Genomic DNA, 55,102 nt, shown 5'->3' on the forward strand with positions numbered 1-55,102 from the left:
CGGTCATCGAAACTCCTGGGCGGATTTTTTCGCGCGGAATCGCGCGGTCGTGGCGAGTGGCAAGAGCTTCGCCCTATCGGGATGATTCGGTTGCGGTCAGACCGCCTTGAACGCCAGCACCGCATTGGTGCCGCCGAAGGCGAAGCCGTTGCTGATCGCCGCGCGCACCTTGCGCTCGCGCGCCACATTCGGCGTGATGTCGAGATCGCAATCGGCGTCGGTTTCGCGAAAATTGGCCGTCGGCGGCACGATGCCTTCGCGGATCGCCATCACGCAGGCGATCAGCTCCAGCGCGCCCGACGCGCCGAGGCAGTGGGCATGCATCGATTTGGTCGAGGAGATCGAAAGCCTGTGGGCATGGTCGCCGAAGACGCGCTTGATCGCCGCCGTCTCGATCTGGTCGTTGGCCCTGGTGCCGGTGCCATGCGCATTGATGTAATCGATGTCTTCCGGGTTGAGCCTGGCATCGACGAGGCAGAAACGCATTGCCGCCTCCGGCCCTTCGATGGTCGGCGCGACGATGTCGGAGGCATCGCCGGAAAGGCCGGCGCCGGCAATTTCGGCGAGAATCGTGGCGCCGCGCGCCATGGCATGCTCGTAGGTTTCCAGCACAACCATGCCGGCGCCTTCACCGAGCACCAGGCCCTGGCGATCGGCCGAAAACGGCCGGCAGGTGTCGGGCGCCAGCACCCGCAGCGCCTCCCAGCCTTTCAGGATGCCCCAGACCAGCGGCGCATCGGTGCCGCCGGCGAGCATGACATCGGCGCGGCCGAGCCTGATCTGGTCGACCGCCGAGGCAATGGCGTGGTTGGACGAGGAGCAGGCCGAGGTGATGCCGAAGACCGGCCCGCGCAGGCCGAGATTCATGCTGACATGACCGGCCGCAGCGCCCGGCATCACTTTCGGCACGGTGAAGATGCCGGTGCGGTTCTTGCCTTCGAGCAGGATGGCGCGATAGCTCTCTTCGATCGCCTCCCAGCCGCAGACGCCGACGCCGACGATGGCGCCCATCCGGTAGGTGTTGGCTGCGTGCGGGTTCAGCCCGGCTTGTTGCGCGGCCTCCCGCGCGGCGATCGTCGCCAAAAGGCTGAAGCGGTCCATCGAGACGACCTGCTTGCGGTCGATGCCGTGATCGGGAAGCGTCCTGATTTCGCAGCCGACCCTGATTTTCAGGTCATGCAGCTCCGAATTGACGATTGGGCCGATGGCCGAGCGGCCGGCGCGCATCTCGCCCCAGATCGCGGGCACATTGGTGCCGAGCCCGCATATGCCGCCGATGCCGGTAATGACGACGCGCTTGTGCATTCAGTCAGGCTTTTTTCGCGATCAGCGCGCGAACCGCCTCGACCATGTCGCCGACGTTCTTCAGGTTGCTCCAGGCATCGACCGTGTTCATCTCGATCTCGATGCCATACTGTTCCTCGAGGTCGAAGATGATCTCCGTCAGTTCCAGCGAATGGATGCCAAGTGAGGTCAGTTCGGTGCTGGTGGTGATTTCTTCGCCACCGGGCTCGGCATGAGCTTTGATCTTCTCGATGATGTCCGTTGCCAGCTGGTCAGCCATTCGGTTCCTTCCCCAACCCTTGTCGTTTCTCGACGCCAACTGATCAGCGCCTCTTTTTCCCCAGGTTCAGATCGTCACCGTCGCCTTTTATCCAGCCAGGCGCTGTGTGACCGTACCAAGACGGCTCCTCTATAGAAACCGAAACGTTGTCAAGCAACAAGCTATATGTCGACAAAGCCGGCGGTGTGGTTATCGTTAGCGCCATGGATATGATCGAACGTGGCCTGACCTTTGTCCCGCCGGCCCAGCGCGTCGCCGGAACGGCGCGGCTTGCTTGTGACAGCAATGGCGACCGCACGCGTCTTCGGCGGCTTTATCAGGATGGTTCCGCCAAGATCCGCATGCCGGCCGTATCGGCCGATCCGCTCGAAGCCGTCCTGATCAACACCGCCGGCGGGCTGACCGGCGGCGACCGCCTCGGCTGGGAGGTCGATGTCGGCGCCGGCGCCTCCGCCACCATAACCACCCAGGCCTGCGAGAAAATCTACCGCGCCGCGTCCGATCATGCCGAGGTGCGGGTGAAGCTGACGGTCGGCGCCGGCGGCCGCATCGCCTGGTTGCCGCAGGAAACCATCGTCTTCGATCGATCGGCCTTTGCCCGCAGGCTCGACCTGGAGCTTGCCGCCGGTGCCGAGGCGCTGGTGCTCGAGGCGACCGTCTTCGGCCGCCTCGCCATGGGCGAACGCGCGGCGCACGGCAGCTTCCACGACCGCTGGCGGGTCAGCCAGGACGGAGCGCTCGTTCATGCCGAGGATTTCCGCATCGGGCCCGGCATTGCGGCCATTCTGGGCCGTTCCGCCGTGGCCGGCGGCGCCATCGCCATGGCGACGGTGCTGATGATCTCACCGCGGGTGGAGACTTTGCTCGATCCGGCCCGGGGCATCATCGGCGGCCAGGGCGACGCCAGCGTCTGGAGCGTGAAGAAATCTGGCAAGCTTCTTGCGAGGCTGTTTGCCGAGGACGGCTACCAGCTCCGCAAGCGGCTGGTTCCGCTCGTCGAATTGCTCAACGGACGGGCGGGTCTGCCCAAATTATGGTCACTCTGATTCCGATTATGTCATTCCTGGGATACGCATGAACCTGACGCCAAGGGAAAAGGACAAGCTGCTCATCGCCATGGCGGCGATTGTGGCGCGCAAGCGGCTCGAACGCGGCGTCAAGCTCAATCACCCGGAGGCGATCGCGCTGATCACCGACTTCGTCGTCGAGGGCGCCCGCGACGGCCGCCAGGTCGCCGAGCTGATGGAGGCCGGCGCCCATGTCGTCACCCGCGCGCAGGTGATGGAGGGCATCGCCGAGATGATCCACGACGTCCAGGTCGAGGCGACTTTTCCCGACGGCACCAAGCTGGTGACCGTGCATGAACCGATAAGGTGAGGAGAGGAAAATGCTTGAACTGCGCCCCAACTGCGAATGCTGCGACAAGGACCTGCCGCCTGAGACGATGGATGCGCTGATCTGCACCTTCGAGTGTACCTTCTGCGCCGATTGCGCGGCAAACGTGCTGGGCGGCGTCTGCCCGAATTGCAGCGGCAATTTTTCAGCGCGCCCGATCCGCCCGGCAGCGATGCTGAACAAACATCCCGCCTCGACAAAGCGTGTCCTCAAGGCCGAAGGCTGCGGTCCGGCCCGCAAGGCCGCGTGACGGCACGATCCTGATAACGGAAGGCATTTCGATGGTCCCCGCAACGATCAAACGCACGTCGCTCTCGGCGATCCTGCTTCTCGCCGCCGGCCTCGTCTTCGGCGTCTTGTGAGGCTGGCGATGATCCCGGGCGAAATCATCACGGCAGGCGGCGAAATCGAACTCAACAAGGGCCAGCCGACCGTCACCATGAAAGTGGCCAACAGCGGCGACCGGCCGGTCCAGGTCGGCAGCCACTACCACTTCTTCGAGACCAATGAGGGGCTGAAATTCGATCGCGACATGGCGCGGGGCATGCGCCTCGACATCGCTGCCGGCACGGCGATGCGCTTCGAGCCCGGCCAGGAGCGCGACGTCACCTTGGTGCCGCTCGGCGGCAAGCGCGAGGTCTACGGGTTCCAGCAGAAGATCATGGGCGCGCTGTGAGATCCAAGGCGTCGAGCAATTTCGGCTCAGCTGGGCGGCTTGGCCGCCGCGTAGATGACGACCTTTCCAGGATCGTCGAATTCCACGGCGAGAACGTCTTCGGTCTGCACGCGTCGAGAGTCGATGGCGTTGAACAGCAATGCGTTTGCCTCGATCTCCTGGCGCAGTTCCGCAATCTCGTCCTGATGCTGTTCGACCTTGCTTTCTATCGCCGGCGGCAGACCGCCTTCCGTGCGCGCGGCGTCGGTAAGGAACACGATATCGACTTTGTCGAGCTTGGATGTCTTGCGCACGGTGCCGATGTTTTCACGCGTCCGGTCGATCGCCGTGGCGACTTTGCCGGCTTCCACAGCGGTGTTGGTCTCTTCCTGGCCGACCTCCGAGCCGATGATCTTGTTCTGGGTCTCAGGGCCTTCAAGGCCCTGCGCATTCAGCGCCGTCTGGGGAGCGCTCGCCGCGAGAAACGCAGTTGCGGCAATCATATGCAGCCATCTGGTGTCGGGGAAGGTGGTAATCGCCATCGCTCGCTCTCAGAGCCTCTTTCGAGACTCGTTTCTAGGCTAAAAAGTCGAAACGTATTCCGCCATGCGAAGGTTCCCTCCCGGATGCGGCAGGCCGACCTTGTGCCGGCCCGCCACAGCGTATCGTCAGCTCGCTTTCTTGGTGATCAAGGTCAGCGAGCCATTGGCATCCATGCTGGCGGCGATCACTTGCGCCGAGGTGAGTCCTTTGGCTTCGAGCGCGGATTTGACCTGGGGCGTCGCGTCGATCGAGCTGCGCAATTTCTGCAGCCCGTCCTCGCCGCGCTTGGCGATCACTTCGTTGACCTTCGTCTTCGTTTCCTCCGGCAGTTCCTCGATGTCGACGACGTTGACGGTCTGAATCGCCGGCACTTCCGGCTGAGCCGGCTGAGCGCCGGGCGCCGCGGGAGCGGGCGAAGCCGGCGGCTCGCCGGGTTGCGGCGCCGGCTGTTGCTGGGCGCTGGCAGCGGTCGCGAGCAGGAGGGTGGCGGCGGCCGCGAGACTTATCATTTTGCGCATGGATCTTCCTTTCCATCGATTGGCGAACGGTCGTTTTGGGGTGACCCGGCCACCTCAAACGTTAAATGGGATCGGAAGGTGTCGCTCAGCGGGTCATTGCGTGACCATAGGATGGCGACAATGTGGGGCCGGGCTTCGACCGGCTGTGTTTTGGGCCGTATTTCGGGAGCAATTGCTGATGGCTAGAATCACCCGCGCCGCCTATGCCCAGATGTACGGCCCGACCGTCGGCGACAAGGTGCGGCTTGCCGACACCGAACTGTTCATCGAGGTCGAAAAGGATTTCACTCTTCATGGCGAAGAGGTGAAATTCGGCGGCGGCAAGGTCATCCGCGACGGCATGGGCCAGAGCCAGGTATCCCGCGCCCAAGGCGCGGTCGACACCGTCATCACCAATGCGCTCGTCGTCGATGCATCAGACGGCATCTTCAAGGCCGATATCGGCCTCAAGGACGGACGCATCGCCGCGATCGGCAAGGCCGGCAATCCGGACATGCAAAATGGCGTCACCATCATCATCGGTCCCGGCACCGAGATCATCGCCGGCGAAGGCAAGATCCTCACTGCCGGCGGCTTCGACGCGCATATCCATTTCATCTGCCCGCAGCAGATCGAGGAGGCGCTGATGTCAGGCATCACCACCATGCTCGGCGGCGGCACCGGACCGGCGCATGGCACGCTGGCGACGACCTGCACGCCTGGGCCGTGGCATCTGGCGCGCATGATCCAGTCTTTCGACGCCTTCCCGATGAACATCGGCCTGTCGGGCAAGGGCAACGCGTCGTTGCCGGCCGCGCTTGAAGAAATGGTGCTGGGCGGTGCCTGCTCGCTTAAGTTGCACGAGGATTGGGGCACGACACCGGCGGCAATCGACTGCTGCCTGTCGGTCGCCGACAACTATGACGTGCAGGTGATGATCCACACCGACACGCTGAACGAGTCCGGCTTTGTCGAGAACACGGTGGCGGCGATCAAGGGCCGCACCATCCACGCCTTCCACACCGAAGGCGCCGGCGGCGGCCATGCGCCTGACATCATCAAGGTTTGCGGCCTGCCCAACGTCATCCCGTCCTCGACCAATCCGACCCGGCCCTACACCGTCAACACGCTGGCCGAGCATCTCGACATGCTGATGGTCTGCCATCATCTGTCGCCGTCGATCCCCGAAGACATCGCCTTTGCCGAAAGCCGCATCCGCAAGGAGACCATCGCCGCCGAAGACATTTTGCACGACATTGGCGCCTTCTCGATCATCTCGTCCGACAGCCAGGCGATGGGCCGCGTCGGCGAAGTGGCGATCCGCACCTGGCAGACCGCCGACAAGATGAAGCGCCAGCGCGGTTCGCTGCCGCAGGAGACCGGCGACAACGACAATTTCCGCGTCCGCCGCTACATCGCCAAATACACGATCAACCCGGCCATCGCGCATGGCCTGTCGAACGAAATCGGCTCGGTGGCGGTCGGCAAGCGCGCCGATCTCGTCCTGTGGAACCCGGCCTTCTTCGGCGTAAAGCCCGAAATGGTGCTGATCGGCGGCATGATCGCCGCCGCCCCGATGGGCGATCCCAACGCCTCGATCCCGACACCGCAGCCGATGCACTACCGGCCGATGTTCGGCGCCTATGGCAAGGCGATGACCAACTCGTCGGTGACTTTTGTCTCGAAAGCCGCGCTCGATGCCGGCCTGCGCGGCCGGCTCTCCGTCGACAAGCAGATGGTCGCCGTCGACAACACCCGCGGCGGCATCGGCAAGCATTCGATGGTGCTCAACGACGCCACCCCGCATGTCGAGGTCGACCCCGAAACCTACGAAGTCCGCGCCGACGGCGAATTGCTCACCTGCGAACCGGCCACGGTGCTGCCGATGGCGCAGAGGTATTTTTTGTTCTGATCCATCGGCGCTGTAGCTGACGCAGAACATGCCGCGCCGGGCCTAATGAACCAGCAACTCCCTTACGCCCACGACATCTTCCCGCACATCCGCATCGTCATGGGCATGGTGATCGGCCTTGGCGTCACGCGGCTGCTGTCGGGGCTGGCCCGCATCGTCCAGCATCCGGGCCAATACCGGCTCTATCCGGTGCATCTTGCCTGGGTTGTGTCGGTGCTCTTGATGCTGGTGCATTTCTGGTGGTGGGAGTTCGGCCTGTTCCAGATCGAGACCTGGACCTTCGGCAAGTACCTGTTCATCATCTTCTACGCCGTCACGCTGTTCCTGCTCTGCGCGCTGCTGTTTCCGGACTCGATGCTGGACTACACCAGCTACGAGGATTTTTTCTATTCACGCCGCGCCTGGTTTTTCGGTCTGCTGGCGGCGACCTATCTGCTCGACGTGATCGATACGCTGCTGAAGGGGCCCGAGCATTTCGCCCGCTTCGGTGTTGAATATTTGTTCCGTACCCCGGTGTTCGTCGCATTATGCGTCATCGCGATGCTTGTCCGCGATCGCCGCTTCCACATCGCCTTTGTCGCCGCCGCCCTCATCTACCAGATATCGTTTATCCTGCGGCTCTTCGACACGATCGTTTGAGTACCATTGGGGCGTCGGCCGCGATAGGCTACGCTTGTTGGGAGAGGCAGACTTACATGAAGCTCGACATCCGCACCGATTTCACCAAATTCCCGCGTGCCGTCTCAGTGCTCGCCGCCGGCGAAGCGGGAGCGGTCACGCCATATGACCGTGCCGTGCTTGCCCATGACGAGCGGCATCTGCGCCGCCGCGCCATCGAAACGGCCCGTAGCGACAAGGTGCTGGTCGACCTGCCCGAGCCGGTTTCCTTGAACGATGGCGACCGGCTGGTGCTGGAGGATGGCCGCCACATCGAGATCATTGCGGCCGAGGAACCGCTCTACGATATCCGTGCCAGCGGCCCTGTCCATCTGGCCGAGCTTGCCTGGCATATCGGCAACCGCCACCTGGCTGCCGCCATCGAGGCTAACCGCATCCTCATCCTGCGCGATCATGTCATCAAGGCGATGCTTGAAGGGCTGGCTGCGACCGTGAGCGACGTTTCCGAGCCGTTCAAGCCGGTGCGCGGCGCCTATTCCGGGCACAGTCACGGTCATGCTCATGCCGAAGCGCATGCACACAGCCACGCCGAAGCGCATTCCCATACCCATAGCGAATCGCATTCCCACAGCCACTCGCACGACCATGACTGACCAGCCTTCCAACATCGCTTTGTTGCGGCTGATGGCGTGGCTGTCGCCTGCCTTCCCGGTCGGCGGTTTTTCCTACAGCCATGGTCTCGAACAAGCCGTGCATGCCGGGCTGGTCGCCGACAGCGAAAGCCTCGCCGCATGGCTGGAGACGCTGGTCGAGATGGGCTCGGGCTGGAACGATGCCGTGCTGTTTGCCGAAAGCTGGCGGCGCGCCCGCCAGGCCGGCGATCTCGCCGAAATCGCCGCACTCGCCGAGGCTTTGGCCGGCTCGCGCGAGCGCCATGCCGAGACCATGCTGCAGGGCGCCGCCTTCCTGAAGGCGGCATCGGCATGGCCGTGTCAGGTGCTGGACGGTCTGCCGGCCGAGTGCGCCTATTGCGTCGCCGTCGGCGCCGTTTCTGGCGGCAACGCCATTGCCCTGCAGGATGCGCTGTCGGCCTTCCTGCAGGCCTTCTTCTCCAACCTCGTCCAGGCCGCGATCCGGCTCGGCGTCGTCGGCCAGACTGGCGCCACCGCGCTGCTCGCCGGCTTCGAACCGCTGGCGCTCGGCGTCGCCGCCCGTGCTGCCGGCTCGACGCTGGATGATCTCGGCGGCTGCGCGTTCGTCTCGGATGTCATGGCGATGAAGCACGAGACGCAATATTCCAGGCTGTTCCGCTCATGATCATTCTCGCCTTCGCGCTCTCGTTCGTTCTGCTGCTGATCACGACGCTACATGTCTATTGGGGTATTGGCGGGATCTGGCCGGGCAGGGACGCTGCCTCCTGCGCCCGCGCGGTGGTCGGCTTCCGTGGCGTCGACGAAATGCCGGCGCCCTTCGCCAGCTTCGCCGTCGCCGCGTGCCTCGGCCTGGCGACGCTGTGGCCGATGGCGCTCGAAGGCGTGTTTGCCACGCCCTTTCCCAAGGCCGGGCTTGCCGCCACAGCGCTGCTCATCGCACTGGTCTTCCTGGGGCGCGGCATTGCCGGTTTCACGCCCTGGTGGCGCCGGCTGGCGCCCGAACAGCCTTTCGCCCGGCTTGATGTCAGCTATTATTCGCCGCTCTGCCTATTGATCGGGCTCGGCTTCGCCTTCCTTGCCATCACGGAGTTCCCTAGATGACACAAGCCAACGGTCCTCTTCGCATCGGCATCGGCGGCCCTGTCGGCTCGGGCAAGACGACGCTCACCGAAAAGCTCTGCAAGGCGCTGCGCGACGAGTTCTCCATCGCCATCGTCACCAATGACATCTACACCAGGGAAGACGCCATGATGCTGGCCCGGCTTCAGGCGCTGCCCGAGGATCGCATCATCGGCGTCGAAACCGGCGGCTGCCCGCACACCGCCATCCGCGAGGACGCCTCGATCAATCTGCAGGCGATCGCCGAGATGACCAAGAAATTCCCGGATCTCGATATCGTCTTCATAGAATCGGGCGGCGACAATCTTGCCGCCACCTTTTCCTCCGACCTCGCCGACCTGACGCTCTACGTCATCTCGGTCTGCCAAGGCGAGGAAATCCCGCGCAAGGGTGGGCCGGCGATCACCCGGTCCGATTTCCTGGTCATCAACAAGAGCGATCTCGCCCCTTATGTGAACGTCAATCTCGACGTCATGGAGAGCGACGCCGCCCGCATGCGCGGCAAGCGGCCGTTCGGCTTCACCGATCTGTCGCGCGGCAAGGGTCTGCAGGAGGTGATCGATTTCATCGTCGAGCATGGCGGGCTAAGCGTCGACGCCGCCAGAAGCACTGCGGCGTGAGGCAAAGCGCTCGTCTGCACCAAACGAAACCGGTTGCGCACATCTGCGGCGCGCGGCATCCTCGCTTCTTTCACGGAGGTTTTCGATGAGCATCGCCCGCCTGCAGAAGGAAATGCTGACCAACCTGCCCTTCTACGAGGAGCGCGTCGATCTGGCTTGCGCCTTCCGCTGGACGGCGCGGCTCAACATGCATGAAGCCGTGGCCAATCATTTCTCGCTGGCCGTCAACGATGACGGCTCGCAATTCCTGATGAATCCCAACCAGGTGCATTTCTCGCGCATCAAGGCGAGTGACCTGCTGCTGATCGACGCCAACGACCCCGATACGCTCTCCGGCCCGAATGCACCTGACCCTACGGCATGGGGCCTGCATGGCGCCATCCATCGCAACGTGCGTCATGCGCGCTGCGTCATGCATGTGCACTCGATCCACGCCACGGTGCTCGCTTCGCTCGCCGACTCGACGCTGCCGCCGATCGACCAGAACTCGGCGATCTTCTTCAACCGCCACGTCGTCGACGGCCACTATGGCGGGCTCGCCTTCGAGGAAGAGGGCGAACGCTGCTCGCAACTGCTTGCCGATCCGAAGGTCAAGGTGATGGTCATGGGCAACCATGGCGTGCTGGTCATCGGCGACACCGTTGCCGACACCTTCAACCGCATGTTCTATTTCGAACGCGCCGCCGAGACCTACATCAAGGCGCTGTGGACCGGCCGACCGCTGCGGGTCCTGTCGGACGAAATCGCCGAGAAGGCAGCAACGGAGCAGGAAGATTATCCCGGCCAGGCCGAGCGGCACCTTTCCGAATTGAAGGCGATCCTCGACGAGCAGGAGCCGGTCTACCGGAACTGATGCCTGAGAGACTGTTTCGAAATTCGCTCTGGCGAGTCATATGGTGGTGGTTTCGAGAACCGGCGCGCAGCGGACATTTGGGTCCGTGAGCACCGGAAGCAGAAAACGCCATCAGATGGCCGCCGGAGTAGAGTTTCCAAACGGTCTCTAAAGTCCCAGTTCAGCCCGCAATTCATCGGCGCTGTTGATAATGAGCGCGCCGGGCGGCCCTTCCATAGGCGCCTCCGGCCAGAAGATCGTCCTCATCCCAGCCGCCAGCCCTGCCGTGGCGCCGGTCACACTGTCGTCGACGGCCACGGCATCGGCTGGATCGACACCGACCAGCCATGCGGCGCGCAGAAAAGGTTCGGCGTGCGGCTTGCCTTCGCGCACGTCGTTGCGGCTGATCGTCTTCATGCCGGGGTAGAAAAGACCGACCATGCGCAGATTGGCGTCGACGACCAGCCGGTCGGAATTGGACACCACCGCTTGCGCCACGCCAAGCGCGCGCAGCTCGTTATAGATCTCGATCGCGCCGGGGCGCGGCTTCAGCGTCTCGGCCATCGGCAGATAGTGGTCGTATTTGCGCACGATCCAGTCGTCGAAGGGCAGGTCGAGGCCGAACTCGTCGCGCAGCATTTCGTAGACCGGCCATGCGGCAATGCCGAGCACCCGCTCATGCAGGTTGGTTGGCGCCGCGATGCCGACGCTGTGCAGCGCCGCTATCAGCGCCGCCTCGTGCAACGGCTCGCTGTCGACCAGCGTGCCGTCCATGTCCCAGAAAACCGCTTTCGGCGTCATGCGAGGCTCCTTTGTCCGAATCCCTTAAAGGGTTTGCGTCGGGAGATAAACCGCTGCGCCTGCCTGCACCGACATTGCAGGACTTCAAAAATTGCCGGACTTCGAAAATTACTTGGCTACAATTATGCACTCGAAACAGCACAGGCACATCGAGCGCTTACCTAAGCAATTGCTCTGGCGATAGGCAATTGCGCACAAGCGCATTCCACCTTAAAAGTAAAGCGCCCCCGCCTCGATGCTCAGGGGCAGGGAGGCAGCAACTTGAATTCCCGGCAGGACAGCGGCAGCAACAGGCTGGACGACGCGGCGCGCGCCGGCTGGCTCTATTATGTCGCCGGCAACACGCAGGACCAGATCGCCTCGACGCTTGGCATCTCACGGCAGACGGCGCAGCGGCTGGTGTCGCTGGCGGTGTCGGAAGGGCTGATCAAGGTCCGTGTCGACCACCCGATCGCCAATTGCCTCGACCTCGCGGCCCGGCTGAAATCGCGCTTCGCGCTCGATCTGGTCGAAGTGGTGCCGAGCGATCCCGCTTCCTCCTCCACCATCGGCGTCGCCGTGGCGGCGGCTGCCGAGATCGAAAGACGGCTGCGGTCGCCGGTGCCGATCGTCATGGCGATCGGCACCGGCCGCACCCTGAAGGCGGCAATCGAGCAGCTGCCGCCGATGGAATGCCCGCAGCACAAGGTGGTGTCGCTGACCGGCAACATCTCGCCCGACGGTTCGGCCGCCTTCTACAACGTCATCTTCACCATGGCCGACAGGGTCAAGGCGCGGTCCTTCCCAATGCCGCTGCCGGTCATCGCCTCCTCGCCACAGGAGCGCGAGATGCTGCTCAGCCAGCCGATGATCCAACCGACGCTGGCGCTGGCGGCAGAGGCCGACGTCACCTTCGTCGGCATCGGCGATCTCGGCCCCAAGGCGCCGCTTTACGAGGACGGCTTCATTTCGGAGAGTGAATTGAAAGCACTGCAAAAGGCAGGCGGCGTCGCCGAGATCGTCGGCTGGGTGTTCGATCGCGAAGGCCGGATGATCGACGGCATCACCAATGACCGGGTGTCTTCCGCATCGTTGCCGTCGCGTGAAAAGTCGCTGGTGATCGCGCTCGCAATGGGCGAGCGGAAACTGCCGGGCATCCTTGCGGCTGTGAATCGGCGGCTGGTCAACGGCCTCATCACCGATGAGCGGACCGCCGCCGCCTTGCTGGTGGCCAGCTGATTAGGGATAAGTCCAGCAAGGCTATTTGCGCCGGCCACAAGGATCGTTGCCGTCGAGAAAACCCATGTCGCGCTGCAGATGCGGCGGCAATTCCCTGATGTCGAGATAAGCCCTTTTCCTGGCTCCGTGCCGTGCCAATCCCCGCGCCAGCCGCAAAAACCAGCCTTGGCCTGGCGTCAGAAATAGCTTTTCCTGTACAATGGTCATGATCGTCAGCCTTTGTTATGTCTGGCGCATGACCCCGAAAATCGATATCGATTTTCGGAAAGGATCATGCGCAAAATCAAAAGTGCTACAGCGTCCTTTGCGCGTCCAAAAGGACGCGCGGCGCTGTAGACGAGAGTGATCGTCGACCTCAAATATCGGCCGGCTCGGCCCTTGCTGCCAATCAAACGTCAATCACGGCCCATAAGGAGGACTTATGCCTGAACTCAAGTCACGGCAGGTCTCCCAACTCCCTCCGCTTCAGGCGATCCGGGTGTTCGAGGCGGTGGCGCGGCACCTTTCCTTCACCAAGGCCGCCGGCGAGCTTGGCATGACGCAGGCGGCGGCGAGCTATCAGATCAAGCTTTTAGAGGAGCGCGTCGGTGCGCCTTTGTTCCTGCGCCGGCCAAGGCAGATCGTGCTGACCGAGGCGGGACAACGCATGGCGCCTGCGGTCAGCGAGGCGTTCGCCCTGTTGGGTGGAGCCTATGCCGCGGCGCGCAGCGGCGCTGACGGAGTACTTTGTGTCTCGACGCTGCTGACCTTTGCCTCGAACTGGCTGGCGCAGCATCTCGGTTCGTTCCAGGTCGCGCATCCGTCGCTGGCGGTGCGTCTCGATACATCGAACCGCCTCGTCGATTTCGCCCGCGAGGACATCGACATCGCCATCCGTTCGGGCGGCGGAAACTGGCCGGGCGTGGAGGTGCACAAGCTTTTCAATGCGGACTTCACGCCGATGCTGAGCCCGAAACTCGCGGCGACCATCGGCGGGGTGAAGGAGCCGGCCGATCTGTTGCGCCTGCCGATCCTCGACCCTGGCGACATCTGGTGGCGGGACTGGTTTATCGCCGCCGGCCTGCCGGTCGAGGAACTGGCCAAGCGCCCCGGCTCCAGCATGGGGGCGCAGGCCTATGAGGCAAACGCCGCAATCGCCGGGCAGGGCGTGGCGATCGTGACGGCCGCTCTCTTCAAGGCCGAGCTTGCCGACGGTCGCCTGATCCAGCCTTTCGATCTGGTCGGCGACGACGGCCATGCCTATTGGCTGGTCTATCCCCAGGCGCGGCGCAACGTGCCGAAGATCCGCGCTTTTCGCGAATGGATCCTGGCCGAGATTGCCGGTCAATAGGTCAGCAATTTATCCAATCAAGTGTGTGCCGAAAAATCCGACATTTCGCGGGGTCGCGACCCATCCTAGCCGGCTTGAAATATCCCCGTAAGCTTCCTGAACCGGACGCCGCACGAGGCTGCGTGCTGCGCTGCAGCATCGAATCCGGCTTGACATAAATCACGCAAGGTGAGTAATTGCCCACATCCAAGGCAAATGCTCAGCTTGGTTTTATGGGAGGAATTTGATGAAACTGCGCACGCTCACCCTGGGTCTGTTGTCCGCCAGCGCATTTGCGTTCGCCGCGCAGGCCGAATCCATCACCATCGCCACGGTCAACAATGGCGATATGGTCCGCATGCAGACGCTGACCGACGACTTCACCGCCAAGAATCCCGACATCCAGCTCCAGTGGGTCACGCTCGAGGAGAACGTGCTGCGCGAGCGCGTCACCACCGACATCGCCACCAAGGGCGGCCAGTACGACGTGATGACCATCGGCACCTACGAGGTTCCGATCTGGGCCAAGCAGAGCTGGTTGCTGCCGCTCGACAAGCTCGGCGACGACTATGACGTCAAGGACATCATCCCGGCCATCGCCAACGGCCTCTCGGTCGACGGCAAGCTTTATGCGGCACCGTTCTACGGCGAAAGCTCCTTCGTCATGTACCGCAAGGACCTGATGGAGAAGGCCGGGCTGACCATGCCCGACGCGCCGACCTGGGACTTCATCAAGCAGGCCGCCGAGAAGATGACGGATCGCGCCAGCGGCGTGAACGGCGTCTGCTTGCGCGGCAAGGCCGGCTGGGGCGAGAACATGGCTTTCCTGACCGCCATGTCGAACTCCTTCGGCGCACGCTGGTTCGATGAGAACTGGAAGCCGCAATTCGACCAGCCCGAATGGAAGAACACGCTGCAGTTCTATGTCGACCTGATGAAGGCCAATGGCCCGGAGGGCGCATCTTCGAACGGCTTCAACGAAAACCTGGCGCTGTTCCAGCAGGGCAAGTGCGGCATGTGGATAGACGCCACCGTCGCTGCCTCCTTCGTCTCAGACCCGAAGAACTCCACGGTCGCCGATAAGGTCGGCTATGCGCTGGCGCCCGACAATGGCTTGGGCAAGCGCGGCAACTGGCTGTGGGCGTGGTCGCTGGCCATTCCCGCCGGCACGCAGAAGGCTGACGCCGCTCAGAAGTTCGTATCCTGGGCAACCAGCAAGGACTATCTCGAACTCGTCGCCTCGAAGGAAGGCTGGGCCAATGTTCCGCCCGGAACGCGCACCTCGCTCTACGCCAACCCCGAATACCAGAAGGCGGCGCCGTTCGCCAAGATGACGCTGGACTCGATCAACGCCGCCGATCCGACGCATCCGACCGTCAAGCCGGTGCCTTATGTCGGTGTCCAGTTCGTCGCCATCCCTGAGTTCCAGGGCCTTGGCACCACCGTCGGCCAGCTGTTTTCAGCGGCACTCGCCGGCCAGACCAGTGTCGACGACGCCTTGAAGCAGGCCCAGGACGCTGCCACCGCAACGATGACCGAGGGCGGTTATATCCAGTAGGCTCCTCCCGGTGCCGAACGCCGGTTGCCCATCATGGCCGGCAGGGGCCGCCCGAATCCCAGTTCGGGCGGCCACCTTCAAACTCTGAAAATTTGGCTGACCTTTGAAGGGTGACCGTCATGGCTACTCAGCAGACCCGTTCGCTTGCCCGCTTCATGATAGCGCCATCCGTGGTGCTGCTGTTCGTCTGGATGATCGTGCCGCTGGCATTCACCCTGTGGTTCTCCTTCCAGCAGTACAACCCGCTCAACCCGATCCGCGACGGGTTCGTCGGCTTCTCGAACTACGCGCTTTTTTATTCCAATCCGGCATTCCTGCAGTCGATCCTCAACACGCTTATCCTCGTGGCCAGCGTGCTTTTGATCACGGTGATCGGCGGCATCCTGCTGGCGCTGCTGATCGATCAGCCGATGTGGGGACAGGGCATCGTCCGCATTCTCGTGATCTCGCCGTTCTTCGTCATGCCGCCGGTGGCCGCGCTGGTCTGGAAGAACATGATCATGCATCCGCAATACGGCGTCTTTGCCGACATTGCGCGCTTCTTCGGCGGGCAGCCGATCGACTGGTTTGGCCAATATCCCATGCCGGCGATCATCATCATCGTCGCCTGGCAGTGGCTGCCGTTTGCGACACTGATCCTCTTGACGTCCCTGCAGTCGCTCGACGCCGAGCAGAAGGAAGCCGCCGAGATGGACGGGGCCGGCTTCATCAGCCGCTTCATCTATTTGACGCTGCCGCACATGTCGCGCGCCATCACCGTCGTCATCCTGATCCAGACGATCTTCCTTTTGTCGGTCTATGCCGAGATCCTCGTCACCACCAATGGCGGCCCGGGTTACGCCTCCACAAACCTGCCCTTCCTCGTCTACCAGAAGGCGTTGCTGGAGTTCAAAATCGGCCAGGCATCCGCCGGCGGTATCCTCGCCGTCATTCTCGCCAACATCGTCGCCTTCTTCGCCATGCGCGCGGTCGGCAAGAACCTGGACAAATAAGGGAGGAAACGATGGCACGTGCAGTCAGCACCCAGCACAAGACGATCGCGACCGCGGCCGCCTGGATCGTCGCACTGCTGATCTTCTTCCCGATCCTCTATACGATCATCACGTCGTTCAAGTCGGAGCAGGAGGCCATCCAGGGCTTCAACCTGTTTCCGTCGGGAACCATGGAGAGCTATACCGCGGTCGAGGCGCAGAGCGGGTACTTCAAGTTCTTCCTCAACTCGGTGTTCCTGGCGGTCGGCTCGACCATCCTTGCCTTGCTCGTCGCCATACCGGCGGCCTGGTCGATGGCGTTCTCGCCGGGCAAGTGGACCAAGGACATCCTGATGTGGATGCTTTCCACCAAGATGATGCCGGCGGTTGCCGTGCTGTTCCCGATCTACCTGATCTTCCGCGACACAGGATTGCTCGACAGCCGCATCGGCCTGATGATCATGCTGATGCTGATCAACCTGCCGATCGTGGTGTGGATGCTCTACACCTATTTTCGCGAAATCCCGGGCGAGATCCTGGAAGCGGCGCGCATGGATGGCGCATCGCTCTGGAACGAGATCGTCTATGTGCTGACGCCGATGGCGGTGCCGGGCATCGCCTCGACGATGCTGCTCAATATCATCCTGGCGTGGAACGAGGCGTTCTGGACGATCCGGCTGACCACTACCGAGGCCGCGCCGCTTACTGCCTTCATCAGTTCCTTCTCAAGCCCTCAAGGGTTGTTCTGGGCCAAGCTTTCCGCCGCCTCGACGCTGGCGATCGCGCCGATCCTGATCATGGGTTGGTTCAGCCAGAAGCAGCTGGTGCGCGGCCTGACCTTTGGCGCCGTGAAGTAACACCGCCGCAAGCGATGAACGACGGACAATAACCCTCGGGGAGGAAACCATGGGAAACATCACGCTCAAGCACGTCTCCAAGTCGTTCGGGTCGACGGTCATCATTCCGGGCATCGACCTGGTCATCGAGAACGGCGAGTTCGTCGTTTTCGTCGGCCCGTCGGGCTGCGGCAAGTCCACGCTGCTGCGGCTGATCGCCGGGCTGGAGGACACCACCGCCGGCACCATCAACATCGACGGCCGCGACGTCACCGGCGAGGCGCCGGCCAAGCGCAAGCTGGCCATGGTGTTCCAGTCCTATGCGCTCTACCCGCACATGACCGTGGCCAAGAACATCGCCTTCCCGCTGAAGATGGCGGGCGAGGACAAGGCGACCATCGACAGGAAGGTGAAGGATGCGGCGCGCATCCTGAACCTCACCAATTATCTCGATCGCCGCCCCGGCCAGCTCTCCGGCGGTCAGCGCCAGCGCGTCGCCATCGGCCGCGCCATCGTGCGGCAGCCATCGGCTTTCCTGTTCGACGAACCTCTGTCCAATCTCGACGCAGCACTGCGCGGCACCATGCGGCTGGAGATCAGCGAGCTGCATCATCAGCTCAAGACGACGATGATCTACGTCACCCACGACCAGGTCGAGGCGATGACCATGGCCGACAAGATCGTCGTGCTCAATGCCGGCAACATCGAACAGGTCGGCTCGCCGATGGAGCTCTACAAGACGCCGAAGAACCTGTTCGTCGCCGGCTTCATCGGTTCGCCCAGGATGAACCTGATCGAAGGCGCGCCGGCGGCCAAACATGGCGCCAAGACCGTCGGCATTCGCCCCGAACATATGAACATCTCGACGACTTCAGGCGAATGGAAAGCCACGGTCGGCGTCGCCGAGCATCTCGGCTCCGACACGTTTCTGCACGTTCAAGCCGACAGTGTCGGGCCGCTGACGGTGCGCGCCGACGGCGAACTGGCGGCCCATCACGGCGACACCATCTATCTGACGCCGGACAAGACCAAGCTGCACCGCTTCGGCGCCGACGGAAAGGCGATGATGCAATGAGGCTGAAGGGTAAATCGGCGCTGATCACCGGATCGGCGCGCGGCATCGGCAGGGCGTTCGCCGAAGCCTATGTCCGCGAGGGCGCCACGGTCGCCATCGGCGACATCAATCTCGAAGCCGCGGAAAAGACAGCTTCGGAGATCGGCGGCAACGCTTACGCCGTGAAACTGGACGTCACCGACCTCGCTTCGATCGAGGCGGCGGTCAAGGCGGTCGAGACAAGGACCGGCGGACTGGACATTCTGATCAACAACGCCGCTCTGTTCGACCTGGCGCCGATCGTCGAGATCACCAAGGCGAGTTACGACAGGCTGTTTTCCGTCAATGTCGCCGGCACGCTGTTTATGCTGCAGGCCGCCGCTCGCTCGATGATCGCGGCTGGCCAGGGCGGCAAGATCATCAACATGGCGAGCCAGGCCGGGCGCCGCGGCGAGGCGCTGGTTGCCGTCTATTGCGCCACCAAGGCCGCCGTCATCTCGCTCACCCAGTCGGCCGGGCTCGACCTGATCAAGCACCGCATCAACGTCAACGCCATCGCGCCGGGCGTCGTCGACGGCGAGCACTGGGACCATGTCGATGCCCTGTTCGCCAAGTACGAGAACCGGCCGAAGGGCGAGAAGAAGAGGCTGGTCGGCGAAGCGGTGCCCTATGGCCGCATGGGCACGGCGCAAGACCTCACCGGCATGGCGGTGTTCCTGGCCAGCGACGACGCCGAATACATCGTCGCCCAGACCTACAATGTCGATGGCGGCCAGTGGATGAGTTGAGGGGGCGAAGGCGCTCTTCTCCCCGTCTCCTCCACCGGGGGGAAGAGCCGTCCCGCTAAAGGGTAAAGCAGATGACCGTGAAACTCTCTTCTTCCATCCTCGCCAAGCTTCCGCCCAAGGTCGCCGGCCCGAAATACGATCGCGCGGCGCTCAAGGCCGGTATCGTCCATTTCGGGGTCGGCAACTTCCATCGCTCTCATCAGGCCGTCTATCTCGACGACCTGTTCAATGCGGGCGTCGGCCATGACTGGGCAATTGTCGGCGCCGGCGTCTTCGAGGGCGAGAAGGTCGGCCGCGGCAAGTTGCAGGAACAGGACTGGCTGACCACCGTGGTCGAGCAGGATTCTGGCCACATGAGCGCCCGCGTCACCGGGGTCATGATCGACTTCCTGATGCCGGGCGACGCGGCCGCAATCATAGAACGGCTTGCCGATCCGGCGATAAGGATCGTTTCGCTGACCATCACCGAGGGCGGCTACTTCATCGATCCGGCGTCCGGCGTGTTCAACCCGACCCATCCCGACATCGTCGCCGATGCGCAGCCGGGAGCAATGCCGAAGACCGTGTTCGGCATCATTCTTGCCGGGCTGATGCGCCGCCGCGATGACGGCATCGTGCCCTTCACAATCATGTCCTGCGACAACATCCCTCACAACGGCCATGTCACCGCCGATGGCGTCATCGGTCTCGCCCGTCTGATCGACGAGGATTTGGCGACCTGGGTGAGCGAGAAAGTCGCCTTTCCCGACGGCATGGTCGACCGCATCACGCCGGCCACCACCGACCGTGAACGCGGCATTCTCTCAAGCGAGTTCGGTCTCGACGACAATTGGCCAGTGTTCTGCGAGCCGTTCAGGCAATGGGTGCTGGAGGACCATTTCACCGACGGAAGGCCGCCGCTGGAAAAGGTCGGCGTACAGTTCGTCAGCGATGTTGCGCCCTACGAGCTGATGAAGATCCGCATCCTCAATGGCGGTCATGCGACCATCGCCTATCCCGCCGGGCTGATGGACATCCATTTCGTCCACGAGGCGATGCAGGAACCGCTGGTGCGCGGCTTTCTCGACAGACTGGAGCACGACGAGATCATCCCGACCGTGCCGCCGGTGCCGGACACCGTGCTGGAGGATTATTACCGGCTCATCGAGCACCGCTTTTCCAATCCGAAGATTGGCGACACCATCCGCAGGCTTTGCCTCGACGGCTCCAACCGGCAGCCGAAATTCATCATCCCGACCATCGCCGACCGGCTGAAGGCCGGCAAGGGCGTCGCCGGCCTGGCACTGGAATCGGCACTCTGGTGCCGCTACTGCTTCGGCACGACCGATAGCGGCGCCGTCATCGAACCCAACGATCCGAGCTGGGACCGGCTGCAGACGACAGCCAGGGCGGCAAAGGATGCGCCTGCCGCCTGGCTGGCCATGGAAGACATCTATGGCGATGTCGGACGCTCGGCGCCGTTTGTCGAGGCCTTTGCCAATGCGCTCAAGGCGCTCTGGGCCGATGGCGCGCGTACGACGCTGACGCGCTATCTCGCCGGCAATCTCTAGATCGGCTCAATGCCCGTGAAACCCTTCCGATGAAGGCCCTGCAATGACGCCTGACCTGGTCATTTTCGACTGCGACGGCGTGCTGGTCGACAGCGAGGGGCTGTCCGTTTCGGCATTGCTCGGCATGATCACGCTCGCCGGCGGCAGTGTCAGCGAGGATGCCGCCTATGAGCATTTCCTCGGCAAGAGCATGAAAAGCGTTCGCGAAATCCTCGCCCGCGACTTCGGACTTGATATCACCGACCAGCACCTGAGCGCGATGCGCGTCGGGCTGATGCGCAAATTTCGCGACGAGTTGAAGCCTATCCCCGGCATCGGGCAGGTTCTGCCAAGGCTCGCCATGCCATGCTGCGTCGCCTCCTCTGGCACGCTGGACCGCATCCGCTATGCGCTCGACGTCACCGGGCTGCTCGGGCTGCTCGAGCCGCATCTGTTCAGCGCCGCCATGGTGGCGCGGGGCAAGCCGGCGCCGGACCTTTTTCTCCACGCAGCCGCCAGCATGGGAGCGATCCCGCAAAATTGTCTCGTCGTCGAGGACAGCCCCGTCGGCGTCGCGGCGGCACGGGCGGCGGGCATGCGCGTCCTTGCCTTCACCGGCGGTTCGCACGCCGGCAACCCGGCACTGAAAGCGCGGCTTGCGTCGAGTGAACCGGACTCTATATTCGCTGACATGCTGCAACTGCCCGATCTGATTGCAGGCCTGGGAGCGAGAGTAAGAACATCTTGACGAACAGTTTCGTTTGTGCGGTCGATGTCGGCACCGGGAGCGCCCGTGCGGGCATTCTCGACACCGGAGGCACCTTGCTCGGCCGCGCCGAGCACCCGATCGTCATGAACCGGCCGAAGGCCGAGCACGCCGAACACGATTCGCAGGATATCTGGTCGGCGGTCTGCATTGCGGTGCGCGCCGCCCGCGAAAAAGCCGGCGTGGCAGCGGAGGATATCGTCGGCATCTCCTTCGACGCCACCTGCTCGCTGGTGGTGCGCGGCAAGGATGGTGGCCAGCTCAGCGTCTCGGTGTCAGGCGAAAGGCGCTGGGATACCATCGTCTGGCTCGATCACCGCGCCATTGCCGAGGCCGATGAATGCACCGAAAGCGGCCATGCCGTGCTCGACTATATTGGCGGCGTCATGTCGCCGGAAATGGAGACGCCGAAGCTGATGTGGCTGAAGCGCAACCTGCCCGGAACATGGAACGAAGCCGGCTATCTATTCGACCTCACCGACTTTCTCAGTTGGAAGGCGACCGGTTCGCTCGCCCGCTCGCAATGTACGCTGACCGCCAAATGGACCTATCTGGCGCATGAAGAGACCGGCTGGCGGCACGACTTCTTCCAAGCCGTCGGGCTCGGCGATCTTTTCGAGCATGGCAATCTGCCTGACAAGGCCAGCCCGGTCGGCGCCGATATCGGCCGGCTGGGCGCGGAAGCTGCGGCTGAGCTTGGCCTGACCGAAAAATGCCGGGTTGGCGCCGGCGTCATCGACGCCTATGCCGGTGCGCTCGGCGTGCTCGGCGGCTTTGCCGGCGACGAAACCAACATCGGCCGGCATCTGGCGCTGATCGCCGGCACCTCGAGCTGCGTCATGGCGATGTCACCCGACCCGCAACCCTTTGCCGGCGTCTGGGGCCCGTATTATGGCGCTGCCCTTCCCCGGCTTTGGCTGTCGGAAGGCGGCCAATCGGCCACCGGCGCGCTGCTCGACCATATCATCCGCTGGCACGGCGCCGGCGGTGAGCCGGACGCAGCCATGCACGCCAGGATCGCCCGGCGCGTTGCCGAGTTGCGCGCCGTCGAGGGCGAGAACCTTGCGGCAAGGCTGCATGTGCTGCCGGATTTCCACGGCAACCGCTCGCCGCTCGCCGACCCGCATGCCGTCGGCGTCGTCAGCGGACTGACGCTGGAGTCCTCCTTCGACAGCCTGTGCAAGCTCTATTGGCGCACCGCCGTAAGCATCGCGCTCGGCGTGCGCCATGTGCTGGAAGCGCTGAACGAGAACGGCTATCTGATCGACACGCTGCATGTCACCGGCGGTCACACCAAGAACCCGCTGCTGATGGAGCTTTATGCCGACGCCACCGGCTGCACGGTGGTCGAGCCGCTGGCCGATGAGGCGGTGCTGCTCGGCACCGGCATGATCGCCGCCACCGCCGCCGGGCTTTTTCCCGATTTGAACGCCGCTTGCGTCGCCATGCAGCAAGGCGGCAAGACGCGAGAGCCCAATTCGGCGGCCGCCGGCCGGTTCGACCGCGACTACCGCGTGTTTTTGGAGATGCATCGGCAGAGGCAGGCCCTGGACGAAATCAGATAGGCTCGAACAAGCCTGTAATGCTATCTCTGGTTCCATCGCCGGATAATTGGCTCGCCAAGGCTGTGCTCATAGCCGAGCACGCTTGTGCTGGCGGTATCCAGCACGAAGAGCGCGCCATCTTGCGGCGGCAGGCCGAGCCAGCGCGCGGCCAGTACTCGCAGGAAATGCGAGCTTGAAAACACCAGGACATTGCCGTTGACGTCACGCAGCTCGTTGACGATCCGATCCGCCCTTGCGCCGACGTCCTCTGCCGCCTCGCCATCAGGGCAGCCGTCGCGAAACAGACGCCAGCCGGGGCGTTCGATGAGGATCTGCTTCGTGGTCAGTCCCTCGTAAGCGCCGTAATCCCATTCCGCCAGGTCGGCCTTCTTCACGCCGGCCGAACCGAAGCCGGCCAGTGTACAAGTCTTGAAGGCGCGCTGAGACGGGCTCGACCAGACAGCCTGGAACGAAAGGCCCTGCAACCGCTCAGCGACCCGCCCGGCGGCCTCCTCGCCGGCTGGCGTCAACGGTATGTCGGTCAGGCCGGTGTGCTTTCCCGACGCGCTCCACTCCGTCTCGCCATGCCGGACCAGGTAGATTTCGGGAAACGCGCTCATCTGCATGCCTTTCGATGGAATTCGATATGATGCCCGCTCTTCAGATCGGCCAATGACGCAACCATAGCGGCTTCTGTGCTCTCTCCAAACAGGCGGGCCTAACAGGCAGGCCAAACAGGCGGGATGGGACCGTACGCCTTGCTGGCTCAACGCTTCCCTTGAGCCAGCCCCTTGCCATAGCTGCCCATTTCGTAGACAAGCCGTGCGGTCAATGCGGAATCCGGGCCGATCAGGCCATTTCCGCGCTGAGACGCGGCTTCCGGTGTTTGCCGACGCGCCGCAATCGGATAGGCGAAAAAAATGTCTGCGATCGAAGCCGGTGCCCGCGCGCCGGAAAACCTTTGGCGTCAGGAAATCAAGGCGACGCTGGCGCTCGCCTGGCCGATGGTGCTCACCAATCTCGGCCAGACCGCGATGACCGCGACCGACGTCATGATGATGGGGCGGCTGGGTCCGGACACGCTGGCCAGCGGCGCGCTCGGCGCGAACCTCTATTTCATGCCGCTGATCTTCGGGCTCGGCCTGATGCTGGCGACCTCGCCGATGATCGCTACGGAACTCGGCCGCCGCCGCCACTCGGTGCGCGATCTGCGCCGCACCGTGCGGCAGGGCCTGTGGCTGGCGATCCTCATCTCAATCCCGATCTGGATATTTCTCTGGTACGGCGAGGCCGTGTTGCTGGCCATGGGTCAGGAACCGGCGCTGGCACATCAGGCCGGCATCTACCTGCGCTGGCTCGAATGGGCGGTGCTGCCCTTCTACGGCTATATCGTCCTGCGCTCGTTCATCTCGGCGCTGGAGCGGCCGGGTTGGGCGCTGGTCATCGTCTTCGTTGCCGTCGCCTGCAATGTTTTCTTTAACTGGGTGTTCATGTTCGGCAATCTCGGCGCCCCTTCGATGGGCATCGCCGGCTCGGGCCTCGCCACTACGCTGTCCAGCACGCTGATGTTCGCCGGCATGGCGGCTGTGGTGACGCTTGAGCCGAAGTTTCGCCGCTACCAGCTGTTCGGGCGCTTCTGGCGGGCCGACTGGCCGCGCTTCAAGGGCTTGCTGCGGCTCGGTCTGCCGATCGCCGGCCTCCTCGCTTTCGAGGTGACGATCTTCAACGCGGCAGCCCTTCTCATGGGCCTGATCGACGCGGCCTCGCTCGCCGCGCATGCCATCGCCATCCAGATCGCTTCGATCAGCTTCATGGTACCGCTCGGCCTCAACCAGGCGGCTACGGTGCGCGTCGGGCTCGCCCATGGCGCCGGCAATTCGGAAGGTGTTTCCCGCGCCGGCTGGACCGCTTTTGTCATCGGCGTCTCGTTCATGGCGCTGATGGGGCTGGTGATGATCCTGTGGCCTCAGCTGCTGATCAGCGCCTTCATCGATCTTGGTGACCCGGCCAATGCCACAGTGATCGGGCTTGCGGTGTCGTTCCTGGCCTTTGCCGCGCTGTTCCAGATTTTCGACGGCGCACAGGCCGTGGCGGCCGGCATGCTGCGCGGCCTGCACGACACCAAGATGCCGATGATCTATGCCGCGATCGGCTATTGGGGCATCGGCCTGCCGCTCGGCGTGCTGCTCGCCTTCTATTCCGGGCTCGACGGCGTCGGCATCTGGATCGGCCTGTCGTTGGGGCTGGCGGTGGTGGCGGCGCTGCTTCTGGCGCGCTGGCTGCGGCGGGATCGTATCGCGCCGCCGCTCTCCTTTGGGCATTGATGAAAGCGGCTTCGTCACGAGGAGGGCGGGTCGTGACGTCTATGGATATTTCGTCTGATTTGCACTCGCGGCCTGTGGGCTTAAGTCGCTTTGTAACTCCTTTGGCAGTGGAAGGCTTGAGCACCGCAAGTGCACCGCGCGTGCGAACAATTTTCGTTGCTTCTGCTGGTGCTCCTTGATGGCTGCTGCGAGCCCCAATCCGTACGGGCCAAGAAAGACGCCGGTTCCCCAGCCCGGCTGCTTTTTTCGCGAGCGTCGTAGTCCGAAGCCTCCATGCGGGCTTGCTGGCATTCCGGCGACGCCCATTTCCGGTCTTGCTTCGAAAGCGACGCTCCATAGTCGACCGGAGAGGTCGCGCATCCAGCCGCTGTCGCGGCCAACGCGACGAACATTGCAATTCTCATCCCCAAGCCCTTGATAAAGCATTGTGAGAGTACACAGAACTCTTCTTCCAACAAGGAGATAGCTCCGGAGAGGCAGCCGGAAACACGGTTATCGTTACCTGCGGGCCGGCCTGCAGGCACCATCTCTGACGCTGGTGATTAGCCACAGGCCACCATGCCTTCGTCATCCCAGGGCGGAGCAAGGAGCGAAGCGACGCGGCGCAGACCCTGGGATCCATTCCGTGACATCAGCCGAAGAATGCAGCGGCCCAGGATAAATGGGCAGCGGCCCAGGATAAATGCTGATCTGTAGTGATCCTTCGCGCCCCCCTTGTCCTGCCGGACATCTCCCCCACTTGGGGGGAGATCGGCCGTCACCACCGCCTTCGCGAACCGCCACTGTCGCAGGAGCGAGCGGTGCGCCAAAGCTGCTGATCTCCCCCTTGTGGGGGAGATGCCAAGTTTTTGGTAAAGAGGGCAGGACAGAGGGGGGCGCTGTCCGGCCGGCGTCAAAGGTCCTGCACCGTCGTGACGCTCTGAGGTAACGGAATGGATCCCAGGGTCTACGCAGCGTCGCTTCGCTCCTTGCTTCGCCCTGGGATGACGAAGTGGAGGGGTGCTTCGGCCAATCTCCAAGGTTTGCGATTTGCCGCTGACGGGAATTATCGACGTTCGCTGCCGGTCGCCGACCTGTCAAAATCACTGTGTCGAGGACATCACTTTGCAGTCGCTCGTCGTTCAAGCGAGCGTGCATATTGCGTCAGCGGGAAGCACATGACGAAGAAGATCAGGGCGACCAGCCCATAGACGGTGAACGGCTCGAAGGTCGCGTTGTTGATCGCGTTGGATGTCCTGACCAGTTCCTCGAAACCGATGATCGAGGTCAGCGCGGTCGACTTGATCAGCTGCACCAGGAAACCGACAGTCGGGGCGCGGGTAATCGAAAACGCCTGCGGCAGGATGATCAGCCTCAGTTCCTGCAGATAGTGAAGGCCGAGACTGGCGCCGGCGTCCCACTGGCCGCGCGGCAGCGCATCGACGCCGCCGCGCCAGATTTCGGCGAGATAGGCACTGGCGAAGAAGGTCAGGCCAAGTGCTGCGGCGGTCCAAGGTTCTATGCGCAAGCCCAGCATCGGCAGGCCAAAGAACATCAGGAAGAGCTGCATGAGAAGCGGCGTTCCCTGGAAAAGCGCGATGTACCCCGACGCAAGGCGCCGTGCCCATTTATTCTTGGCGATCCTGAAGAACAGCACGACCATGCCGACCACACCGCCGCCGACGAAGGCCGCCAGCGACAGAAGCACCGTCCAGCGCGCGGCGAGCAGAAGGTTGCGGACGATATCCCAGAAGGTGAATTCGATCATGACACGCCGGCCCCCAGCGCGCGGCGCCCACCGTTGACCAGCAGCCGGCGCAGCCCCACGGAAAGAACGAGATAGACCATCGTCACCACGAAATAGGTCTCGAAAGCGCGGAAGGTCCGTGCCTGCAGCATGTCGGCCTCGTAGGTCAGTTCGCGCACCGCGATCTGCGACACGACGGCGGACTCCAGCATCATGATGATGATCTGGCTGGTCAGCGCCGGATAGATCACCTTGAGCGCTTGCGGCAGCACGATCTTGACGAAGACCTGACGCAGCCTGAGCCCAAGCGCAAGGGCTGCTTCCGTCTGCCCGCGCGGCACGGCGTCGAGCCCGGCGCCGACGATCTCGATCGTGTAGGCCGCCATGTTGAGCGTCATTGCCAGCATGGCGGCCAGCAGCGGATCGAGCCTCACGCCGATGCTGGGCAACCCGAAGAAGATGAAGAACAGCTGCACAAGGAACGGCGTGTTCCTGATAATTTCGACATAGACGCCGATTGCCCGCTTGAGCAGCAAGGGGCCGTTTCGCCGCCCTGCTGCGCCGAGGATGCTGAGGAACGTTCCCGCGAGCGTGGTCACGGCGATCAAAAGGATCGTCATGGCCGCCCCGCGCGCGATCGCACCTGTCGCATCGGCAAGCCAGCCGAAGTCGAGGCTGTAGCCCATGATAGGTCCTTACCCCGGAGATCAATCCTTGAGGTTGTCGGGATTGAGCGGTGTTTTGAGCCAGGCTTTCGAGCTTTCGTCCAGCTTGCCGTCGGCCAGCATCTTGGCGACCGCGTCGTTGACCGCCTGCTTCAGGCGGTCCTCGTTCTTGTTGAGGCCGATATGTGAGGGCGAGGTGAGAAGCTGGAACTTCTGTTCCGGCTTCAGTGCCTCCTGGCGGGCGAGCACCTGGGCGCCGACATCGTTGCCGACGACCATCAGCTGCGTCTGACCCGAGATGAAGGCCTGGATGACGGAATTATAGTTGTCGAAGCGGCGGATGTCGGCCGAGGCGGGTGCTGCCTCGGTCAGCGACGTGTCCTCCAGCGTGCCGCGGTTGACGGCGATCGACTTGTCGGCGAGGTCATCCTTGCCTTCGACCTTGAGCGCGGCCGGGCCGATGACGGCGATATAATAGGGTGCGTAGGCGGCGGCGAAATCGATCACCTGCTCACGCTCCTTGGAATAGCCGACGCTCATCAGGATATCGACGCGCTTGTCGGTAAGATACGGAATGCGGTTCTGGCCGGTCACGCTGACCAAATTGAGTTTGACCTTGAGCTGGTCGGCGATGAACTGCGCCACGTCGATGTCATAGCCCTTGATGCTCATGTCGGCACTGGCCGAGGAGAAGGGCGGAAAGTCGGAGAAAATGCCGACATTGATGGTGCCGGCCTTGGTGATGTCGTCGAGCGCGTCGGCATTGGCGGCCTGGGTGGCAAGACCAAGGCCGGCGAGCATCAGCACGGCTGCGATGGATGATTTGAGCTTCATGTGAAGTGTCATTGTCGTTCCCCTGCTGGAAGCTTGTTTTGTTTGAATGCGGCCGCCGGCTCCAGCGCGGCGGTCGCCTTGGAACTTCATGGTCTGATGCGTCAGGCTCCCTTGCCTGAGATCGCCGGGCTGAACACCATCAGGCTGAGGATCTCGAACAGCACCTGCGCGCCGGCATGGGCCGTGTTGGTGGTTGCGTCGTATTGCGGCGCCACCTCGACGACGTCGCCGCCGACGATGTTGAGCCCTTTGAGGCCGCGCAGGAGTTCAAGCACTTCCCGCGTCGTCAGCCCGCCGACTTCCGGCGTGCCGGTGCCCGGCGCGAAGGCCGGGTCGATGCTGTCGATGTCGAAGGAGACATAGGTCGGGCCATCGCCGACGATCTGGCGCGCCTTCGCGACGATGGCAGGGATGCCGAGGCCGGTCACCTCTTCGGCATGGACCACAGTCATGCCGGATTCGTAGGTGAACTCCCATAGATACTCGGCCGAGCCGCGAATGCCGATCTGGATGGTGCGCGACGGGTCGAGCACGCCGTCCAGCACCGCGTTGCGGAACGGCCCGCCATGGTGGAATTTGGTCATGTCGAACAATCCGCTGGTGTCGCAGTGGGCGTCGATATGGATCATGCCGACCGGCGCTTTTTTGCCGACAGCCTTCAGGATCGGATGGCTGATCGAATGATCGCCGCCAACGGAAAGCGGGATGACGCCGGCATCGACGATCTGGTTGGTGCGGCGCTCGATGTCGTCATGGCTGGTCTCCAGCCGGTAGCGGCTCTGGAACGGCACGTCGCCGATGTCGGCCACCTTCAGCTCATGCGTCGGTGCGCATTCCAGTACATGGTTGTAGGGGCCGATGCGCTCGATGGCGCGCAGCGCCCTTGGCCCGAAGCGGGCACCCGGCCGGTTGGTGACGCCGAGGTCCATCGGCACGCCGATCATCGCCACCTGCAGGTCGCCGAAATCAGGATTGTCGGCAGCAATTTCCCGGTAGGGCGCGGCGAGGAAGGTCGGGATGCCGGAATAGGGCGCCAGCCGCGTGCCGCTCTTGGAGAAGATCTTGTCGGCGACGCGCCGGAATTTCGGGTCGAACATCTCACCGCCATGGCTCTCGCCATATTTGCGGCGCAACGCTTCGAGCTTGCCGCGATCATAACCCATGTCGATCCTCCATGGCTGGTGCGGAGCGGCCATCAATGACGGTCGCCATCCTGCCGGCTGCCTGCGGATTTCACGTCTTGATGCTGTTCGACCCAAAGTGTCTTGCAGCTGCATTGAAAAATCAATTGATATTGTTAGGGTCTTTGCTGTGAGAAAATCTCACATTAATGTTGAGCACGATCTTATCCGAAAACCGGGTCCCCACTTTTCGGGATCGTGCTCCCTTGAGGCCCCGATGGCCAAGCGTCTGCCTCCCCTGAATCCTTTGCGGGCCTTCGAGGCGACGGCGCGCCACGCCTCGCTGACCAAGGCTGCGGCTGAGCTCAACGTCACCCATGGCGCCATCAGCCACCAGATCAAGGCGCTCGAACAGTCGCTTGGCGTCAAGCTGTTCGAGCGCGCCGGTCAGCGGGTGAAGCTGACGCCGCACGGCGCCGAATTGCTGCCGGCGGTGTCGACCGCCTTCGACGGCATCGCCGCCGCCACGCAGCGCATGACGAGGCCGGCGAGCACCGGCGCCCTCTCGGTGTCCTGCGTGCCGGCGCTGCTGCTGTTGTGGATGATCCCGCGGCTCGGCAGCTTCACCTCGCAATATCCCGACATCAGGCTGACGCTGATTCCGTCCAATGACGCCAAGGACATCCGCGCACCGCATATCGACGTCTGCGTGCACTATGGCGACGGCAGCTGGACCGATTGCTGGATGCGCAAATGGTCGGGCCTCGAACTGTTCCCGGTGGTCAGCCCGACGCTGATCAACAATCGTCCGATCCGCACCGTGCGCGATCTCGCCGATCATGTCTTCCTGCATGGCGACGACGGCCGTGAGTGGCACACCTGGCTGGCCGCCGCCGATGCGCTGGATCTGGAGCGCGGCCGCCGCCATCATCTCGGCGATGCGCGCATGGCGACCGAGGCGGCGGTTCATGGCCATGGCGTGGCGCTTGGCGATACGGTGACCGCAAGCGGACTGCTCGCCAGGGGACTGCTTGTCGCGCCGTTCAGCCTGTCGGTGCCGGCGGTCGACGATTTCTACGTCGTCTGCCGCAACGAGATGAGGTCGGCGCCGATCGTGCAGCTGTTCATCGACTGGCTGTTTGCCGAGAAGGAACAGGCCGACAGCCGCGCCGATGCGCCGGTGGCGGGCCGCATCGGCATCCGCAGGAAGCGCCCGGCGCTGCGAGTGATCGGCGCCAAGACCGCGTCCTGAGGCTGCAATTGCCGGAGCCGCGCGCTTGCCGCAGGTTTTCTTTTTGTCGGGCCAGCCCGCAAAGCGGGAGGCGCATTCAAAAATTCAATGCTAAGAGGCATTCCGCAGGGAGCCAGCAGTGAAGGCGGCATCGAGACATGACTAAGACCGATATAGCGCGGCGCGTCTACAACCACACCTGGAAGCTCGATCCGATCGTCCGCAGCCTGCTTGACACCGATTTCTACAAGCTGCTGATGCTGCAGATGATCTGGGGCATGTATCCCGAGGTCGATGCCACCTTCTCACTGATCAACCGCACCACCTCGGTTCGCCTTGCCGAGGAGATCGACGAGGTGGAACTGCGTGATCAGCTCAACCATGCCCGCACCTTGCGCTTCTCGAAGAAAGAGATGATCTGGCTCGGCGGCAACACCTTCTATGGCCGCAAGCAGATTTTCGAACCGGAATTCCTCGCCTGGCTCGAAAATTTCCAGCTGCCGGAATACGAGCTTTCCAAGCGCGATGGCCAGTACGAATTGAGCTTCAGCGGCCCGTGGATGTACACGACGCTGTGGGAGATTCCGGCGCTGGCAATTATCAATGAACTTCGATCTCGCGCGGCCATGCGGGCGTTCGGGCCCTTCGCGCTCGACGTGCTCTATGCACGCGCCAAGGCCAAGATGTGGGCCAAGACCGAGCGGTTGAAAGCGCTGCCCGATATCCGCATTTCGGATTTCGGCACGCGCCGCCGCCATTCTTTCCTGTGGCAGCGCTGGTGCGTCGAAGCGCTCAAGGAAGGTATCGGCGAGGCTTTCACAGGCACCTCAAACGTGCTGCTCGCCATGGACAACGACCTCGAAGCGCTCGGCACCAACGCGCATGAACTGCCGATGGTGTTCGCCGCGCTCGCCAATTCGGAAAAGGAATTGAAACAGTCGCCCTACAAGGTGCTGCAGGACTGGCAGCGCTATTATGGCGGCAATTTGCTGATCGTGCTGCCGGACACCTTTGGCACCGCGGCGTTCCTGCGTGATGCGCCGGAGTGGATCGCCGACTGGACCGGTTTTCGCCCCGACAGCGCGCCACCGATCGAAGGCGGCGAAAAGATCCTTTCCTGGTGGCGCGAAAAGGGCAAGGACCCCAGGCAGAAGCTGCTCATCTTCTCCGACGGGCTCGAGGTCGAGACCATCGAGGAAACTTACCGCCATTTCCACGGCAAGGTGCGCATGTCGTTCGGCTGGGGCACCAACCTGACCAATGATTTCGAAGGCTGCGCGCCGACCAACACCAACCGGCTCGACGCCATCTCACTGGTCTGCAAGGTCACCGAAGCCAATGGCCGCCCGGCGGTCAAGCTCTCCGACAATCCCGCCAAGGCCACCGGTGACGAGAAAGAGATCGAGCGGTATCTGCGTTTATTTGGCGAGAAAGACCGCGTGGAGCAGCTGGTCAAGGTGTGAGGGTGAGGGAACTCTTGGGATAGCATGAGTTCCGTCGCGCCCCCCTCTGTCCTGCCGGACATCTCCCCCACTTGGGGGGAGATTGCGCCGTCATTGCGGTTTTCGCCAATCACCAAAGCTGCAGAGGGAGAGGCGGCGGCGGGACTGCCGATCTCCCCCCGAGTGGGGGAGATGTCCGGCAGGACAGAGGGGGGCGCCGTAGAGCACTGCCAAAACCAGGTAGCTCACTTGCTTCCTTGTTTACTTCTGGTTCTCGCACTTGCAATCCCACCCACCCCCGCCTTCGCCCATGCCTCCGATCGCGGCCACGTCCTGCTTCTGCCCACCGGCTACTACGTCGCCGGCGGTGCGCTAGCGGTCGCCGCCAGTTTCCTTGTACTGGCACTGCTGCCCTCAGACTTTCCTACCCGCTTCTGGCGGCGGCGTCTGCCGCTGTTCGCATTCGGCGACGGCGCACGGGCAACCGTCAGCCTGATATCCTTTGCCGGCTTCGCGATTCTCGTTGCGGCCGGCCTGTTCGGCAGCCGCGATCCGCTCTCCAACCCGCTGCCCCTAGCGATATGGACGCTGCTCTGGGTTGGGCTGGTCTTGCTGCAGGGGCTGCTCGGCAATCTCTGGTCGTGGCTGAACCCCTGGTACGGGCCTTGGCTGGTCATTTCCGGCCTGTTCGGCGCGCGCGAGACATGGCGCCCGCCCCCGTGGCTCGGCTGCTGGCCGGCCGTCGTGCTGTTCTTCACCTTCGCCTGGTTCGAACTGATCGACCCGGCGCCCGACGACCCGGCGCGGCTCGCCTGGGCTGCCGGCCTCTATTGGCTGCTGAGTTTTGCCGCCATGCTGGTGTTCGGCTACCGCGACTGGAGCCGGCGAGGCGAGTTCCTGACCGTCTTCTTCGCCATGGTGGCGCGATTCGCCCTCCTTGAGCGCAATGAAGGCAAGCGCAATGAAGGCGGGCGCAATGAAGGCGGGCGCAATGAAGGCGGGCGCAATGAAGGTGGCCGACTCAGTCTGTGCTGGCCGGGCGCCAAGCTCAGCGATGCCGCGCCGCTGTCGCTCAGCGGCATTGCTTTCCTGCTGCTTGCGCTGTCGTCGGTCTCCTTCGACGGTCTGTCCAAAACCTTCTTCTGGCTCGGCCTGTTCGGGCTCAATCCGCTGGAATTTCCAGGCCGCACGGCGACGATCGGCATCGGCACCTTGGGGCTCGTGCTGATGTTCGTCCTGCTTGCAGCCGCATTCATCGTTGCGATTGTCCTTGGCCAGCGTCTCGCCGGCAGCCCGCATTCCCTCGGTCAGGCTGCAGGGCTGCTGGTCTGGTCGATCGTGCCGATCGCGCTCGCCTATCATGTTGCGCACTATCTGACGGCGCTGCTCGTCGACGGCCAATACGCCATGGCTGCGCTTTCCGACCCATTTGCGCTGGGCTGGAACCTGTTCGGCACCGCCGACATGCGGATCGAAGCCGGCGCGGCCGCCGGCGCCGGCTTGGCATGGTGGCTGTGGAATTTTCAGGCCGGCGTCATCATCACAGGCCACATGCTCGCCGTGCTCGTCGCGCATGGCCTCGCCTGGCGATTGCATCCGGTTCCCGCCCGCGCCGCGCTCAGCCAGTCTCCGCTCACCGTGCTGATGATCGCCTATACGGTCTTCGGCCTGTGGCTGCTTGCCACGCCGGCTGCCGGATGAGACAAAAGCCCACTTCGACCGCGTCGATTGAGCCCTCGGGAAAGCCCGCTTGCCACATCAGGGCTTTGGTGATTTAGTTTGTACACATGCAATTTCGGCGCTCTTACAAGAGTGGCCCGTCTCGCTACAGCCATTGGTCAAAACTCAAAAAACAAGGGGAACTGCCGTGACTGACAAGAAAGGGTTTTTCGATCTCTCCAAGACCGGTCTCACCCGCCGCACGGCGCTCAAGGGGTTGGCCGCGGGCGCCGGTCTCGCCGTCGCGCCCGGGTTCGTGCGCTACAGCCAGGCGCAGAGCGCGGCGCCGATAAAGATCGGCTTCCAGTGCCACCGGACCGGCATTGGCGCCGCCTATGGCCGCTGGTACGAGAGGACTACCGCCGCCGCGGTCAAGGCGATCAACGAAGCCGGCGGCATCAACGGCCGGCCCGTCGAGGTGATCATCGAGGATGACGGCACCGATCCCGGCCGCGGCGCCGAAGTGGTCGGCAAATTCGCCACCCAGCACAAGACCGACATCGTCTACGGCACGCTGTTTTCGCACGTCGTCATCGGCTCGGCGCCCGCCGCCGGCGAGGCCAAGATGCCCTATTTTGTCGTCAGCGAAGGCCACCACGTCGCCTCGACCAAGCTCAACCGCTACGTCTTCCAGCCCGGCATCACCGACGTGAAGAGCCAGATCCAGGCGATGGCGCCATGGATCGCGGCGAATGCCGGCAAGAAGGTGACGCAGATATTCCCCGATTTCGCCTTCGGCTACGACCATCGCGACTACCTGCCGCCGGCGCTGAAGGCGCAGGGCGCCGAGGTCATCGCCCAGATCGCCATCCCGCCGACGGAATCGTCCTTCACCAAATACTTTCCGCAAATCCCAGCCGAAACCGAGGTGATCTACCACGTCATGGTCGGGCCGGCGGTGCTCACCTTCGTCAAGGAACTCGGCGAGTTCTACGGCTCCAACCGGCCCCAGCTGTTCGGTTTCATCGATTCGCTCGAAGCCACCGACATCAACAGCCCCGGCCTCGAATTCCTCGACGGCAGCCATTTCTGGGAAGGCTCGCCGCGCTACGCGCAGCCCGATGATTCCGCCGCGCAGAAGGCCTATCGCGCCGCCGTCGGCATCGACGACAACGGTGCTGCCGTCGGCGATCCGAAGGACGTCTCCACCGCCGCCCACATGTTCGGCTGCTGGGAAACGCTCTATGTCGTCAAGAAGGCGATGGAGGATGCCGGCTACAAGGGTCCGGAAGACCGCGCCAAGCTGGTCGAGGCGACCGAGGCCTTGACCGAGTTCGCCGAAGGCCCCGAGCATCCGCAGGGGCCGAAGACCTTCAACGGCAAGATCCACCAGTGTTTTGGCATCCAGAACATCTCCAAGGTCGAAGGCGGCCGGCTGAACGTCGTCCACAAGACCAAGATCGAGGACGGCCTCTACGAGCCGGAAGGGGATTACACGACCCAGCCGCTGTGAGCTTGGCTGTTTTGAAGAAAGTGCGGTTCGAGCGACGCCCCTCTGTCCTGCCGGACAATCCGGCAGGCCAGAGGGGGATGCTTCGCGCATCCGCCGGTGCTTAGCCGATGCACTTCGGACCTCATCTTCTCCTTGCTGCCCTCGAAGGCCTCGTCACCTCCGCGGTGCTGGCGCTGACGGCGCTTGGGCTGTCGCTGGTGTTCGGCGTCATGCGTGTCGTCAATGTCGCCCATGGCGAGCTCTTCATGCTGGGTGCGGTGCTTGCCTGGGCGATCTCCACGGCGATATCGGGCCATCCGGCACTCGGTTTTCTGGCGGCGCTGGTGCTGGCGCCGTTGATCGTCGGCCTGATCGCGCTGGTCGCCGAACGGCTGGTGTTGCGCCGGCTGAATTACAATCCGGAAGCCACCATCGTCGCAACCATCGGCATGCTCTACATCATCCAGCAACTGGCGCTGACCTTCTACGGTCCGGAGGCACGGCCGGTTGAGGCGCCCTTTAGCTACCGCATCCTTTTGCCGTGGTTCGGCTACTCCGGCTACAAGCTGTCGATCATCGCCGCGTCCGCGCTTCTGCTTGTCGCGACGTGGTTCGTGCTGACCCGTACGAAAATCGGCCTTGTCATGCGCGCCACGCAATTTGACAGCGAGACGGCGCAGGCCTTCGGCATTCCGGTCGACCGCGTCTATGCCGGTGTCTTCGCGCTCGGCGCCATGCTGGCTGCGGTGGCCGCAGTGCTAATCGTGCCGATCAGCCAGGCGCATTATCTGATGGGGCAGGACCCGCTGTTGCTTTCCTTCATCGTCGTCATAATCGGTGGGCTCGGCTCGCTGCGCGGCACTGTCGTCGCCGCCGTGCTCATCGGCCTGTCGGACGGCATCATCTCGGTGTTCTTCTCGCCGACGCTGGCCAAGATCATCGCCACGCTGCTGGTTGCCATGGTGCTGGTGTTCCGGCCGCAAGGTCTGTTCGGGACGGCATCGCGATGAAGGAGGCCTCACCGGCAAAAGCCTATGCGTTGCATCTGGGCGTCATCGCCCTGCTGTTCGCCCTAAGCTTCGTCCTGCCGGAATACCATCACGGCTTGCTCGCCCGCATCATGGTGCTGGCGGTCTTCGCCATGGGCTACAACATGCTGTTCGGTTATGTCGGGCTGCTCAGCCTCGGCCACGCCATGTTCTTTTCGGCCGGGCTCTATGGCGCCGGCCTTGCCGTCATCCATCTCGGCTGGAGCGTGCCGGCCGCCTTCGCCGCCGGGCTTGCCTGCGGTGCGCTTCTTGCGCTGGTGATCGGTCTGCTGGCGCTGCGCACTTCCGGCGTTGCCTTCATGATCGTCACCATGATGTTCGCGCAGGTGTTCTATCTCATAATCCTCTATCTCGCCTCCTGGACCGGCGGCGATCAGGGCCTGGTCGTGCCACAGTCGGCGCGTGTGCTTGTTTTGGGCAGCACGTCGCTCGGCCTCACCAATCCGACCGTGCGCTACATGAGCGCACTCGTCCTGTTCTCGATCGTGCTGCTGGTGACACTCGTCGTCGTCCGCTCCAGGTATGGCCGTGTGCTGGTCGCCATCCGCGAAAACGAGGAGCGGACCAAAATGCTCGGCTACGACACGTTTTCCAACAAGCTTGCCGCGGTCGTCATCTCCGGCACCATCTGCGCGGCTTCGGGCGCCGCCTACGCGCTGCTGTTCGGTTATGTCGGCTCGACTTTTGCTTCGGTGCAATATTCCATCCTGCCGCTGCTCTGGGTGCTGCTCGGTGGTGCTGCCACCACGCTCGGTCCGTTGATCGGCACGCTGTTCATGTACTATGTCGTCGACGTCACCAGCGGCTATACCTCGGCCTATCTGCTGATCGTCGGCATCGCCCTCATCCTGCTGGTGCTGTTCTTCCCCAAGGGCATCCTCGGCACCATCCGCCAGCGCTGGCTCGGATGGCTGCCATGATGCCGCTGCTGACGACCAAGGGCCTGTCCCGCAATTTCGGCGGCCTGCGCGCCGTCGACGGCGTCGACTTCGCCCTCATGCCGGGCGAGATTCGCGCCGTCATCGGCCCCAATGGCGCCGGCAAGACCACCTTCGTCAGTCTGGTCAGCGGCCGCATCCAGCCGTCGTCGGGCATGATCGTCTTCGACGGCGCCGACATTACCAACCTGCCGGCCTACGCCAGGGTCCGCCTTGGCATCGCCTACACCTTCCAGATCACCAGCGTCTTTGCCAATCTCACCGCCTACGACAACGTCGCGCTGCCGGTGCAGCGCACGCTGACCGATGGCCGCTCGAAAGGTGCCGTGCATGTCGGCGTCATGGCGGCGCTTGAGCGCACCGGCCTTGCCGACCGCGCCCACATGCCGGCCGGGCAATTGTCCTATGGCCATCAGCGCCTGCTCGAAGTGGCGATGGGGTTGGCGCTAAAACCGCGCCTGCTGATCCTCGACGAGCCGACGCAGGGGCTGGCCGACAGCGAGATCGACAATTTCATCGGGCTGGTGCGCGAGATCGCCAAAAGCGCCACCGTGCTTCTGATCGAACACAACATGCCGGTGGTCATGCAGCTTGCCGACCGCATCACCGTCTTCAACGCCGGCAAGATCCTGGCCGAAGGCACGCCCGAGCAGGTCCGCGCCAATGCCGAGGTGCAGGACGCCTACCTGGGGACGACCCCATGACTGAACCACGGTCTGAAGCTCTGACCATCTCCGGGCTCGACTGCTTCTATGGCGAGGTCCAGGTGCTCTACGGCCTCGACCTCGTGCTGAACAAGGGCGAGGTGCTTTGCCTGTTCGGCCGCAACGGCGCCGGCAAGACGACGACGCTGAAGGCGATCATGGGCCTCGTTCCCTCACGCGCCGGCTCGATCAGGCTCGACGGCAAGGAGTTGACCGGCCTGCCGGCGCATGACGTGCCGAAGGCCGGCGTCGCCTATGTGCCGCAGGGCCGGCGGCTGTTCGCCGAGATGACGGTGGCGGAAAACATCGAGATCGGCCTGATGGCGCGCGGCAAGGGCAAGACGACGCGCGAAAACGTGCTCGACCTTTTCCCGCTGCTGCGCCAGCGGCTGAGACAACGCTCCGGCACGCTGTCGGGCGGCGAGCAGCAGATGCTGGCCATGGCGCGGGCTCTGTGCCTCGAACCGCAGGTGCTTCTGCTCGACGAGCCGACCGAAGGGCTGATGCCGTCGATGATCGCAAAAATCCGCGAGACGGTGTCGAAGCTGCGCGACCTTGGCGTCTCGACGATCCTGGTCGAGCAGCGCGTCGATGCCGTGCTGTCCGTCGCCGACTGGGTCTCGTTCATCGAGAACGGCCGCAACCGCGAAACCGTCGATGTCGAGGAGCTCCGCGCCGATCCGTCGGCAGTCCGCCGCTATGTCGGCGTTGGTTGATCAGCCAAGGAACAGAAAACCCGCGATCAGGAATGTCGGGATCAGCACCGCGCCCGACCACGCCATGTAACCGAAGAAGCCCGGCATTTTCACGCCGCGATGCCTGGCAATGGCGTAGACCATGAAGTTCGGTGCATTGCCGATATAGGTGTTGGCGCCCATGAACACTGCGCCGGCCGAGATGGCCGCCAGCGTCGAGGCGAAGGTGGTCATCAGATGCTGCGGATCGCCGCCGGCAAGCTCGAAGAACACCAGATAGGTCGGCGCATTGTCGAGGAAGGATGACAGCGCGCCGGTCATCCAGAAATAGGCGAGGTCGTTGGGCTCACCCGTTGGCGAGCTGACTAGCGAGACCAGCGGCGCCAGCGCGCCGTCGGGGCCGGCCCTGAGAATGGCGATGACCGGCACGATGCAGATGAAGATGCCGGCGAACAGTTTCGCCACCTCGGCGATCGGCTCCCAGTGGAAGTTGTTCGCCTGCCTGTGGCTCTTGCGCGAGACGGCGAGCGAAAGGAAGGCAAGCGCCAGGATGATCGCGTCGCGCACGAGGTTTTGCAATTCAAGGCTCACGCCCTGGACGGAGAAAGCCACGCCTGGCTTCCAGGTCGCGGAAAGCAGGATCGCGCCGATCACCCCGGCCAGCAGCGGGACGTTGGGCAGGCCTCGGATGCGCACCTTCGTGTCCGGTGTCGGATCCTTGATCTTCGGCGCACCAGCCTCGCGGTGATGCAGGATGATGTCCATGGCCAGGAAGACCGCGAGCACCAGGCCGCCGACGAACAGTGTCTCCTGATAGAGGTTGGTGGTGGTCCAGAAGAAATCGATGCCGCGCAGGAAGCCGACGAACAGCGGCGGGTCGCCGAGCGGCGTTAGCGAGCCGCCGATGTTGGACACCAGGAAAATGAAGAAGATGACGACATGGGCGTTGAACGGCCGGTTGTCGTTGGCGCGCAGGATCGGCCGGATCAGGATCATCGAGGCGCCGGTCGTGCCGATGACCGAGGCGAGCATCGCCCCGATCAGCAGCAGTCCGGCATTCACCAGCGGCGTGCCATGGATGTTGCCGGCGACAAGGATGCCGCCCGAAATGGTGAACAGCGCAAACAGAAGAATGATGAACGACATGTATTCGGTGAGCAGCGCATGCAGCACCGCCTCCGTGGCCGAAGGCATGCCGAACGCAACAGCCAGTGGCACGACCGCAAGGGCCGCCCAGAAGAAGGTGATCTTGCCGTAGTGATGCTCCCAGACATGGTGGAAGAGCAGTGGCCCGGTGGCGATCGACAGAAGCAGGCCGGCGAAGGGCAGCGCCCACCACAGCGACATTGTTTGGCCCGGCAACTCGTGGGCCTCGGCTGCGAGCGCCATTCCTGGAAACAGGGTGGCGACTGCCACCCCGGCGCCCGCCGTCAAAGCCGCCGCAAACCGCATAAAGCCCCCTCTGGAAGTGTGTCGAATGCGATTGGTGATGTTCAAGCCAGCGTCACGCCGGCATCGCGCATTCGGTTCAACATCGTCTCGACGGAGCCATTGAGATCGATGCCGCGGCAGGCGTCGAGCCGCACTGTTGTGTGGAAGCCATGCTTGACCGCGTCGAGCGCAGAAAAGGCGACGCAGTAATCGGTCGCCAGGCCGACCAGGGTCAGCGTGTCGATGCCGCGCTCCTGGAGATAGCCGGCAAGGCCTGTCGGCGTCGCGTGGTCATTCTCGAAGAAAGCCGAATAACTGTCGATCTCCGGGCGGAAGCCCTTACGGATCACCAGTTCGGCCTTGGTCCAGGCCAGGCCCGAATGGAAATCCGAACCCAGGCTGCCCTGGATGCAGTGGTCGGGCCACAGCGTCTGCTGGCCGTAAGGCATGTCAATCGTTTCGAACGGCTGCTTGCCGGGATGACTGGAGGCAAAGCTCGAATGGCCGGCGGGATGCCAGTCCTGCGTCAGCACGACATGTTCGGTCCGCCGGATCAGGTCGTTGACCAGAGGCACGATCTCGTCGCCGCCGGCCACCGCCAGCGCGCCGCCCGGGCAGAAATCGTTCTGCAGGTCGATGATAACAAGCGCTTCGTCGGCCATGGAGCCTCCCTCTTGTTTGTCCCGGAGGCATGAAGTCTGCCGAAACGTGGAATCCGGTGTTCGAACCCACCGAAAAATGCCGCTGACGCAACGGATGCAGAAACTTGACCAGATGGCCGGCTGCGTCAACTCCAACGGCGTAACAAATGCGTGCCGTCGCGCCGATGCCGGCGCTGGCGCAAAACTCTGGCTTTGACAATTCCTGCCGGCTTGATATCATTTGCATACGAATGAATTTGACCGGTTCGGACGCCGGAAAGGCTCCGTCGGGAAGCCCCTCTCGAGGAGGCCCATTTTTCTGGGAAGGCAAAGCGTGATCCGTTACGCGAAACCCACCACCATAGACGAGGCGCTCGCTTTGCTTGGCGAGGCTCCGTGGCGCATCCTTGCCGGCGGCACCGATTTCTATCCGACGCAAGGAGCCAAGCCTTTCCGCGAAAATGTCCTCGACATCAACGGTCTCGCAATGCTGCGCGGTATCGCCGAAACCGAGGACCATTGGGTCATCGGCGCGCGCACGACCTGGACTGATCTTGTCCGTCATCCGCTGCCGGCGGCTTTCGATGCGCTGAAGCAGGCGGCGCGGGAAGTCGGCTCCGTGCAGATCCAGAACGTCGCCTCCATCGCCGGCAATCTCTGCAATGCCTCCCCGGCCGCCGACGGCGTGCCGGCGCTGCTGGTTCTCGACGCCGAGGTCGAACTGCGCTCGGTGGCGATGATCCGCCATCTGCCGCTGGAAAAATTCATCCTGGGAAACCGCCGCACGGAACTGCAGCCGGGCGAGATGATGACCGCCATCCGCGTGCCGAAAAACGCGGCCGCCGGCACGTCGGCTTTCGTAAAACTCGGCGCGCGTCGCTATCTCGTCATTTCCATCGCCATGGCCGCCGCCCGCCTGACCATTGAGGATGGCCTCGTCGGCAATGCTGCCGTCGCCGTCGGCTCCTGCTCGGTTGTCGCCAAGCGTCTCTCGGGCGTCGAAGCGGCCTTGCGCGGCCTCCCGGTCAGCCACGCCCTCTCCACTGCGATCCAGTCTGCACCGATGGACGAGTTGTCGCCGATCGGCGATGTGCGCGGCAGCGCCGAATACCGGCTGGACGCCGCGCGCGAGATTGTCGCCCGCGCCGTTCTCGGTACCGCGGGTCACGCGTCGAACGACAAGGCGGTGGCCGCATGAGCAAAGCTCAGCCCAGCATGACCAAAGCTCAGCCTGGCATGAGCATGGCTCAGCCTGGCATGAGCATGGAACGCGTCGACATCGCCTTCGAGGTCAACGGCGTCGCCGTTTCTGTCTGCGTGCCGCCGGTTCGGCGTCTCTCTTCGGTGCTGCGCGACGAATTGTGCCTGACCGGCACCAAGATCGGCTGCGACGCCGGCGACTGCGGCGCCTGCACGGTGCTCGTCGACGGCGAACCCGTCTGCGCCTGCCTCATGTCAGCGGCTTCTGCGGCTGGTACCATGGTGACGACGGTCGAGGGTCTCGCCAACGGCAGATTGTCGGCGCTGCAAGCCTCGTTTCTCGACCATGGCGCGGCGCAATGCGGCATCTGCACCCCCGGCCTGCTAATCGCGGCGACAGCACTTCTGGAGAGGACGCCCAACCCAACCGAGGCCGAAACCCAGGATGCGTTGGGCGGCGTCCTCTGCCGCTGCACCGGCTACCGCAAGATCATCGCTGCGGTGATGAATGCTGGACGGTTCGCGAGCGAACTCTCGACCGACAGCGCTGCCCCTCATCCGCCTGCCGGCACCTTCTCGCCGTATAGTGACGGGGAGAAGGGACAAGCTCCAGCGCCGGCGTCCCCCTCTCCACGTCTTTCACGGGGAGAGGGTGAGGGTGAGGGGCAGCACCAACTTCAGCGGCTGGATCTCGACCTTGACCGCAGAATGCCAATCTCAGGCCACGCCGTCGGTTCCTCTCCGATCAGGCTCGACGGCCTGCCGAAAGTTACCGGCGGCGAAAAATTCGGCGGCGATTCCTTTCCGGCCGATGCACTGGCGGTGCTGGTGGTTCGCTCGCCGCATTATCACGTCCGCTTCGCCTTCGGCGATCTCGACGCCTGGGTGAAAGTCCATCCCGGCATCGTCGGCGTCTTCACCGCCGCTGACATTCCGGGAAAGAACTGCTTCGGCGTCATTGCGCCTTTTGCCGACCAGCCGGCGCTGGCTGAAAATTTTTCGCGCTTTCGTGGCGAGGCGGTGGCGCTGGTTGCCGGCGAGCGCGAGGCCATCCTCGATCTCGATCTTACGGATTTTCCTGTTCGTTGGACCGAGTTGCCGCATGTCCTGCAGTCTTGCGAGGCGCAGGCCGGCGGCGTGCAGCTGATCCACGAGAACCGACCGGCAAACCTGCTCACATCAGGCTTTGTCGAGCGCGGTGACCCGGAGGCCGCCCTTGCCGGCGCTGCCTTCATCGTTTCGGGCGCCATCGACACGTCCTATGTCGAGCACGCTTACATCGAGCCTGAGGCCGGCTATGCCTATATGGACGACGGCACGCTCGTCGTCGTCGCCTGCACGCAGGCGCCCTACATGGACCGCGACGACGTGGCCAAGGTGCTTGGCCTTGCTGTCGACAAGGTGCGTATCGTGCCGACCGCCACCGGCGGCGGCTTCGGCTCCAAGCTTGACGTTTCGTTGCAGCCGCTGATCGGCCTGGTCGCGATGAAGACCGGGCGGCCGGCGGCACTCGCTTATACCCGTCATGAGTCGATGGTCTCGACCACCAAGCGTCATCCCGCCGAAATGAAGGCGACGATCGGCGCCGATGCCGATGGCCGCGTCACCGGCATGGTCTTCGCAGGCGATTTCAACACCGGCGCCTATGCGAGTTGGGGACCGACCGTCGCCAACCGCGTGCCGGTGCATGCCTCCGGTCCCTATGCGACGCCGAATTATCGGGCCGAGGGCCGCGCCATTCACACAAATGGCCCGATCTCCGGCGCCTTCCGCGGTTTCGGCGTGCCGCAGGCGACGATCATGCAGGAAACGCTCTATGACGAGCTGGCCGAAAAGCTTGGGCTGGACCGGCTCGATTTCCGTTTGAAAAACTGTCTACGAAACGGCTCCGAAACGGTTACCGGCCAGAGGCTGGAATCGGGCGTCGGCATCACCGACTGCCTCGAAGCGCTGCGGCCGCATTGGACGCGCGCACTTGTCGATGCGGATGTGTTCAATAGTGCCAATGACAGCAGGAAACGCGGCGTCGGTGTCGCCTCCTGCTGGTATGGCTGCGGCAACACCTCGCTGCCCAATCCGTCGACCATCAAGATCGGCGTCTCCGCCTCTGGCGATGTCGTCCTGCATCAGGGTGCGGTCGACATCGGGCAAGGCTCGAACACGGTCATTGCCCAGATCTGCGCCGACGCGGTCGGCCTGCCGCTGGAAAAATTCCGGCTGAAAGGCGCCGACACGGCGATCACGCCGGACGCCGGCAAGACATCGGCTTCGCGCCAGACCTTCGTGACCGGCAAGGCCGCCGAAAAGGCCGGCCGCGCCTTGCGCGAGACTATGCTGCGCTTCGCCAATGTGTCGGAGAAAGCGGCGATCGCTCTCGATGGCACAAGCCTGGTCATCCGCGAGGGCGAAGCGACACGGCATATCGATTTGTCCACGCTGAAGGCCGATGCCGACGGCTTGGTCTTTCGCGCCGAGGAAAGCTATGACCCGCCGACCCTGCCGCTCGACGCCAAGGGCCAGGGCAAGCCCTATGCCGTTTATGGCTACGGAGCGCAGATCGCCGAACTGGAGGTTGACCTCAAGCTCGGCACGGTGGAGATGATCAAGATCACCGCAGCGCATGATGTCGGCAAGGCGATCAATCCGCTGCTCGCCGAAGGCCAGATCGAGGGCGGCATCGCGCAAGGCATCGGCATGGCGCTGATGGAGGAGTACATCCCCGGCCGCACCGAGAATTTGCACGATTACCTGATCCCGACGATCGGCGACGTGCCGCCGATCGAGACCATCCTGATCGAAGTTCCGGATCCGGAAGGACCCTTTGGCGCCAAGGGCTTGGGCGAACATGTGCTGATCCCGACGGCTCCGGCGATCCTCAATGCCATCCGCCATGCCACCGGCGTCCTGGTCACCAAAATTCCCGCGACGCCGAGCCGCATCCGCGCCGCGATACGCGACAAGGAGGCACGCCGATGAGCGAGCTTGCCGAACGCTTCGAGACGCATGATCCCGGCGAGAAGCAGGTGGCGGAAAAAATCCGCTGCGATGCCTGCCCGGTCATGTGCTACATATCAGATGGCCGCACCGGCGCCTGTGATCGCTACGGCAACGTCGGCGGCAGGATCGTGCGGATGGATCCGCTGACCATCCTCGACCACGCGACCGAGGCCGGCGGCGCGGTCGTGCCGTTTGTCGCCGAGGGCGAAGAATGGGACGGCAAACTGGTCAACACCGGCCGCCGCTTCGTCACCGCGATCGGCGCCGGCACCACCTATCCCGACTACAAGCCGGCGCCTTTCATCGTCAGCCAGGAGGTCGAAGGCGTCGATCTCGTCACCGTCGTCACCGAGGGCATCTTCTCCTACTGCGGCGTCAAGGTGAAGATCGATACCGACCGTCATATCGGCCCCGAAACGGCGACGGTCCGCTCGGCGGGCGAGGCGATCGGCCATGTCACGACAGGCGAATATGGTTCGCAGATGCTGTCGCTGGGCGGCGTGCATCATCTGACCGGCGGTTCGAAAGCCGAAGGCCGCGCCACCTGCGATGCGCTGCTCAATCTATGCAATCGCAAGCCGGTCGAACTCACCATCGACGGCGGCTCTGTGGTCATCGTCGAAGCCGGCAAGCCGCCGGTCATCGACGGCAAGCTCGAACATCGGATGCGCGTCGGCTGCGGCTCTGCCACCATCGGCATGTTCGCCACCCAGTGGCGCGGCCTAGTCGACGAGGTGGTGGTGGTCGACGACCACATCACCGGCGTCGTCTCCGAGCATCAGGCGGGCAAGGTGCTCGGCTGGCAGGACACGGGGATAAAAATCGTCGGCCGCCGTTCGACGCCGGGCCGCTATTTCAAGGTGTCAGAGCCCGGTCTCGGCTGGGGCGGCACCAGTATTTCCGACCCGCTGTCGATCCTTGGCGAATGGAACGCGAAGAAAGGCGCGCGTCCCGGCCTGTCGCTGCTGATGGTCTCGACCACCGGCGAGCAGTTCGCCTATTACGAGCTCGACGACGCGTTGAAGCCGGTGCAGAAACCATTCCCCGAGCGGCTGCAGAAATCCGTCGGCCTGATCGAGGAGAATTGCGAGCCGGCGCTATGCACCGTGCTGTTCGTCGGCGGTGCCGGCGGCTCGCTGCGCGCCGGCGTCACCGAGAACCCGGTCAATCTGACCCGCTCGGTGCAGGGCCTGACGACTTATGTGACGGTCGGCGGCGCGCCGGTCTATGTCTGGCCGGGCGGCGGCATCACGCTGATGGTCGATGTCACCCGCGTGCCGGAAGGCGCCTTCGGCTATGTGCCGACGCCGGCGCTGGTGGCGCCGATCGAGTTCACCCTGCGCCGCGACGATTATATCAGGCTCGGCGGCTACGAAGCCGAGATCCGCAGCGTTGACGACATTCTGGCCAAAGGCGGCGAGTATCTCAACCCGCGCCACGGCACGGCTGCGCCGGCCCGCAATCCGTGGCCGCCGCTGGCGCAGTTGCGGCGTGCAGCGGGCAACGGAGCCAAGTGATGAACGGGCCGCAGGCACATTGGCTTGAGGACGGCAGGCGGCTGCATCTCAATCATGGCCCGATCGACCTGATCATCGAGGCATTTGGCGATGCGGACGAATGCCGCGCCGCCTATGGCCAGGCGGTGGCGCGGTTTCAAACAATCCTGCAGGAGCTCGTCGACGAATTGCCAGAACTGCGCCGCCCGGCCTCGTCGCGACCACGGGCTTTCGCTGGCCCGACGGCGCGACGCATGGAGTCGGCGGTTGTTCCGCTGGCGAAACAATTCATCACGCCGATGGCCGCGGTCGCCGGTTCGGTAGCCGACGAAATGCTTGGTGCGGTGCTGGCCGGCCGCCGGCTCGATCGCGCCTACGTCAACAATGGCGGCGACAGCGCGATCCATCTCGGCAACGGCCGGTCCATGACCGTCGCCATTGCCGGGACGGGCCATGGACTGGCAGACCGGATCACGATCCGTGCCGAAGACGGGATCCGCGGCATCGCGACAAGCGGCTGGCGCGGCCGTTCCTTTTCGCTCGGCATCGCCGACGCCGTCACCGTGCTGGCGCGGACCGGTGCTGAAGCCGATGCCGCCGCGACCCTGATCGCCAACGCCGTCGACCTGCCCGGTCATGGCGCCATCGAGCGCATGCCGGCGCGCGATCTGGCGCCCGACAGCGACCTTGGCGATCGATTGGTCACCCAAGCCGTCGGCGCGCTTTCATCAGGCGAAATCGCCGCGGCGCTGGACCGTGGGATCGCCGTCGCCGAAGAGTTTCGGCGACATGGCCTGATTGCCGCTTCAGCCCTGTTCCTTGCCGGTCAGGCACGGATCGCCGGTCACATGGCGCTCGTTGCGCCCAACGAGAAATCAAGGAAGGAAATTGCCCATGCCTGAGTTTGCGATCCGCAAGATTGCGGTGCTGACGGAGGAGATATTTCATGAGGGCGGGCCGGTGGCGAAGGTGCCGCGCCGTCGCGCCGCCGCCATGGCGGTGGTGAACAACCCATTCGCCGGCCGTTACGTGGAAGACCTCCAGAGCGCCATGGGCGATCTGAAGCCGCTCGGGCTGCTGCTCTCCGACAAGCTGATTGCCGCATTGGGTGGCGACGTGAAACAGATCGACGGCTATGGCAAGGGCGCCATCGTCGGTATCGCCGGCGAGCTGGAGCATGGCGCCCTGTGGCATGTGCCTGGCGGCTATGCCATGCGCGAGCGGCTCGGCGACGCCAAGGCGATCGTGCCATCGGCAAAGAAGGTCGGCGCCTTCGGCTCGCGGCTCGACGTGCCGCTCGGCCATATCAACGCCGCCTATGTGCGCAGTCATTTCGATGCCATGGAGGTCGGCATTAGCGACGGGCCTCGTCCCGACGAGATCCTGTTCTGCCTCGCCATGACTTGCGGCCCGCGCGTGCACGACCGCATGGGCGGCCTCGCGGCAAAAGACATCAAGGCGTGGGACGGACTGCGGTGAGCGCCGAAGACATCAAGCTCAAGCTGGTCGAGGCGGAGGAGCCTGACGAAAACGATTACCGCTTGCAGGAGCAGGTCGGCTTCATCCTGCGCAAGGCGCACCAGCGCCATGTCTCGATCTTCGCCGCGCACATTGCCGACCTGACACCGCCGCAATTCGCCGCCCTGGCCAAATTGCACGATGTCGGCGAGACCTCGCAGAACCAGCTTGGCAGCCTGATCGCGATGGACGCGGCGACGGTGAAAGGCGTCATCGACCGGCTCAAGGCGCGCGGCCTGGTCGAGCTTTCCAAGCATGAGGTCGACAAAAGGCGCCTGCTGGTCAATCTGACCGCTGAAGGCCGCAATGCCGTCGAGCGGCTGATCCCGATCGCCCGCGAGATCACCGAGGAAACGCTGGCGCCGCTTTCGGCCAAGGAGGCCGCGATTTTCATGAGGCTTTTGGCCAAGCTGGCGTGAGCGCGGCCTTGGTCACCCTAGGCCGTAAGAGTCCGCATTTCGGATACTTGGCCGAGTGAACTTTGTTTGGTCTGCGCTGCCCCTCATTGCCCTGCCGGGCATTTCTCCCCGTACAGTGACGGGGAGAAAGACGCTGTCATCGACGGTTTCGCCAATCACCAGCGTTGCAAAAAGGGTGCCGGCGCCGCGGCCAGTCCCTTCTCCCCGTCACTATACGGGGAGAAGGTGCCGGCAGGCGGATGAGGGGCGGCGCCAGACTTTGTTGATCGGGCTACCCCACCCTCGGCGACATGCATCAGAGCCCGTGCTCCTTCAGGATCTGGGCGGCATTTTCCTTGGTGATCTTCTGCGTCGGCAGCGTGATGGTCTTTTCGACCTTCTCGCCGTTCAGAAACTTGATCGCCTGCCGCAGCCCTTCGGCACCCGGTGTCACATGGGTGAACGTCGCCGTCAGCTCACCATTGGCAACAAGCTGCACGCCTTCATTGGGCAGGCCGTCGATGCCGATGAACTTGATGTCCTTCTCGCGGCCGACATCCTTGGCGGCAAGATAGGCGCCGTAGGCCATCGGATCGTTGTGACCATAGACGAGGTCGATCTTCTCGTTGTTGCGCAGTGCCGTGGCCATGATGTTGTAGGCTGCCTGGTCCTGCTTCCAGTCGCCCGACTGCTGGTCGAGCAGGTACTTGATGTCCGGCTCCTTGTCGGTGAATTCATGGAAGCCTTCATGGCGGTCATGTGCCGGCTGGGTGCCCATGCCGCCCCAGATCTCGACGACGTTGCGGGAGGCCTTGCCCTTGCCGCCGAGCAACTCGACGGCGTATTCACCGGCAGCCCGGCCGATCAGCTTGTTGTCGCCGCCGACGAACTGCGTGTAGTCCTTGGTCTCGACGTTGCGGTCGAGCACGAAGACCGGGATCTTGGCGTCGATCGCCTGCTGCACGACGCCGGTCAACCCGGCGGATTCCTTCGGTGACACCAGCAGACCGGCGGATCGGCTATATCTCCGGCTCGTTCGACATCTCGCCCATGCATGACCGCATGACAGGGTATCGCGAGGCAGGGGCTTGAACCGAGGGTGCGCAGCGGTTTTGGGATAACAACATGCATCAAATAAGAAAGACCATCAGGCCGCTTCCGACAGCGATTTGTGAATGTCGGCCAGGATCTCGAACGACCGCACCCGCGCTGCGTGGTCGAAAATCTGCGCGGTGACCATCAGCTCGTCGGCGCCGGTGCGCTGAACGAACGCCTCGATGCCTTGCCTGACTGTGTCCGGGGCGCCGACGACGGCGCAGGACAGCGCCTGGCCAAGCATGGTTTTGGCCATCGGGTCGAGGTCGCGCTCATATCCCTCGACCGGCGGCGGCAGTCGGCCGGGCCGGCCGGTTCGCAGATTGACGAAGGCCTGCTGCAGCGAAGTGAACAACAGCCGCGCCTCGGCGTCGGAGGGCGCCGCGAACACGTTGAGACCGAGCATGACATAGGGCTTGTCGAGCTGTTTCGACGGCTGGAAGCGCGAGCGATAGAACTCCAGTGCGTGGTCGAGTTCGGCCGGTGCGAAATGCGAGGCGAAGGCGTAGGGCAGGCCGAGCATGGCTGCGAGCTGCGCGCCATAGAGGCTCGAGCCCAGAATCCAGATCGGCACCTGCTCGCCCTCGCCGGGCACGGCTCGGATACGCTGACCGTCTTCGGCCGGCTGGAAATAGCCCATCAGCTCGACGACATCCTGCGGAAAACTGTCGGCGCCGGCCTCGATGTTGCGGCGCAGCGCGCGCGCCGTGCCCATGTCAGTGCCCGGCGCCCGGCCGAGGCCGAGGTCGATGCGGCCGGGATGCAACGCCGCCAGGGTGCCGAACTGCTCGGCGATGACCAGCGGCGAATGGTTGGGCAGCATGATTCCGCCGGCGCCGACGCGTATCGTCCTGGTACCGCCGGCGACATGGGCAATGGCGACGGAGGTGGCGGCGCTGGCGATGCCCGGCATGTTGTGATGCTCGGCCAGCCAGTAGCGCTTGTAGCCCAGCCGCTCGGCATGGCGGGCAAGATCGAGCGAATTGGCGAGTGATTGCGAAGCGTTGCTGCCTTCGACGATTGGCGACAGGTCGAGAACGGAAAGAGCGGTCATGGTATCTTAGGCCTCCAGGATTTTCTTCTGTCGCGCCATGGCCTCGAAGGCTGCACGGTCGGGAATGGCGATTTCGAGCGGGCCTTCCAGCACGTCGGCGAGTTCGGCGGCTGTCGCTATCTCGATCTGCTCGGTACGGCCGCCGAGATGATGCGTCGACAGCCGGTTGTTGCGGAGCGCATAACGGCGGCCCGGCAAGGCTCGTGCCGCGATTACGGAGGAAAGGAAGTGCGAGGTTGGGTGGGTCGATAGGAAATGGTTGCTGACCGAATAGTCGACCTCATAGTTCTGCTGCATGTCGAAGCGGTAAATTGTCCGCCAATCGCCGCCGACATTGGCCTGCAGCCGAAAATGATCGCCTGTCGCAACCATGCGGAATGTCTCATGTGGGGTCTTTTGCTCGAGACCCGGTCGAAGCAGGAGCGGCGCTGTCAGCGTCAGTCCGCCGAAGCCGACATCGGCAATGTAGGTTCGGCCGTCGAGTTCGACGCGCAGCAACATATGGCTCCGTGCGGTTATGGCATCATCGGGCTGGCCCCAAAGAACGCGTGCGGCAAGGCCGCTGACGACGAAGCCAAGCGCCTTCAGCACATGCATGAAAATGAGATTGTGCTCGAAGCAATAGCCGCCGCGACCCCGAGCGACGATCTTTTCCTGCAGCGAGGCGAGATCTAGACGAACCGTATGGCCTAGAAACGGATCGAGATTTTCGAACGGGATTGCCTGCGGGTGCAAGAGATGGAGCGACTTCAGCGTTTCCAGCGAAGCGTCTCTCAAGCCGGTGTATCCGATGCGGGCGAAATAGGCGTCGATGTCGAAGGAGATATCGGTCATGGAAGGGAGCCCGGCTTTGACCGGCTCGATATAGGCATTCAATCCGGGCGCCGCAAACGCCGCGCGCCGGTTTGCGCTGCAGCGCTGTCCATCTCCTCGATGAGTTCTTCTTCAACCACCGCCGTATGCTGCGCCGCCAGGAAATTGCCGACATGGCTGAGGCCGTCGAAATGATCGCAGAACACCTTGATGACGACCAGCAGCGGCACCGCCATCAGCGCGCCGACGAAACCCCACAGCCAGGACCAGAAGGCAATTGCAATGAGGATCGCCACGGCGTTGATCTCTAGGCGCCGGCCAACCACCGTCGGCGTCACGAATTGGCCTTCGACGGTATCGCACAACAGCACGAAGGCCGGCGCCAGCAGCGCGTTGGAGATGCTGTCGAAGCTGATAAGCGCGATGATCGTGACAAGCGTGATTGTAATCAGCGCCCCGATATAGGGCAGGAAATTGAGCAGAGCCGCTGCCGCGCCCCAGACCTGCGGGTTGGGCATGCCGAGTGCCCAGAGGCCGAGTCCGATGACCACGCCCAGGCATGTATTGATGACGGCGACGGTAAGCAGGTAGTGCGAGATTTCACGTTCGACGTCATAGACGACGCGCAGTGCCCGCTTCTTTTCGCTGAGACTGGGGAAGGATTCGACGATCTTCTCATAGAACATCGTGCCGGAGGCGAGCAGGAACAGCGACAGGACGAAGACGATGATGAGGCTGGTGCCCGCCGACAGCAAATTGCTGGCAGCTTGTGGGAGAAGGCCGGATTGCGCCATGGCTACCCTCTGGACGCCCGGCCCTTGGGAGGTCTGCGTCAGTCCCTCTATCTGCCGCGAAATCTCCATGATCCTTTCGAAAGGACGCCGCAGTTGCGCGAGACGTTCGGTCAGCTGCTGGCCAATCACCGAGGTGTTATTGATGAGGTCGATGACCGGGCCGCTGAGCAGATAGCCGGCCACGGCAAGGGTGCTGACCGACAGCACCACCAGCAGTGTCGCCGATATCACATTGGGCATGCCGTGTTTGCGCAGGAAGCGGACGATCGGCGTCAGCGTCAGCGCCAGCAGGAAGGCCAGGATGACCGGCATGAAGAAGGCACGGGCGAAGGAGAGCGCGTAGATCGCCATAAGGATGAAGATGCCGACGAGCAGCGAACGAATCAGGTGCATGTCCGCACGCGCCTCGACGCGCGGATCCGGGCTCTCTGCGGCGCCCGAAGCGGCGGGTTCGGCTTTCATTCTGGCCCTCGGCGGCACACTGCGATTGGTGTACGCTGTTGGCGGAAACGTCTTTGCGGCTTCAAGGTTCCGTTAGAGCGACGTGCGTCCGCTTGGACGCACAAAGTACGCTCTAACACTTTTGAATCTACGCCTCGTGCTTTCCGAAAATCGATTCCGATTGCGGGCCGATGCGTTAGCCGGCGCTGACGATGACGTTAGCCCTACGATCTTGCCGGCGAATCAGGCGGCTGGCGCAGCCACGGCGGGAATGGCCTTCGCCGTTTCCTTGCGCACGATCGGCGCCACCTTGGTGCCGTAGAGTTCGATCGCCTTCATGACCGTGGCGTGCGCCATGGTGCCGATTGCCATTTGCAGCAGGAAGCGGTCGTTGCCGAATATCCTGTGCTGGGCAACGATCTTTTCGGCCACCTGTTCTGGATTGCCGACGAACAGCGCGCCGCTCGGGCCGCGCGACTGGTCGAAATGTGCTCTCGACGTCGGACCCCAGCCGCGCTCGCGGCCGATGCGGTTCATCACCTCGGCCTGTGGCCCATAAAAATCGTCAGCCGCCTGGTCGGTGGTCTCGGCGATGAACCCGTGGACATTGAGGCTGGTGGCGAGATCAGCCGGATCGTTGCCGGCCCGTTTGGCCGCCTCCCTGTAGATGTCGAACAGCGGCGCGAACCGCGCCGGCTCGCCGCCGATGATAGCCAGCGCCAGCGGCAGGCCGAGTGCGCCGGCCCGCGCGGCGGACTGCGGCGTGCCGCCAATGGCGATCCAGATCGGCAATCTGTCCTGGAACGGGCGGGGGTAGACGCCGCGATCGTTGATCGGAGCGCGCAGCCTGCCCGACCAGCTCACCTTGACGCTGTCGCGTATCGCAAGCAGCAGGTCGAGCTTTTCGGCAAAGAGCTCATCATAATCTTCGAGATTGTAGCCGAACAGCGGAAAGGATTCGATGAACGAGCCGCGCCCGGCCATGATCTCGGCCCGGCCGCTTGACAGAAGGTCGAGCGTCGCGAACTGCTGGAAGACACGAACCGGATCGTCGGAGGAAAGCACGGTGACCGCGCTGGTCAGCTTTATACGCCTGGTGCGTTCGGCCGCTGCGGCCAGGGCCACGACCGGCGCTGAAGCCGCATAATCGGGACGGTGATGCTCGCCCAGCCCAAACACGTCGAGGCCGACCTGGTCGGCCAGCTCGATCTCCTCGATCAGGTTGCGCAGCCGCTCATGCGCACCGATGGCACCGGGACCCGGCTCCGGGCTGACGTCGGCGAAGGTGTAGAGACCGAGTTCCATCATCTGTCATCCTGGCGTTTTGTTTTTCGCGCTACAGGTAGCGACCAGTCCGCCGCGCCGCCAGAGGGCCGGATGGTGAACAGTGCATGTCCGTTTCAGCAGAATTCAGCCGAAAAGGCGTCTCCCGGCTGCAACAGCTCAGAATTTCATGGCTGGCATACCGTTTTGGCGCTTGAACTCTGGGTTTTCACGCGTATGTAAGCCTCGCAAATTGACTCCAGGGAAGTGGACTTGGCTATCTATAGGGAAAAAGACGTTTTCGAGCGGCGCAATGCCGCGAACGAGGCAAAGAAGGCGCTTCTCGCGCGCTTCAAGGCAAAGCCGGCAGCAGACGATCCAGCGGTGCTGGCACGACAGGCCGAACGCAAGGCAATCATCGAAGCTCGTGCGATACGCGAGGCCGAAAAGGCCAGGCTGAAGCAAGAAAAGCTGGCGCGCGAAGCCGCCGAAAAGGCCGAGCGCGAAGCTGCTGCCGAAGCAGCGCGTATTGCTGCGGAAGAAGCGGCGCAGGCGGAAGCGAAGATCCGGGAAGCCGAAGAGAACGAGCGCATCGCTCGTTTGCTTGCCGACGAGGCCGAGCGCAAGGCCAAGCGCGACGCGCGCTATGCGGCGCGCAAGCAGCGCACCGGCAGGACGCCTCCGGGCTTTTCAGCTCGCTAGCTCTCCTACAGCGCGATTTCACGAATCAAATTCAGGGCCGCCTTGCAGCGGCCCTGAAGGCGTTTGTGCTGCGGCCTTGCTGCAAAACTAGGCCGCGAGTTTCAATCCCATGATGCCGCAGACGATGAGTGCGATGCAGGCCAGCCTGATCGCGGTCGCAGGCTCGCCGAGCAGCCAGATGCCAAGCAGCGCCGTGCCGACGGTGCCGATGCCGGTCCACACAGCATAGGCCGTGCCGACCGGCAGCATCTTCAGTGCCAGTCCGAGCAAGGCAAGACTGACGACCATCGAGACAACCGTCAGGACAGTCGGCAGCGGCTTCGAAAAGCCATCAGTGTATTTGAGGCCGATCGCCCAGCCGATCTCGAACAGGCCAGCGAAGAAGAGAAGAATCCACGACATCGGAACGCTCCATTGGATTGCGGGTCGTCCCGGTCTTTTCGGAAAGCGCGAAGTCGTCTTCGCTGCATTGATCGCGAAGTCGCCTTCGCTGCATTGATATGGAAATTTCGGGTGCCCAATCAACAGCAGCGCCGACGGCATTTCAGGACCAATCGCTGGATGTCGATTGGTCCTGAAATGCCGTCGGTCATGACC

At 63.5% G+C, this 55,102-nt stretch carries 56 protein-coding genes and 2 pseudogenes (1 of these 58 running past the window's edge); 37 read left to right on the forward strand and 21 right to left on the reverse strand.

All coding sequences use genetic code 11. From position 1 onward, the window contains the following. From BQ8482_RS02345 to BQ8482_RS02355, 3 genes are all read right to left on the reverse strand, one after another. Positions 1-7, reverse strand: partial view of a glutathione S-transferase family protein gene (locus BQ8482_RS02345; RefSeq protein WP_123146108.1) — the 5' end (the start) only. 698 nt of this gene lie to the left of the window's left edge; only the first 7 of its 705 coding nucleotides appear in the window; its start codon is at positions 5-7; its stop codon lies off the left edge, out of view. An 89-nt stretch (positions 8-96) separates the two neighbouring features. Further along, complete coding sequence (locus tag BQ8482_RS02350; protein ID WP_123146109.1) at positions 97-1,305, reverse strand: beta-ketoacyl-[acyl-carrier-protein] synthase family protein; 1,209 nt, start codon at positions 1,303-1,305, stop codon at positions 97-99. A 4-nt stretch (positions 1,306-1,309) separates the two neighbouring features. Continuing rightward, positions 1,310-1,564 (reverse strand): acyl carrier protein, encoded by a 255-nt coding sequence (locus BQ8482_RS02355; protein WP_010912831.1) that lies wholly within the window; start codon positions 1,562-1,564, stop codon positions 1,310-1,312. Between the two features lie 203 nt (positions 1,565-1,767). On the opposite strand from BQ8482_RS02355, the gene BQ8482_RS02360 reads away from it, so the two are divergent. The 4 genes from BQ8482_RS02360 to BQ8482_RS02375 all read left to right on the forward strand — a co-directional run bounded on the left by BQ8482_RS02360 (position 1,768) and on the right by BQ8482_RS02375 (position 3,635). After that, positions 1,768-2,610: an urease accessory protein UreD gene (locus BQ8482_RS02360; RefSeq protein ID WP_123146110.1), complete on the forward strand. Its 843-nt coding sequence runs from the start codon at positions 1,768-1,770 to the stop codon at positions 2,608-2,610. A 28-nt stretch (positions 2,611-2,638) separates the two neighbouring features. After that, positions 2,639-2,941, forward strand: coding sequence for an urease subunit gamma (locus BQ8482_RS02365; protein ID WP_023801505.1), 303 nt, complete (start codon positions 2,639-2,641; stop codon positions 2,939-2,941). A 10-nt stretch (positions 2,942-2,951) separates the two neighbouring features. Further along, entirely contained in the window at positions 2,952-3,209 is a 258-nt protein-coding gene (locus tag BQ8482_RS02370) for a DUF1272 domain-containing protein (RefSeq protein WP_123146111.1), read from the forward strand. A 120-nt stretch (positions 3,210-3,329) separates the two neighbouring features. After that, a complete protein-coding gene (locus BQ8482_RS02375) occupies positions 3,330-3,635 on the forward strand; it encodes an urease subunit beta (RefSeq protein WP_123147320.1) in 306 nt (101 codons plus the stop codon). A gap of 26 nt (positions 3,636-3,661) precedes the next feature. On the opposite strand, the gene BQ8482_RS02380 is transcribed toward BQ8482_RS02375, so the two are convergent. Beyond that, positions 3,662-4,156, reverse strand: coding sequence for a hypothetical protein (locus tag BQ8482_RS02380; RefSeq protein ID WP_123146112.1), 495 nt, complete (start codon positions 4,154-4,156; stop codon positions 3,662-3,664). 126 nt (positions 4,157-4,282) lie between these two features. After that, positions 4,283-4,675 (reverse strand): hypothetical protein, encoded by a 393-nt coding sequence (locus BQ8482_RS02385; RefSeq protein WP_123146113.1) that lies wholly within the window; start codon positions 4,673-4,675, stop codon positions 4,283-4,285. Positions 4,676-4,853: 178 nt separating this feature from the next. On the opposite strand from BQ8482_RS02385, the gene ureC reads away from it, so the two are divergent. From ureC to BQ8482_RS02420, 7 genes are all read left to right on the forward strand, one after another. After that, complete coding sequence (gene ureC, locus BQ8482_RS02390; protein WP_123146114.1) at positions 4,854-6,566, forward strand: urease subunit alpha; 1,713 nt, start codon at positions 4,854-4,856, stop codon at positions 6,564-6,566. A gap of 45 nt (positions 6,567-6,611) precedes the next feature. After that, positions 6,612-7,205 carry a hypothetical protein gene (locus BQ8482_RS02395; RefSeq protein WP_123146115.1) on the forward strand — a complete coding sequence of 198 codons (594 nt, stop codon included), beginning with the start codon at positions 6,612-6,614 and terminating at the stop codon, positions 7,203-7,205. A 56-nt stretch (positions 7,206-7,261) separates the two neighbouring features. Then, positions 7,262-7,837 carry an urease accessory protein UreE gene (locus tag BQ8482_RS02400; protein WP_123146116.1) on the forward strand — a complete coding sequence of 192 codons (576 nt, stop codon included), beginning with the start codon at positions 7,262-7,264 and terminating at the stop codon, positions 7,835-7,837. Continuing rightward, positions 7,830-8,501, forward strand: coding sequence for an urease accessory protein UreF (locus BQ8482_RS02405; protein ID WP_123146117.1), 672 nt, complete (start codon positions 7,830-7,832; stop codon positions 8,499-8,501). The genes BQ8482_RS02400 and BQ8482_RS02405 overlap by 8 nt, the downstream gene beginning before the upstream one ends. Next, the gene (locus tag BQ8482_RS02410; RefSeq protein ID WP_123146118.1) at positions 8,498-8,938 is read left to right on the forward strand and encodes a DUF3995 domain-containing protein; all 441 of its coding nucleotides are present in this window, start codon (positions 8,498-8,500) and stop codon (positions 8,936-8,938) included. Before BQ8482_RS02405 ends, BQ8482_RS02410 begins: the two co-directional genes overlap by 4 nt. Further along, on the forward strand, positions 8,935-9,576 hold the full coding sequence (ureG, locus tag BQ8482_RS02415; RefSeq protein WP_123146119.1) for an urease accessory protein UreG: 642 nt from the start codon (positions 8,935-8,937) through the stop codon (positions 9,574-9,576). Before BQ8482_RS02410 ends, ureG begins: the two co-directional genes overlap by 4 nt. A gap of 85 nt (positions 9,577-9,661) precedes the next feature. After that, entirely contained in the window at positions 9,662-10,429 is a 768-nt protein-coding gene (locus BQ8482_RS02420; RefSeq protein WP_123146120.1) for a class II aldolase and adducin N-terminal domain-containing protein, read from the forward strand. A 147-nt stretch (positions 10,430-10,576) separates the two neighbouring features. Here the strand turns inward: BQ8482_RS02420 and BQ8482_RS02425 are convergent, their stop codons facing one another. Further along, entirely contained in the window at positions 10,577-11,209 is a 633-nt protein-coding gene (locus BQ8482_RS02425) for an HAD family hydrolase (RefSeq protein WP_123146121.1), read from the reverse strand. Positions 11,210-11,470: 261 nt separating this feature from the next. Between BQ8482_RS02425 and BQ8482_RS02430 the strand changes: the two genes are divergently transcribed. Next, positions 11,471-12,427 (forward strand): sugar-binding transcriptional regulator, encoded by a 957-nt coding sequence (locus BQ8482_RS02430; RefSeq protein WP_123146122.1) that lies wholly within the window; start codon positions 11,471-11,473, stop codon positions 12,425-12,427. A gap of 21 nt (positions 12,428-12,448) precedes the next feature. Here the strand turns inward: BQ8482_RS02430 and BQ8482_RS02435 are convergent, their stop codons facing one another. Continuing rightward, complete coding sequence (locus tag BQ8482_RS02435; RefSeq protein WP_123146123.1) at positions 12,449-12,634, reverse strand: hypothetical protein; 186 nt, start codon at positions 12,632-12,634, stop codon at positions 12,449-12,451. 214 nt (positions 12,635-12,848) lie between these two features. On the opposite strand from BQ8482_RS02435, the gene gcvA (BQ8482_RS02440) reads away from it, so the two are divergent. The 9 genes from gcvA (BQ8482_RS02440) to BQ8482_RS02480 all read left to right on the forward strand — a co-directional run bounded on the left by gcvA (BQ8482_RS02440) (position 12,849) and on the right by BQ8482_RS02480 (position 22,803). After that, positions 12,849-13,757: a transcriptional regulator GcvA gene (gene gcvA / locus BQ8482_RS02440; RefSeq protein WP_123146124.1), complete on the forward strand. Its 909-nt coding sequence runs from the start codon at positions 12,849-12,851 to the stop codon at positions 13,755-13,757. Between the two features lie 226 nt (positions 13,758-13,983). After that, positions 13,984-15,294, forward strand: a complete 1,311-nt coding sequence (locus BQ8482_RS02445; RefSeq protein WP_123146125.1) for an ABC transporter substrate-binding protein — start codon at positions 13,984-13,986, stop codon at positions 15,292-15,294. Between the two features lie 119 nt (positions 15,295-15,413). Then, positions 15,414-16,286: a carbohydrate ABC transporter permease gene (locus BQ8482_RS02450; protein WP_123146126.1), complete on the forward strand. Its 873-nt coding sequence runs from the start codon at positions 15,414-15,416 to the stop codon at positions 16,284-16,286. Between the two features lie 11 nt (positions 16,287-16,297). Then, positions 16,298-17,122, forward strand: coding sequence for a carbohydrate ABC transporter permease (locus BQ8482_RS02455; protein ID WP_123146127.1), 825 nt, complete (start codon positions 16,298-16,300; stop codon positions 17,120-17,122). A 49-nt stretch (positions 17,123-17,171) separates the two neighbouring features. Further along, positions 17,172-18,176 carry an ABC transporter ATP-binding protein gene (locus BQ8482_RS02460; protein WP_123146128.1) on the forward strand — a complete coding sequence of 335 codons (1,005 nt, stop codon included), beginning with the start codon at positions 17,172-17,174 and terminating at the stop codon, positions 18,174-18,176. Then, positions 18,173-18,943 carry an L-iditol 2-dehydrogenase gene (locus BQ8482_RS02465; RefSeq protein WP_123146129.1) on the forward strand — a complete coding sequence of 257 codons (771 nt, stop codon included), beginning with the start codon at positions 18,173-18,175 and terminating at the stop codon, positions 18,941-18,943. Before BQ8482_RS02460 ends, BQ8482_RS02465 begins: the two co-directional genes overlap by 4 nt. A 71-nt stretch (positions 18,944-19,014) precedes the next feature. Then, the gene (locus tag BQ8482_RS02470) at positions 19,015-20,493 is read left to right on the forward strand and encodes a mannitol dehydrogenase family protein (protein ID WP_123146130.1); all 1,479 of its coding nucleotides are present in this window, start codon (positions 19,015-19,017) and stop codon (positions 20,491-20,493) included. Between the two features lie 43 nt (positions 20,494-20,536). Continuing rightward, positions 20,537-21,220: an HAD-IA family hydrolase gene (locus tag BQ8482_RS02475; RefSeq protein WP_123146131.1), complete on the forward strand. Its 684-nt coding sequence runs from the start codon at positions 20,537-20,539 to the stop codon at positions 21,218-21,220. Next, positions 21,217-22,803, forward strand: coding sequence for an FGGY-family carbohydrate kinase (locus tag BQ8482_RS02480; RefSeq protein ID WP_123146132.1), 1,587 nt, complete (start codon positions 21,217-21,219; stop codon positions 22,801-22,803). The genes BQ8482_RS02475 and BQ8482_RS02480 overlap by 4 nt, the downstream gene beginning before the upstream one ends. Positions 22,804-22,823: 20 nt before the next feature. Here the strand turns inward: BQ8482_RS02480 and BQ8482_RS02485 are convergent, their stop codons facing one another. Next, the gene (locus BQ8482_RS02485; protein WP_123147321.1) at positions 22,824-23,402 is read right to left on the reverse strand and encodes a histidine phosphatase family protein; all 579 of its coding nucleotides are present in this window, start codon (positions 23,400-23,402) and stop codon (positions 22,824-22,826) included. Positions 23,403-23,702: 300 nt separating this feature from the next. Between BQ8482_RS02485 and BQ8482_RS02490 the strand changes: the two genes are divergently transcribed. Continuing rightward, positions 23,703-25,106 (forward strand): MATE family efflux transporter, encoded by a 1,404-nt coding sequence (locus BQ8482_RS02490; RefSeq protein ID WP_123146133.1) that lies wholly within the window; start codon positions 23,703-23,705, stop codon positions 25,104-25,106. Positions 25,107-25,145: 39 nt separating this feature from the next. On the opposite strand, the pseudogene BQ8482_RS38955 reads toward BQ8482_RS02490, so the two are convergent. The 5 genes and pseudogenes from BQ8482_RS38955 to speB all read right to left on the reverse strand — a co-directional run bounded on the left by BQ8482_RS38955 (position 25,146) and on the right by speB (position 29,494). Continuing rightward, positions 25,146-25,510, reverse strand: a pseudogene (locus tag BQ8482_RS38955) (hypothetical protein). Positions 25,511-26,205: 695 nt separating this feature from the next. Beyond that, entirely contained in the window at positions 26,206-26,853 is a 648-nt protein-coding gene (locus tag BQ8482_RS02500) for an amino acid ABC transporter permease (protein WP_123146134.1), read from the reverse strand. Beyond that, entirely contained in the window at positions 26,850-27,518 is a 669-nt protein-coding gene (locus BQ8482_RS02505; RefSeq protein ID WP_123146135.1) for an amino acid ABC transporter permease, read from the reverse strand. Before BQ8482_RS02505 ends, BQ8482_RS02500 begins: the two co-directional genes overlap by 4 nt. 21 nt (positions 27,519-27,539) lie before the next feature. Beyond that, a complete protein-coding gene (locus tag BQ8482_RS02510) occupies positions 27,540-28,343 on the reverse strand; it encodes a transporter substrate-binding domain-containing protein (RefSeq protein ID WP_123147322.1) in 804 nt (267 codons plus the stop codon). Between the two features lie 89 nt (positions 28,344-28,432). Next, positions 28,433-29,494 carry an agmatinase gene (speB, locus tag BQ8482_RS02515; protein WP_123147323.1) on the reverse strand — a complete coding sequence of 354 codons (1,062 nt, stop codon included), beginning with the start codon at positions 29,492-29,494 and terminating at the stop codon, positions 28,433-28,435. 235 nt (positions 29,495-29,729) lie between these two features. Here speB and gcvA (BQ8482_RS02520) point away from each other — a divergent pair, with 235 nt between their 5' ends. From gcvA (BQ8482_RS02520) to BQ8482_RS02560, 8 genes are all read left to right on the forward strand, one after another. Next, complete coding sequence (gene gcvA, locus BQ8482_RS02520; RefSeq protein WP_123146136.1) at positions 29,730-30,704, forward strand: transcriptional regulator GcvA; 975 nt, start codon at positions 29,730-29,732, stop codon at positions 30,702-30,704. Positions 30,705-30,841: 137 nt separating this feature from the next. Beyond that, positions 30,842-32,146, forward strand: a complete 1,305-nt coding sequence (gene pncB / locus BQ8482_RS02525) for a nicotinate phosphoribosyltransferase (RefSeq protein WP_123146137.1) — start codon at positions 30,842-30,844, stop codon at positions 32,144-32,146. 171 nt (positions 32,147-32,317) lie between these two features. Next, complete coding sequence (locus BQ8482_RS02535) at positions 32,318-33,826, forward strand: hypothetical protein (protein ID WP_123146138.1); 1,509 nt, start codon at positions 32,318-32,320, stop codon at positions 33,824-33,826. A gap of 166 nt (positions 33,827-33,992) precedes the next feature. Further along, on the forward strand, positions 33,993-35,297 hold the full coding sequence (locus BQ8482_RS02540; protein ID WP_123146139.1) for an ABC transporter substrate-binding protein: 1,305 nt from the start codon (positions 33,993-33,995) through the stop codon (positions 35,295-35,297). A 107-nt stretch (positions 35,298-35,404) separates the two neighbouring features. Next, entirely contained in the window at positions 35,405-36,286 is an 882-nt protein-coding gene (locus BQ8482_RS02545; protein ID WP_123146140.1) for a branched-chain amino acid ABC transporter permease, read from the forward strand. Beyond that, positions 36,283-37,245 (forward strand): branched-chain amino acid ABC transporter permease, encoded by a 963-nt coding sequence (locus BQ8482_RS02550; RefSeq protein ID WP_123146141.1) that lies wholly within the window; start codon positions 36,283-36,285, stop codon positions 37,243-37,245. The genes BQ8482_RS02545 and BQ8482_RS02550 overlap by 4 nt, the downstream gene beginning before the upstream one ends. Continuing rightward, positions 37,242-37,967, forward strand: a complete 726-nt coding sequence (locus tag BQ8482_RS02555; RefSeq protein WP_123147324.1) for an ABC transporter ATP-binding protein — start codon at positions 37,242-37,244, stop codon at positions 37,965-37,967. Before BQ8482_RS02550 ends, BQ8482_RS02555 begins: the two co-directional genes overlap by 4 nt. After that, positions 37,964-38,683 (forward strand): ABC transporter ATP-binding protein, encoded by a 720-nt coding sequence (locus BQ8482_RS02560; protein WP_123146142.1) that lies wholly within the window; start codon positions 37,964-37,966, stop codon positions 38,681-38,683. Before BQ8482_RS02555 ends, BQ8482_RS02560 begins: the two co-directional genes overlap by 4 nt. Here the strand turns inward: BQ8482_RS02560 and BQ8482_RS02565 are convergent, their stop codons facing one another. Continuing rightward, positions 38,684-40,114 carry a sodium:proton antiporter gene (locus tag BQ8482_RS02565; protein ID WP_123146143.1) on the reverse strand — a complete coding sequence of 477 codons (1,431 nt, stop codon included), beginning with the start codon at positions 40,112-40,114 and terminating at the stop codon, positions 38,684-38,686. It abuts the gene before it with no gap. Between the two features lie 41 nt (positions 40,115-40,155). Further along, a complete protein-coding gene (gene pncA / locus BQ8482_RS02570; protein WP_123146144.1) occupies positions 40,156-40,755 on the reverse strand; it encodes a bifunctional nicotinamidase/pyrazinamidase in 600 nt (199 codons plus the stop codon). A gap of 313 nt (positions 40,756-41,068) precedes the next feature. On the opposite strand from pncA, the gene BQ8482_RS02575 reads away from it, so the two are divergent. The 6 genes from BQ8482_RS02575 to BQ8482_RS02600 are packed head-to-tail and all read left to right on the forward strand — an operon-like array spanning position 41,069 to position 48,364. After that, entirely contained in the window at positions 41,069-41,932 is an 864-nt protein-coding gene (locus tag BQ8482_RS02575) for an FAD binding domain-containing protein (protein WP_123146145.1), read from the forward strand. 38 nt (positions 41,933-41,970) lie between these two features. Continuing rightward, positions 41,971-44,910 carry a molybdopterin-dependent oxidoreductase gene (locus BQ8482_RS02580; protein ID WP_123146146.1) on the forward strand — a complete coding sequence of 980 codons (2,940 nt, stop codon included), beginning with the start codon at positions 41,971-41,973 and terminating at the stop codon, positions 44,908-44,910. Then, positions 44,907-46,448 (forward strand): 6-hydroxynicotinate reductase, encoded by a 1,542-nt coding sequence (locus tag BQ8482_RS02585; RefSeq protein ID WP_123146147.1) that lies wholly within the window; start codon positions 44,907-44,909, stop codon positions 46,446-46,448. Before BQ8482_RS02580 ends, BQ8482_RS02585 begins: the two co-directional genes overlap by 4 nt. Then, entirely contained in the window at positions 46,448-47,329 is an 882-nt protein-coding gene (locus BQ8482_RS02590; RefSeq protein ID WP_123146148.1) for a UPF0280 family protein, read from the forward strand. Before BQ8482_RS02585 ends, BQ8482_RS02590 begins: the two co-directional genes overlap by 1 nt. Continuing rightward, complete coding sequence (locus BQ8482_RS02595; RefSeq protein WP_123146149.1) at positions 47,322-47,906, forward strand: amino acid synthesis family protein; 585 nt, start codon at positions 47,322-47,324, stop codon at positions 47,904-47,906. Before BQ8482_RS02590 ends, BQ8482_RS02595 begins: the two co-directional genes overlap by 8 nt. Beyond that, positions 47,903-48,364, forward strand: a complete 462-nt coding sequence (locus tag BQ8482_RS02600; protein WP_095491183.1) for a MarR family winged helix-turn-helix transcriptional regulator — start codon at positions 47,903-47,905, stop codon at positions 48,362-48,364. The genes BQ8482_RS02595 and BQ8482_RS02600 overlap by 4 nt, the downstream gene beginning before the upstream one ends. A gap of 295 nt (positions 48,365-48,659) precedes the next feature. On the opposite strand, the pseudogene BQ8482_RS02605 reads toward BQ8482_RS02600, so the two are convergent. The 5 genes and pseudogenes from BQ8482_RS02605 to BQ8482_RS02625 form a co-directional block, all read right to left on the reverse strand. Beyond that, a pseudogene (locus tag BQ8482_RS02605) lies at positions 48,660-49,349 on the reverse strand (substrate-binding domain-containing protein); the annotation flags it as partial. Between the two features lie 141 nt (positions 49,350-49,490). Continuing rightward, entirely contained in the window at positions 49,491-50,492 is a 1,002-nt protein-coding gene (locus BQ8482_RS02610; RefSeq protein ID WP_123146150.1) for an LLM class flavin-dependent oxidoreductase, read from the reverse strand. A gap of 6 nt (positions 50,493-50,498) precedes the next feature. Beyond that, positions 50,499-51,326, reverse strand: a complete 828-nt coding sequence (locus BQ8482_RS02615; protein WP_123147325.1) for an arylamine N-acetyltransferase family protein — start codon at positions 51,324-51,326, stop codon at positions 50,499-50,501. A gap of 38 nt (positions 51,327-51,364) precedes the next feature. Further along, the gene (locus BQ8482_RS02620; protein ID WP_123146151.1) at positions 51,365-52,561 is read right to left on the reverse strand and encodes an AI-2E family transporter; all 1,197 of its coding nucleotides are present in this window, start codon (positions 52,559-52,561) and stop codon (positions 51,365-51,367) included. A gap of 222 nt (positions 52,562-52,783) precedes the next feature. Beyond that, positions 52,784-53,845: an LLM class flavin-dependent oxidoreductase gene (locus BQ8482_RS02625; RefSeq protein ID WP_123146152.1), complete on the reverse strand. Its 1,062-nt coding sequence runs from the start codon at positions 53,843-53,845 to the stop codon at positions 52,784-52,786. Between the two features lie 231 nt (positions 53,846-54,076). Between BQ8482_RS02625 and BQ8482_RS02630 the strand changes: the two genes are divergently transcribed. Next, positions 54,077-54,505, forward strand: coding sequence for a DUF6481 family protein (locus BQ8482_RS02630; RefSeq protein ID WP_123146153.1), 429 nt, complete (start codon positions 54,077-54,079; stop codon positions 54,503-54,505). An 87-nt stretch (positions 54,506-54,592) separates the two neighbouring features. Here BQ8482_RS02630 and sugE read toward each other — a convergent pair whose 3' ends face one another. Beyond that, complete coding sequence (gene sugE / locus BQ8482_RS02635) at positions 54,593-54,907, reverse strand: quaternary ammonium compound efflux SMR transporter SugE (RefSeq protein ID WP_123147326.1); 315 nt, start codon at positions 54,905-54,907, stop codon at positions 54,593-54,595. Between the last annotated feature and the right edge of the window lie 195 nt (positions 54,908-55,102).

This window comes from Mesorhizobium delmotii, assembly GCF_900149755.1.
In the GTDB taxonomy this organism is placed as follows: Bacteria; Pseudomonadota; Alphaproteobacteria; order Rhizobiales; family Rhizobiaceae; genus Mesorhizobium; species Mesorhizobium delmotii.

Excerpts from the sequence above, each read along its gene's own strand:
- BQ8482_RS02350 (WP_123146109.1), bottom strand. The coding sequence starts at position 1,305 with ATGCACAAGCGCGTCGTCATTACCGGCATCGGCGGCATATGCGGGCTC.
- BQ8482_RS02355 (WP_010912831.1), bottom strand. The coding sequence starts at position 1,564 with ATGGCTGACCAGCTGGCAACGGACATCATCGAGAAGATCAAAGCTCAT.
- BQ8482_RS02360 (WP_123146110.1), top strand. The coding sequence starts at position 1,768 with ATGGATATGATCGAACGTGGCCTGACCTTTGTCCCGCCGGCCCAGCGC.
- BQ8482_RS02365 (WP_023801505.1), top strand. The coding sequence starts at position 2,639 with ATGAACCTGACGCCAAGGGAAAAGGACAAGCTGCTCATCGCCATGGCG.
- BQ8482_RS02370 (WP_123146111.1), top strand. The coding sequence starts at position 2,952 with ATGCTTGAACTGCGCCCCAACTGCGAATGCTGCGACAAGGACCTGCCG.
- BQ8482_RS02375 (WP_123147320.1), top strand. The coding sequence starts at position 3,330 with ATGATCCCGGGCGAAATCATCACGGCAGGCGGCGAAATCGAACTCAAC.
- BQ8482_RS02380 (WP_123146112.1), bottom strand. The coding sequence starts at position 4,156 with ATGGCGATTACCACCTTCCCCGACACCAGATGGCTGCATATGATTGCC.
- BQ8482_RS02385 (WP_123146113.1), bottom strand. The coding sequence starts at position 4,675 with ATGCGCAAAATGATAAGTCTCGCGGCCGCCGCCACCCTCCTGCTCGCG.
- ureC (WP_123146114.1), top strand. The coding sequence starts at position 4,854 with ATGGCTAGAATCACCCGCGCCGCCTATGCCCAGATGTACGGCCCGACC.
- BQ8482_RS02395 (WP_123146115.1), top strand. The coding sequence starts at position 6,612 with ATGAACCAGCAACTCCCTTACGCCCACGACATCTTCCCGCACATCCGC.
- BQ8482_RS02400 (WP_123146116.1), top strand. The coding sequence starts at position 7,262 with ATGAAGCTCGACATCCGCACCGATTTCACCAAATTCCCGCGTGCCGTC.
- BQ8482_RS02405 (WP_123146117.1), top strand. The coding sequence starts at position 7,830 with ATGACTGACCAGCCTTCCAACATCGCTTTGTTGCGGCTGATGGCGTGG.
- BQ8482_RS02410 (WP_123146118.1), top strand. The coding sequence starts at position 8,498 with ATGATCATTCTCGCCTTCGCGCTCTCGTTCGTTCTGCTGCTGATCACG.
- ureG (WP_123146119.1), top strand. The coding sequence starts at position 8,935 with ATGACACAAGCCAACGGTCCTCTTCGCATCGGCATCGGCGGCCCTGTC.
- BQ8482_RS02420 (WP_123146120.1), top strand. The coding sequence starts at position 9,662 with ATGAGCATCGCCCGCCTGCAGAAGGAAATGCTGACCAACCTGCCCTTC.
- BQ8482_RS02425 (WP_123146121.1), bottom strand. The coding sequence starts at position 11,209 with ATGACGCCGAAAGCGGTTTTCTGGGACATGGACGGCACGCTGGTCGAC.
- BQ8482_RS02435 (WP_123146123.1), bottom strand. The coding sequence starts at position 12,634 with ATGACCATTGTACAGGAAAAGCTATTTCTGACGCCAGGCCAAGGCTGG.
- gcvA (WP_123146124.1), top strand. The coding sequence starts at position 12,849 with ATGCCTGAACTCAAGTCACGGCAGGTCTCCCAACTCCCTCCGCTTCAG.
- BQ8482_RS02445 (WP_123146125.1), top strand. The coding sequence starts at position 13,984 with ATGAAACTGCGCACGCTCACCCTGGGTCTGTTGTCCGCCAGCGCATTT.
- BQ8482_RS02450 (WP_123146126.1), top strand. The coding sequence starts at position 15,414 with ATGGCTACTCAGCAGACCCGTTCGCTTGCCCGCTTCATGATAGCGCCA.
- BQ8482_RS02455 (WP_123146127.1), top strand. The coding sequence starts at position 16,298 with ATGGCACGTGCAGTCAGCACCCAGCACAAGACGATCGCGACCGCGGCC.
- BQ8482_RS02460 (WP_123146128.1), top strand. The coding sequence starts at position 17,172 with ATGGGAAACATCACGCTCAAGCACGTCTCCAAGTCGTTCGGGTCGACG.
- BQ8482_RS02465 (WP_123146129.1), top strand. The coding sequence starts at position 18,173 with ATGAGGCTGAAGGGTAAATCGGCGCTGATCACCGGATCGGCGCGCGGC.
- BQ8482_RS02470 (WP_123146130.1), top strand. The coding sequence starts at position 19,015 with ATGACCGTGAAACTCTCTTCTTCCATCCTCGCCAAGCTTCCGCCCAAG.
- BQ8482_RS02475 (WP_123146131.1), top strand. The coding sequence starts at position 20,537 with ATGACGCCTGACCTGGTCATTTTCGACTGCGACGGCGTGCTGGTCGAC.
- BQ8482_RS02485 (WP_123147321.1), bottom strand. The coding sequence starts at position 23,402 with ATGAGCGCGTTTCCCGAAATCTACCTGGTCCGGCATGGCGAGACGGAG.
- BQ8482_RS02490 (WP_123146133.1), top strand. The coding sequence starts at position 23,703 with ATGTCTGCGATCGAAGCCGGTGCCCGCGCGCCGGAAAACCTTTGGCGT.
- BQ8482_RS02500 (WP_123146134.1), bottom strand. The coding sequence starts at position 26,853 with ATGATCGAATTCACCTTCTGGGATATCGTCCGCAACCTTCTGCTCGCC.
- BQ8482_RS02505 (WP_123146135.1), bottom strand. The coding sequence starts at position 27,518 with ATGGGCTACAGCCTCGACTTCGGCTGGCTTGCCGATGCGACAGGTGCG.
- BQ8482_RS02510 (WP_123147322.1), bottom strand. The coding sequence starts at position 28,343 with ATGACACTTCACATGAAGCTCAAATCATCCATCGCAGCCGTGCTGATG.
- speB (WP_123147323.1), bottom strand. The coding sequence starts at position 29,494 with ATGGGTTATGATCGCGGCAAGCTCGAAGCGTTGCGCCGCAAATATGGC.
- gcvA (WP_123146136.1), top strand. The coding sequence starts at position 29,730 with ATGGCCAAGCGTCTGCCTCCCCTGAATCCTTTGCGGGCCTTCGAGGCG.
- pncB (WP_123146137.1), top strand. The coding sequence starts at position 30,842 with ATGACTAAGACCGATATAGCGCGGCGCGTCTACAACCACACCTGGAAG.
- BQ8482_RS02535 (WP_123146138.1), top strand. The coding sequence starts at position 32,318 with ATGTCCGGCAGGACAGAGGGGGGCGCCGTAGAGCACTGCCAAAACCAG.
- BQ8482_RS02545 (WP_123146140.1), top strand. The coding sequence starts at position 35,405 with ATGCACTTCGGACCTCATCTTCTCCTTGCTGCCCTCGAAGGCCTCGTC.
- BQ8482_RS02550 (WP_123146141.1), top strand. The coding sequence starts at position 36,283 with ATGAAGGAGGCCTCACCGGCAAAAGCCTATGCGTTGCATCTGGGCGTC.
- BQ8482_RS02555 (WP_123147324.1), top strand. The coding sequence starts at position 37,242 with ATGATGCCGCTGCTGACGACCAAGGGCCTGTCCCGCAATTTCGGCGGC.
- BQ8482_RS02560 (WP_123146142.1), top strand. The coding sequence starts at position 37,964 with ATGACTGAACCACGGTCTGAAGCTCTGACCATCTCCGGGCTCGACTGC.
- BQ8482_RS02565 (WP_123146143.1), bottom strand. The coding sequence starts at position 40,114 with ATGCGGTTTGCGGCGGCTTTGACGGCGGGCGCCGGGGTGGCAGTCGCC.
- pncA (WP_123146144.1), bottom strand. The coding sequence starts at position 40,755 with ATGGCCGACGAAGCGCTTGTTATCATCGACCTGCAGAACGATTTCTGC.
- BQ8482_RS02580 (WP_123146146.1), top strand. The coding sequence starts at position 41,971 with ATGAGCATGGCTCAGCCTGGCATGAGCATGGAACGCGTCGACATCGCC.
- BQ8482_RS02585 (WP_123146147.1), top strand. The coding sequence starts at position 44,907 with ATGAGCGAGCTTGCCGAACGCTTCGAGACGCATGATCCCGGCGAGAAG.
- BQ8482_RS02590 (WP_123146148.1), top strand. The coding sequence starts at position 46,448 with ATGAACGGGCCGCAGGCACATTGGCTTGAGGACGGCAGGCGGCTGCAT.
- BQ8482_RS02595 (WP_123146149.1), top strand. The coding sequence starts at position 47,322 with ATGCCTGAGTTTGCGATCCGCAAGATTGCGGTGCTGACGGAGGAGATA.
- BQ8482_RS02610 (WP_123146150.1), bottom strand. The coding sequence starts at position 50,492 with ATGACCGCTCTTTCCGTTCTCGACCTGTCGCCAATCGTCGAAGGCAGC.
- BQ8482_RS02615 (WP_123147325.1), bottom strand. The coding sequence starts at position 51,326 with ATGACCGATATCTCCTTCGACATCGACGCCTATTTCGCCCGCATCGGA.
- BQ8482_RS02620 (WP_123146151.1), bottom strand. The coding sequence starts at position 52,561 with ATGAAAGCCGAACCCGCCGCTTCGGGCGCCGCAGAGAGCCCGGATCCG.
- BQ8482_RS02625 (WP_123146152.1), bottom strand. The coding sequence starts at position 53,845 with ATGGAACTCGGTCTCTACACCTTCGCCGACGTCAGCCCGGAGCCGGGT.
- sugE (WP_123147326.1), bottom strand. The coding sequence starts at position 54,907 with ATGTCGTGGATTCTTCTCTTCTTCGCTGGCCTGTTCGAGATCGGCTGG.